This window comes from Blastococcus sp. SYSU DS0510 (assembly GCF_054050835.1).
This window is the reverse complement of sequence record NZ_JBJHAC010000028.1, coordinates 1-53,818: the sequence shown is the minus strand read 5'-3', so window position 1 is coordinate 53,818 and position 53,818 is coordinate 1. Positions and strand designations below refer to the sequence as shown.

Here is a 53,818-nt window from a genome sequence, read left to right as displayed (position 1 = left end):
CCTGCTCGACCCGGAGCTGGACCGGGCCCGGCTGGCCCACGTGCTCGGCCTGATGCACGGCTTCTGGACGGCGGCCGAGCGGGGCCTCGACGGGTGGGCCGCCCGCCACCCCGCCGACGCCGCGACCGTGGACTGGGCCCGCCGCCGCCGGGCCGGGCTCTTCGCCGCCGACCTCGCGACGCTGGGCGTGCCGGTGCCGGGCCACGCGCCGGAGCTCCCGGCCGTCGCCGGCACCGACGAGGCGCTGGGCCGGCTCTACGTCCTGGAGGGCTCCACCCTCGGTGGCACGTCCATCGACCGGCACCTCGCCGCGCTCCCCGGCCTGGCCGGCGTCCGCATCCGCGCCTTCTCCCCGTACGGCGCCGAGACCGGCGCGATGTGGGCCGCCTACCGCCGGGTCACGCGCGCGCACGTCGGGGCCGGCGGGGACGCCGACCGCGTCCTCGGCTCCGCGCGTGAGGCGTTCCGCGCGCTCGCCGCGTGGTGCCGGCCGGCCGCGCGGCGTGCTCATCGCCGTCCGGCCCGGCCGTCGTCCGGCTGACCCCGGCGGTCAGTCGGCGCCCGGTGCGGTGAACCGGGGCGTCAGACCGTCGTCGGGCGGCCCGCCACGGCCGGGCAGCGGGCGCTCGTCCTCGGCCGCACGGACGACGGCGATCGTCTCCAGCGGGTCCGGCGGCCCCCTGCGGGCGCCGCGCTCGAGCGCGGCGAGCAGCCGCTCCTCGTCGGGCGCGAGGTCACCGGGGCCCAGCCGCCCGCCGGGGCTGCCCGCGTCGGTGCCCGACGCCATCGCGGTGTCGGGCGTCGGGTCGTCCGGAGCGCTCATGCGGCAGTTCCTCATGGTCGATCAGCGGGGGAAGTTCGGCTCGAGCCGCGGGACGATCTGCATCTCGGGGACGAAGGCCGCCGGGTGGAGGGCCAGCAGGGTGCGGATGGCGTCGGCGACCGCCGACGGCGGCATCATGAGGTGCCCGGGGATACCCCACTGCTCCATCATCGGGGTGTCCATGGCGGCGGGGATGACGCTCTGCACCCGGCACGGGAAGGGCCGCTCGCTGCCGTCGTCGAGCCGGACCGCCTTCTCCCGCAGCTCGCGCTGGATGCACCGGGTCGCGTTGAGGAAGCCGGCCTTGGAGCCGTTATACGCGATCGCCCCGCTCCCGGAGGTGATCGCCGAGAGCGAGACGACGTGGACGACGTCGGCGGTGCGCCCCTCGGGCAGGTGCTGCACCCGCTTCACGAACTCGCTGGTGAGGAAGATCGGCCCCTCGCAGTTGACCGCCTGCACCCGCTGGTAGTCCGCGAGGTCGATGTCGGTGATGTAGCCGGGCCGGTCGATGCCGGCGACGTTGACCAGGACGTCGAAGGTGTCGCCGTGCCGGTCGAAGAGGTCGGCGACGACGGCCCGCCGGCTCTCGTCCTGGGTGACGTCCAGGTCGGCGACCTCCGCGGAGCCGCCCGCGGCCGCCACCCGGGACCGCGTCTCCTCGCTGCCCGCCGCGTCGATGTCGGCGACGACCACGTGGGCGCCGTCCTCGGCCAGTGCGAGCGCGGTGGCCCGGCCGAGCCCGCTGGCCCCGCCCGTCACGAGTGCGACCCGGCCCTTCAGCGACGCCTCCACAGCAGTTCCTCCGTCGTCCGTGCGTGTCCGTCGCCGACAGCCTCGCCGAGAACCGCCGCAGCCGCAGGTCGGGCCGCTACCGCCTGGTGGACCAGACGTCGGCGAGGGTGACCGTCTGCAGCCCGCGCTCGGCGATCAGCTCCAGGAGCTGCCCGTACACGGTGGTGACCGTGGGGTGGTTGGCGTGGCCGACGACGATCGTCCGGGCGCTGAACCAGCGCCGGGCCGCTGCCATGAGCTCCTCGGCGGTGAGCACCCGGAAGTCCTCGAAGGTGCCGTTCCACATGGCGATGGTCGGGTGCCCGAGGTCGGCGGCGATCCGGTCGGTCCGCTCGTCGCGGGCGCCGAACGGCGGGCGGAAGAAGGGGCTGTCCTCCACACCGAACGTCGAGCGCAGGAAGTCGCGGTTGCGCCGGATCTCCTCGGCGACCTCGCGGTCCCCGAGCGTGGTGAGGTCGGGGTGGGACCAGGTGTGGTTGCCCAGGGCCACCTGCCCGGAGTCGACGAGGGGGCGCAGCAACGCGGCGTTCTCCTCCCACGCCCGGTAGCGGCCGTTGGGGAAGAAGGTCAGGCGGGTCCCGCTGTCGGCGGCGAACCGCGCGAACGCCGCGACCACCTCGCTGCTGGTGCCGTCGTCGATCGTCAGCGCGAGCAGGTCCTGGTCCAGCGGCAGGGCCTCGACCACCCCGGTGGGCGGCGGCTGCGACTCGACCCCGGGCACGCCACGGCGCACCGGCTTCCCCCGCGCGACGGGGTGCCCGGCCGGCTCGGGCGGCGCCGGGGCGGCCGCCCCGGGCGCGGGCTCGCCGAGGGCGGCCGCGCCGCGCGCCACGGCCGTGCCCGCCAGCCCGGCCGCGAGGGCGAGCAGGAACCGTCGTCGGTCCACGCCCGGGAAACTAGCGAGACGTCGTCCGCCCCCCGCGGAGGCGGGCGGACGGCACGCCGGACCCCTCCGGGGCGCGACGGGTGGTCCGCGCGCCGTCACGTCCTGCGGTCAGAAGCGGTGCAGCCCGGCGTCCTCGATGAGCCGCGCCTGCTCCCGGCACCACGGCGACCACGCGTCGCCCTCGGTCTCCTGCCGGCGGCGGAACGCGTCCCACTCCAGCAGCTCCCACTCGCCCACCTCGGTGGGCTCGGGTGCGGGCGAGCCGGTGAACCGCCCGACGTAGACCGGGCACACCTCGTTCTCCACGACCCCGCGGAACTCGGCGCGGTAGCGGTAGCCCGGCAGCGCGGGGCGGACGTCGGTGACGCCGAGCCCCAGCTCGAAGCCGGCGCGGCGGGCGATCGCGTCGCCGTCGTCCTCACCGGGGCCCGGGTGGCCGCAGACGGTGTTGGTCCACATCCCGGGGAAGGTCGCCTTGTCCTCGGCCCGGCGGGTGACCAGGAGCCGGCCGTCGTCGGAGAAGAGGTAGGCCGAGAAGGCGCGGTGCAGCGGCGTCTCGCCGTGGTGGACCTCCGGCTTGGGCATCGCGCCGATCGCCCGCCCGTCGTCGTCGACCAGCACGATGAGCTCGACAGGGGTGGCGGTCACGGCGCCATTGTCGTCCTCCGGACGACACCGCGGCCACGTGCCCTCCCGCTCCTGCGTGGAGCCCTTCCCGGTCCTCCTCGGGGAGGCCTCCGGCCGCCCATCGTCGGACCGCCTCGCAGGGCGGCTCCTGTCGCTCTTTGGCACAGTCGTCGGGTGGACAGCTTCCGGAGGAACGACCTGACCTTCGACGTCCGGGACGCCGGGCCCGCCGATGGCGACCCCGTCGTGCTGCTGCACGGCTTCCCGCAGGACTCCGGTGCCTGGGACCGGGTGGCCCCGGCGCTGCACCAGCACGGGCTTCGCACGCTCGCGCCCGACCAGCGGGGCTACTCCCCCGGGGCCCGCCCCCGCGGCCGGGCGCACTACCGGCTGCGCGAGACCGCGGACGACGTCCTCGCCCTGCTCGACGCCGCCGGGCTGGAGTCCGCGCACGTGGTCGGGCACGACTGGGGCGGCCTCGTCGGGTGGGCGCTCGGCGCCTGGTACCCCGACCGGGTGCGCACCCTCACCGCCCTCTCGGTGCCGCACCCGGGGGCGATGGCGCGCGCGATGGTGCGCAGCGACCAGGCGCTGCGCTCCTCGTACGTGGGGCTGTTCCAGCTGCCCGTCCTGCCCGAGCGGCTGCTGCTGGCCGGGGAGGGGGCCGTCCTCCGCCGGGTGCTCCGGCAGGGCGGCCTGCCCGACGACGCCGCCGACCGCTACGTCCGGCGGATGCGCGAGCCGGGCGCGCTGACCGCGGCGCTGGACTGGTACCGCGCCGTGCCGTGGAGCGGGCGGGACCCGGTCGGGAAGGTGCGGGTGCCCACGCTGCACGTGTGGAGCACCGGTGACGCCTTCCTGGGCCGCGCCGCCACCGAGGACACCGCCCGCTTCGTCGACGCGCCGTACCGGCTCGAGGTCCTCGACGGCGTCACCCACTGGATCCCGGAGCTCGCCGCGGAGCGGACCGCCGAGCTGGTCACCGCCCACGTCCGCGGCTGACCGGCCCGGTTGCGAGACTGCTCGCCATGACGGAGACGACGTCGCTGACCCGCGCCGAGCGCCTCGACCGGCTGCCCGTCACCCGGGAGCACCACCGGCTGGTCGTCGGCTCCGGCATCGGGTGGGCGCTGGACGCGATGGACGTCGGCCTCATCTCGTTCGTGATGACCGCGCTGGTCGCGCAGTGGGGGCTGTCGAACGGCGAGGTGTCGTGGATCGGGTCGATCGGCTTCGTCGGCATGGCCCTCGGCGCCACGCTCGGCGGACTGCTGGCCGACCGGTTCGGCCGCCGCCAGGTGTTCGCCCTCACGCTGCTGGTGTTCGGGCTGGCGACCGGTGCGGCCGCGCTGTCCTGGTCGGTCGGCGCGCTGCTGGTCTTCCGGTTCCTGATCGGCCTCGGGCTGGGCGCCGAGCTGCCGGTCGCCTCGACCCTGGTCAGCGAGTTCGCCCCCGCGCGGGTGCGCGGCCGGGTGGTCGTGCTGCTGGAGGCGTTCTGGGCGGTGGGCTGGACGCTGGCCGCGCTGATCGGCTACTTCGTCGTGCCCACCAGCGACGACGGGTGGCGCTGGGCGCTGGCCCTGGGCGCGGTGCCGGCGCTGTACGCCGTGGTGGTGCGCCGGGGGCTGCCCGAGTCGGTGCGCTTCCTGGAGCTGCGCGGCCGGACCGAGGAGGCCGAGGCCACGGTGCGCCGCTTCGAGCGCTCCGCGGACGTCGCGCCCGTGCCCTCCCCCGCTCCCGCTCCGCCCGCCGCCCCGCCGGGCCTGCGGGCGCTGTGGGCCGGGGGCGCCGCGCGACGGACGGCCGCGCTCTGGACCGTCTGGTTCAGCATCAACTTCGCCTACTACGGCGCCTTCATCTGGCTGCCGACGCTGCTGTTCAACGACGGCTTCTCGCTGGTGAAGTCGTTCCAGTACACGCTGATCATCACGCTCGCCCAGCTGCCCGGGTACGCGGTGGCGGCCTACCTGATCGAGAAGTGGGGCCGGCGCCCCACCCTGGCGACGTTCCTGCTCGGCTCCGCGCTGGGCGCCGGGCTCTTCGCCGCCGCCGACGGCGACACCGCGGTGCTGGTCACCGGCATGGTGCTGTCGTTCTTCAACCTCGGCGCCTGGGGTGCGCTCTACGCGGTGACGCCGGAGATCTACCCGACCGCCCTGCGGGCCACGGGCGCGGGCGCTGCCGCCGGCTTCGGCCGGCTCGCCTCCATCGCGGCCCCGCTCTGCGTCCCGCTGCTGGTCGACGCCGGTGGCACCGGCCTGGTCTTCGCCACCTTCGCCGCCTTCTTCGTGGTGGCCGCGGTCGCCGCGTTCGCGCTGCCCGAGCTGCGCGGGCAGGCGCTCGACGCGGAGGCCCCCCGCGGGGCGACGTCGTCGGCGATGCGCGGCTGAGGACGCCGACCCCCCGGTTGGCCCGGGGACGGACGGGTAGCCGCAGGAGCATGCCCAACCTCACCCCCGGCCAGCTGCGCGGCCGCACCATCGCCGTCACCGGAGCCAGCGGCAACGTCGGGACCGCCCTGCTGCGCCGGCTGACCGCCCCCTCCGCCGGCGTCGCCGAGGTCCGCGGGCTGGCCCGGCGCCGCCCGCCGTCGGGCGCGCCCTACGACGGCGTGCGCTGGCACCTGGCCGACCTCGGCGAGGCCGCCAGCGAGCGCGAGGTCGCCGAGTTCGTAGCCGGCGCCGACGCCGTCGTCCACCTGGCCTGGGCCCTGCAGCCGGGCCGGCAGCCCGGCCGGCTGCGCGAGGTGAACGTGGAGGGCACCCGGCGGGTGGCCCGCGCCGCGGCGGCCGCGGGGGTCGACCAGTTCGTGCACATGAGCTCCATCGGCGCCTACGCCGGCGGGGCGCGCGGGCAGCGGGTGACGGAGGACTGGCCGACCACCGGCATCCCGAGCGCGCAGTACAGCCGCGACAAGTCCCAGGCCGAGAGCGCGGTCCGCGACGTGTTCGGGCGGCACCGGGACACCACGCTGACCGTCGTCCGCCCCACCCTGGTGCTGCAGCCGGAGGCGAGCAGCGAGATCGGCCGCTACTTCCTCGGCCCGCTGCTGCTCGGTGCCGCACGCCTGCTCCCCGGCCCGGTCGCCCGCCTGCTGCCGCTCCCCCTCCCGGCGCTGGCCATCGCGTTCGTGCACGCCGACGACGTCGCCGACGCCCTCGAGCGGATGCTCGACCGGCGCGCTCCCGGCCCGTTCAACCTGGCGGCCGAGCCGCTCATGGACGCCGACGCGCTCGTCCGGGCGCTGGGGTCGGTGCGGATACCCACCCCCGCCTTCGCCCTGCGCGCCGGGCTGCAGGCCGCCTTCACGGCCCACCTGGTGCCGACCGAGCCCGGCTGGCTCGACATCGGCACGCAGGCGCCGGCGCTGGACACCGGCCGGGCGCGCAAGCTGCTCGACTGGGCGCCGTTCCACGCCGGGGACGACGTGCTGCGGCAGTTCGTGGCCGCCCTGGGCGCGGGTGTGGGCGCGCCGGGCCCGCTGCTGCGGCCGGCGGGCGGCCCGGAGCTCGACCCCGCCGGCGACGCCGCCAACGCGCCGGGCCCGCGGGCGAACTGACTCAGCCGGGGAGGCTCCCCAGCAGCGTGCGGGTCATCGCGTTCCGGGTGTCGAGCAGCTCGTCCAGCGCCGCGGTCAGGTCGCCGGCCGACACCGCGAGCCCGCCGCCGTCCGGGGTGCGGGTCGCGGCGACCAGCGCGGCCCGGCGGAGCAGCTCCTTGAGGAACGACGCCGTCACCCCCTCGGTGCGGGCCAGCACGTCCTCCAGACCGCTGGTGTCCACGTCCAGCTCGCCGCGGTAGAGCTCGAACAGCGCCCGCCTCGCCGCGGCGTCGGGCAGGTCCAGAGCCACCGCCTGGTCCACGCGGCCCGGGCGCGCGGCCAGCGCCGGTTCCAGCAGGTCGGCGCGGTTGGTGGTCAGCACGAAGACGACGTCGGCGTCCTCGGCGAGCCCGTCCATCTCGTTGAGCAGCTGGAACAGCAGCGGATGCTGCCCGGGGTGCATGCCGCGGTCCTCGGCGATGAGGTCGACGTCCTCGACGACGAGCATCGCCGGCTGCAGCGCCCGCGCCACCGAGCACGCCTCGGCGATGAGGTGCAGCGCGTTGCCGGTGAGCTGGATGACCGTGGTGCCGTGCAGGCTGCTCACCAGGTACCGGATGGTGTGGGTCTTGCCGACGCCGGGCGGGCCGTACAGCAGCACCCCGCGCTTGAGGTGCTGTCCGGCGGCGAGCAGGCGGGCCTTGTGCCGGGCGACGTCGACCACCTGCCGCCGGATCTCGGCGAGGGTGGCCGGCGCGAGGACGAGCTGGTCGGCCCCCAGCTCCGGGCGGCGGTGGAACTGCAGCAGCGTCTGCCCGTGGCCGAAGACCTCCTGGCCGAAGGAGAGCACCTGGCCGCGGAACACGTTGTGCTCGATGCTCGCCTCGCGGATCTCGGCCGCGGCCCGGGCGACACCGGCCAGGTCGGTGCCGACGAGCTGCACCGACACCTGGGCCATGCCCCTCTCCGGCGCCGCTCCCCGGAGCAGCAGGGCGCTGCGGCTGCCGTCCGGCTCGGTGACCAGGTAGATCGCGCACCGCTGGCAGGCGCGCACCTCCCCCTCGGGGCCGCAGGCGAGGTTCACCGTGGCGGGGTTGCCGGGCCGCGGGCCGTGCGGGTGCTCGGCCTCCGGGCCCAGCAGGTCGCCGATCCCGAAGTGCATGTGCTGGAACCCGGCGACGCCGACCAGGTCGTGCCGCCTCCCGGGGCGGGCCAGCCAGGCGTCGACGCCGGCCTGCACGTTGACGTGCTCGTAGCCGGGCCAGGTCTCCTCGACGACGTCCAGGCCCTCGGCGGCGTCACCGAGGTGGGCGGCGAGCACCCGCGACAGCCGCGGCCGCTCTCCTGCCCGGGCCGCACCCACCAGGGCCCGCACCCCGCGCCGGGCCAGGCGGCCGACGTCGGCGAGCTCCGGCCGCGGCCCGTCCGGGACCGCGGCGGAGGGGGCCGTGCGCGGCTGGTAAGCGCCGCTGTAGCTGACCCGGGTACGACGCACGAGCCCTCCTGGTGTGTCGGTGGAGGGCGGACGCTACCGGGTACCGGGCAGTTCTCGAACCGGGATCAGCTGCGGCTGGTCCAGGCGCCGACGTCCCGGCCGGTCCTCGCGAAGACTTCGTTCGCCCGCTCCGCGCGCAGCGCGATCAGCAGCGCCTCACCTTCGGCGAGCGTGGTGTCCGGGTCGTCCGCGGCGACCAGGCGGGCGGTCGCGGTGGCGCGCCGTCCCTCGACCGAGACCAGCCGGCCCGTCACCACGAGGGGCACTCCCAGGTGCACGGGCCGCCGGTAGGTGACCGTCAGCGTGGCGGTCAGGCCCCCGTGCCCGGCCCCGCGCGCCGATCGCGCCAGCACGTGGTCGAGGAGGGTGGCCACGACCCCGCCGTGCACCAGCCCCGGCGGCCCCTCGAGCTTCTTGCCGACGGTCACGTGGCCGACGCAGCGGCCCTCGTCACGGAAGTCCTCGACGACCATCGGCGGGGCGACCGGGCTGCCCGGCCCGTAGACCGGGCTGTACCAGCGCTCCCCGCTGTCCGGGTCGTCCACCGACGCGATCTCGTGCACCTCGCGGAGGTCGGCCGAGAGGAGCGCGGTCAGCTCCCGCGCCGCGCGCGCCGCCTCGGCCAGCCGGTCGACGGGCACCTCGGTGCGGACGGCGGCGTCGACCAGGTCGCGCAGCGCCTCCCCCAGCTCCCCGACGGCGTCGCGCCGAACGCCCCGCTCCTCGCCCGTCAGGTGGCCCTGCTGCAGGGGCCCGCCGCGAGCCTGCGAGTGGTGGGGGGCAGGAGGGTCCTCACGCACGCTGCATGCCGGCCTCGCGCAGCAGCGCGCCACCGACGATGACCCGCTGCACCTCGCTGGTGCCCTCGTAGAGCCGGAACAGCCGGGCGTCGCGGTAGAAGCGCTCCACCGGCGTCGTCCGCAGGTAGCCCATGCCGCCGTGCACCTGGACGGCCTTGTCGACGGCGCGCCCCACCATCTCGGTGCAGAAGAGCTTGGCCGACGAGGGGCCGACGGAGGTGTCCTCGCCGGAGTCGTAGCGGGCCGCGACGTCGCGCACCATGCTCCGGCCGGCGAGCAGCTCGGCGTGCATGTCGGCGAGCATCGCCTGCACCAGCTGGAAGCGGCCGATCGGGGCCCCGCCCTGCTTCGCGCTGGCCGCGTAGGCCACCGACTCGTCGAGCACCCGCTGCGCCATGCCGACGCAGAGCGCCGCGATGTGCAGGCGGCCGCGGGAGAGCACGGTGAGCGCCTTGGCGTAGCCGCGACCCTCCTCGCCGATGAGCGCGTCGGCGGGCACCCGGACGTCGTCGAAGAACACCTCGGAGGTCCAGGCGCCGGCCTGGCCCATCTTCTTGTCGCGGGGGCCGAGGGTGACGCCGGGCGTGGTCGTCTCCACGACGAAGCTGGAGATGCCGCGGCCGCCCCTCTGCTCGGGGTCGGTGCGGGCGAAGACGACGAACAGGTCGGCGATCGGCGCGTTGGTGATGTACCGCTTGCTGCCGTTGATGACCCACTCGTCGCCGTCACGGCGGGCGCTGGTGCGCAGCGCGGAGGGGTCGGAGCCGGCCTCGGCCTCGGTGAGCGCGAACGAGCCGATCAGCTCGCCCGCGGAGAGGCGCGGCAGGTACTTCGTCTTCTGCTCGTCACTGCCGAACTTGGCGATGACCTGGCCGGAGATCCCGTTGTTGGTGCCGAACAGCGAGCGGAACGCCGGCGTCGTGTAGCCGAACTCCATGGCCAGCTCGACGTCCTCGCTCATCGTCACGCCCAGCCCGCCGTAGTCCTCGGGCAGCGCATAGCCGAAGAGCCCCATCTCCGCGGCCTGCGCGCGCAGGTCGTCGGGGATGCGGTCCTCGTCCTCGATCTGCTCCTCGCGGGGCAGCACCGATTCGCGGATGAGCTGGCGAACGGCGTCCTTGACCTGGCGGAAGTCCTCGGCGTCCACGGGGCCATGGTGACGCGTGCCGCGTCCGCCCCTCGCGCCGGGGTCCGGCCGTGCCGAGCCATGCGAACTCGTGGCTATCAGCCGGCGATGGCCACGAGGTTGCATGGCTCGCCCTGCCTGTGGATGGCGGGAGCGCAGCGACCCCTGATTTCGGCACGCTCCTCGGCATGCCCACGCCCCCGGTACCGCCACGGGTCCAGGGTCCGCTGGACCGGCGCGGCGCCCGGGCGAAGGGCATCACCGACTGGCACCTGCGTCACCGGGACGTCCTGCACGCCTCGCGGGACACCTACCTCCCCCGATCCGGCGACGAGTTGCAGCGGATGCGCGCCGTGCTGCTCGGCGCTCCGGACGGGGCAGTGGTCAGCCACCTCACGGCGGCCCGCCTGTGGGGCTTCCAGGTGCCACTGGTGGCGGAGGACGAGCGGGTGCACCTGAACGTCCCGCGCGACGCCCGGCTCCGCCAGCGCCGCGACCGCCGCCTGCACTTCTCCGACGTGCCCGCACCCGAGACGCGCCGGCTGCACGGGGTGGTGACGACCTCGCCCAGCCGGACCTGGATGGACCTCGCCGCCGTCGTCCCACCCGCTGCGCTCCTGGCCGTCGCCGACCAGATGCTGGCCCGGGGGTACCCGCGGGCCCAGTTCCCCGCCGTCCTGCTGCGATCGGCCGGACGTCGGGGGATCGTGACCGCCCGACGGGTCGCCGCGTGCGCCGACCCGTTGGCCGGCTCCCCGATGGAGTCGGTGCTGCGCTGGGCCATCCACGAGGCGGGCCTGCCGCCACCGGTGCTGCAGCACGTCGTGCGGGACGGCGGGCGGTTCCTCGGGCAGGTCGACCTGGCATGGCCCGACCGCCGGGTGGTGGTGGAGTTCGACGGCGACGTGCACCGGGACCGCAGCGTTTTCGTGGCGGACGTCCGCCGGCAGAACGGCCTGGTCCTCGCGGGCTGGACCATCCTGCGCTTCACCTCGGCCGACCTGCTCGGTCGCCCCGACCAGGTGCTCGCGGCCATCCGGGCGGCGCTCGGGCTCGGCTGAGAGGCGGGTGAGCCGCGAGTCATGCGAACTCGTGGCCATCAGGCGGCGATGGCCACGAGTTCGCATGGCCCGCGGGAAGTGCGGGTCAGGCGATGGCGTCCAGGCGGGCCATGTCCTCGTCGGAGAGGGTCAGCCGCGCCGCACCCAGGTTCTCGGTGAGGTGGTCGACCGACTTGGTGCCGGGGATCGGCAGGATGACCGGCGACTTCTGCAGCAGCCAGGCGAGCGCCACCTGCGACGGGGTGGCGTCCAGCTCGCGGGCGATGTCGGCGACCGGGCTGTCGGGGGCGGCCAGGTCACCGGTGGCGATGGGGAACCACGGGATGAAGGCGATGCCCTCGGCGGTGGCGTAGTCGAGCACGTCCTGGCTCTGCCGGTTCGTGAGGTTGTACAGGTTCTGCACGCTGACGATCTCGGTGACCTGGCGAGCGGCCTCCAGCTCCTCGACCGAGACCTCGGAGACGCCGATGTGGCGCACCTTGCCCTCGTCCTGGAGCTCCTTGAAGGCGCCCAGCTGGTCGGCCAGCGGCACCTCGGCGTCGATGCGGTGCAGCTGGATGAGGTCGATGCGGTCGAGCTTCAGGTGCCGCAGGGAGAGCTCCACCTGCTGCTTGAGGTAGGCGGGGCGGCCCACCGGCGTCCAGATGCCGGGGCCCTGGCGGGTCAGGCCGGCCTTGGTCGCGATGACCAGGTTCTCCGGGTACGGGTGCAGCGCCTCGGCGATGATCTGCTCGCTGATCTCGGGGCCGTAGGAGTCGGCGGTGTCGATGAAGTCGACGCCCTGCTCGACGGCGGCCCGCACGACGCGCACGGCGGCGGCGCGGTCGGCCGGCTCGCCCCAGACGCCGGGGCCGGGCAGCTGCATCGCGCCGTAGCCGAGCCGGTGCACGGGGAGGTCGCCGCCGATGGTGAACGTGTCGCTGAGCTGTGCGGTGGTCATGCAGGGAGCCAGCGTGGCAACCCCCGTGCGTGTTCCCTGCCGGGCGTGTTCGATGGGCCGATGGGAGAACTGGTGGTGCTCCGGCACGGGCAGACCGAGTGGAGCCGGAGCGGCCAGCACACCGGGGCGACCGACCTGCCGCTGCTGCCCGAGGGCGAGGAGCAGGCCCGCTCGCTGCGGGAGGTGCTGGGTCGCCGGGCGTTCGCCGAGGTGCGGGTCAGCCCGCTGCAGCGGGCACGGCGCACCGCGGAACTCGCCGGGCTGACCACCACGGCCGTCGACGGCGACCTCGTCGAGCTGCACTACGGCGGCTACGAGGGCCGGACCACGGCCGAGATCAGCGAGGAGCTGGGCCGGCAGTGGTCGATCTGGCGGGACGGCACCGTGGACGCCGAGGTCCCCGGTGAGTCGCTCGCGGACGTCGGGGTGCGGGTGGACCGGGTGCTCGACCGGGTGCGGGACCGGCTGCCCGACGGCGACGTCGCGCTGGTCGCCCACGGCCACGTGCTCCGGGTGCTGACGGCCCGGTGGCTGGGGCTCGCTCCCGAGGCCGGGTCGCTGTTCGCGCTGCCCGCGGGCCGGTACGGCGTCCTGGGCCACGAGCACGGCCGGCCGGTGCTCACCGGGTGGGCCCTGGGCTGAGCGCCGCGGGCCTCAGCGGGAGCGCGCCACCGGCTGCCAGCGCCCCTCGGGCTCCTCCACCGCGGGCTCCGGGCGCTCCGGCCGGCCGAACAACCAGCCCTGGCCCAGGTCGGCCCCGAGCGCGGCGACCTCCTCGGCCAGCTGTTCGGTCTCGACGCCCTCGGCGACGACGACCGCCCCGAGCTGGTGGGCCAGGTCGGTCACCGCCTTCAGCACCGTGCGGGCGCCGTCGTCCGGCAGCTCGTGCACCAGCCCCTTGTCGAGCTTGACCACCTCGGGCCGGACCGCGGCCAGCAGCGACAGGCTGGACCAGCCCGCGCCGACGTCGTCGAGCGCGACCCGCCAGCCCAGGGAGCGGTAGTGCTCCAGCACCGACACCAGGTGCCCGCGGTCGGCGACGGCGTGCGACTCGACGACCTCGAAGACGAGCTGGTGGGGGTCGACACCCGCGTCGTGCGCGACCCGCTCGGTGCTGGCCAGGCAGACCTGCGGCCGGTAGATGGAGGTGGGGTTGACGTTGATGAACAGGTCGTCCCCGCCGAGCCACGGCATCGCGCCGGAGATCGCGGACTCCCGGCCGATGCGGTCCAGCCGGTCCAGCCAGCCCGCCGACTCGGCGACGAAGAACAGGTCCCCGCCCCCGACCTCGCGGCCGTCGACCAGCCCGCGCAGCAGCGCCTCGTGTGCGACGACCGACCGGTCGGCCAGCGAGACGATCGGCTGGTACACCGACCAGAGCTCGGCCTCGGCCAGGACGCCGACCTCCACGGTGACCCCGCGCCGGGCCAGCTCGACGGCGAGCGTGGGTGCGGTGAGCAGCCGGGCGGTGAGCGCGGGGCCGTCGTCCGGCGGGTCGGTGGCCACCCGCACGGCCTCGGTCTCGGCGCCGGTGAGCTCCCGCGCCAGCTTTTGGAACAGCCGCTCCAGGCCACGCCCGCCGCGGTCGTCGACGACGTCGACCAGCTGGGGTGAGGAGTGGACGGTCAGGCCCAGAGTCCTCGCGGTGCGGGCCACGTGCGGCAGCACGTGCCCGATCGAGGTGGCGAGCAGCGCGCGGCTCGCCCGGCCGGGCACCTCCCAGTTCTGGCGGCACCCGCAGACACCGCCGCAGATGGTTCCCACGCAGGACAGGGTGACGCACCGGATGTGGCCCGCGAGACAGGCGCGCGGCGGTATCGGAGCGCTCTTCCGGGGTACTCACAGGGGACTTCCAGCACTTTCTCAACTTGAATGTCTAAGGTTTGCCCATGGCCGCACTCCCCACCGCCGAAGCCGACCGCCCGAGCCGTGGCGGCCGGCCGCGCGATCCCAGCCGCGACGGCGTCATCCGTGCCGCGATCCTGCGACTGCTAGCCGATGTGGGCTACGGGGCGCTCACCATGGACGCGGTGGCCGCGGAGGCCGGCGTCGGGAAGGCGACGATCTACCGCCGCTGGCGCACCAAGCAGGACCTCGTGGTCGACACCATCTCCGACCTCAACCGCGACGTGGCGCAGAGCCCCGACACCGGCTCCCTCGAGGGCGACCTGCGCGAGATCATGCGCACCCTGGTCGGCGTCGTGAACGGGCCGACCGGCGCGGCCACGCTGTCGCTGCTCTCCACCGTGCCGCGCCACCCGGCGCTCGCCGAGGCGTTCGAGCAGGGGCCGCTCGCGGTGTGGCGGCAGTCCTTCGAGAGGGTGTGGCAGCAGGCCGAGGCCCGCGGCGAGGTGGGCCCGGAGTTCCGCAGCTCGGTCGCCGCCGAGACGATCAGCGCGCTCCTCGTGCAGCGCTGGCTGCTCACGCACCGCCCGGTCGACGAGGCCTTCGCCGACGAGGTGCTCGAGACCGTCGTCCTGCCGCTGGTGCGCACCCAGGGCTGACCCCGCCGCTCACCACCCGAGGGTGCCGGGCCCTCCCTTGACCGGGCCGGCGATCTCGTCGGTGATCCAGCCGCCGTAGAAGCCGCCCGGCTGCGGGCGCACCTGCTCCCCGTCGACGAGCGCCCGGTCGACCCTGCCGGGGTAGAAGGCGATCGCCGAGCGCAGGTGCTCGTAGCCCGGGGCGGGGTCTTCGTAGGACCACCCGACGCCCGGGACGCGCCGGCCGTCGAGGACGGCGTCCCAGTAGGTCGCCGCCCCCTTCCACTCGCACACCGAGCGGCCCGGCGCCCGTTCGAGCAGGTCGACGGCGACGTCCTCGCGCGGCACGTAGTACACCGGCGGGTGGCTGGTCTCGCAGACCCGCACCGCGCGACGGGTGTCGGCGAGCACCCGCCCGCCGAGCTCCACGACGACGTGCCGCCCGGTCACCTCGGCGGACGGGGGCCGGGGGTAGTCCCAGACCGACTCCTGACCCGGGCCGACCGGATCGCGGCGCACCGGATCAGCGCGTCCGGTGGGGCTTCTCGACCACGACCTTGCGGCGCCCGACCTGCACGACGTCGACCTTGCGGCGGTGCCGGACCTTCTGGACGACGACCAGGGTGACCAGCAGCCCGACCGCGCCGATCGTGGCCTGGCCCGCCGGCGTCTGCAGGAAGCGCTGGACGGCGTCCCGGCCCTGCGCCTTCAGGCGGGTCGGGCTGCTCCGGTAGGCGATCTGGTCCAGGGTGGCGGCCAGCGACTCGCGGGCCGCATCGATCTCGAGCTGGATCTGTCGTGGGTCGCGGGGCACGGCGACAGCCTGCCAGACGTCCCGCAGGTCAGCGCGCCGACGGTCCTCCACGGCCACTCGTGCGGGTGCTCCTACACTCCGGGACCACGCGGGAGTGGTGTAACGGCAGCCACGCCAGACTTAGGATCTGGTGCCTTCGGGCGTGGGGGTTCGACTCCCCCCTCCCGCACGACGGCCGGGCCCGCGGGCGGCAGGGCCGCCACGGCCGGATCCCCGACGGGAACCCCCGCCCCCTCACCGGTCCGTGGACTCGAGCACCGGGCCCCGCTCGTCCGGGGTGAGGCACCCGTAGCGCTGCCCGAAGAACGCCTGCTCCCGCGGGCCGTCACCACAGCCCCAGCGCGGAGCGGCAGGGTCGCTGACGGACGGGACCGCATCGCCCTCGGTCGGGACGCCCCCGGCCGGGGTCACGGAGATGCCGAAGGCCACAGGGACGGCTGCGACGAGGACGAGCAGCCGTCGCGTGCACGGGCGTCCACGACGAAGGTCGGACCGGGAGCCGGTGCGGCCGGTGGAGAGGGACATGGCTGTCTCCTGAGGACGGGTCGCCATCGGCGACACCCAGGACGCTCCCGGCAGGGGGTGCAACCGCGCTCCAGCCCCGCTCCAACGGCCCTGTACCGATGCGCGGAGCGGTGGGAGCATCCGAGCCGGACCGGGTGGGGGCGCCATGGCGGGAGGACTGCACGTACAGGTGCTGGGCCCGCTGCGCGTCACCGTCGCGGGCGTTCCGGTAGGGCCTGCGGGTCCGCTGCGGCGTTCCCTGTTCGCACTGCTCGCCCTGCACGCCGGCGAGGTCGTGAGCACCGGTGCGCTGGTCGACGGGCTCTGGGGCGAGCACCCTCCCGACAGCGCGGCGGGCATCCTGCAGACGTACGTCTCCGCCTGGCGGAAGGCCCTGGTGGCCGGCGGCGACATGGGCGAAGCACGGATCACGACCGTCGGGCGTGGCTACCGGCTGCGGCTGGAGGAGCGGGAGAGCGACCTGCTCCGCTTCTCCGCGCTCGTGCAGGACGCACGCCGGCTCACGGCCGCCGGCCGGCCAGCGGAGGCGCGGCACGGCCTGGAGCGCGCGCTCGCCCTGTGCGCCGGGTCCGTGCTGTCCGACCTCGCCGACCGTCCCTTCCACTCCTCGGCGGTGCGGGCCCTGGAAGAGCACCGTGATGCGGTCGTCGAGACCTGGGCGGAGACGGTGCTCGGGACGGGAGATGACGACGACCTCCCTGCCGTGACCGCCGCCCTCCACCGGCTCCGGGACGCACGGCCGTGGCGCGAGCGGAGCACGGCGCTGCTCATGTGGGCGCTCGTGCGCCAGGGCCGGCAGCGCGACGCACTCGGGGCGTACGAGGAGACCCGTCGTCGCCTGGCGGACGAACTGGGCGTCGATCCGGGCACGGAGCTGCAGGCGATGCAGACGAGGGTGCTGCGCCACGAGCCCGCGCTCTCCGCCGGTGCGGCCGGGGCGAACCGTCGTCGGATCGCACCGCGGTTGGACTCCTTCCTCGGCCGTGAGGACGACGTCCAGGAGGTGTGCGGACTGCTCGACGACGCCCGGCTGGTGACGCTGACCGGGCCCGGTGGCTCCGGGAAGACCCGCCTCGCCGAGGAGGCCGCTGCCGACTACGCCACCAGGGCAGGCATCGACACGACGACGGTCGAACTGGCCGCGGTGGAGGACCCTGCCCTGCTCCCCGGTGCGATCGCCGCGCGCCTCGAGGTGCAGCCGGCGGAGACGGTCGCGGACCTGGTCGCCCGGCTGGCTGACCGGAGGCTCGTCCTGGTCCTGGACAACCTCGAGCAGATCGCGGGCGTCGGACCCGTCGTCGCGGAGCTGCTGCTGGGCGCCCCCAGTGTGCGCGTGCTCGCGACCTCGCGTGAACCGCTGCGCGCGGCGGGCGAGCAGCGCTACCCGGTCGACCCGCTGCCGGTGCCGTCGGCGACCGAGACCGACCCCGGTCGCCTGGCCGCGACGCCGTCCATCGCCCTCCTCCTCGACCGGGCCCGGGCTGCCGACCGCCGGCTCTCGCTCGCCGGGGACGACTGGCGTGCGGTGCGGGACGTCGTCCGTGCCCTCGACGGGCTGCCCCTCGCCATCGAGATCGTCGCGCCGTGGCTGGGGTCCCTCGGCGCCCGGGGCCTGCTGGCCGAGCTTGCCCACCCCCTCGACCTGTCGGGTCGTCGCCCCGACGTCGACGCGAGGCACCGCACCCTGCGGGCGGCCGTCAGCTGGAGCCACGACCGCCTCGACCTCGACCAGCAGCGACTGCTCCGGCGGCTGTCCGTGATGCGCGGTGGCGGCGACCTCGAGGCCGTCCGGGCCATCGGCGGGACGGATCTGGACGTCCCGGTCCGGGACGTCCTCCTGGACCTGCTCGAGCGGCAGCTCGTCCAGCGGGTGGAGCCGGTCGAGGGCTCGCCGCGGTTCCGGCTGCTGGAGACCGTCAGGCAGTACGCCGCGGAGCGTCTCGCCGCCTCCGGCGAGGAGGTGGCGACGCGGCTGCGGGCAGCCGAGTGGTACGCCGCCTGGGCCGCCGAGCTCGCCGCGCGCAGTGAGGGTCCGGGCTCCCGGGGCTGGGTGGCGCGAGCCGTCGCGGATGCGGACAACCTCCGCGGCGCCATGGAGACCCTCGAGCGGGAAGGGCGCGCCGAGGACCACCTGCAGCTCGTCGTCGACAGCTACGCCCTGTGGTGGAACGCCAGCCAGGAGCAGGAGGGTGGTCGCCGGCTGGAGCGGGCGCTGTCGAAGGCGGCACCCGGGGCGCCGGCCCGCGCGATGGGGCTGTGCCACCTGGTCCAGCTCACCGGCAACGTGGAGTTCCTCCGGGCGGAGGGGCTGCTGGTCGAGGCCGAGTCCCTCGCGCGGGCGGCGGGCGACGAGCTCGTGCGTGCCTACGCCCTCCTCCTGCTCGCCGACATCCGGAACCCGTGCATCGACGAGGCGATCGGCCTCGCCACCGAGGCAGCCGCCGCGGCCGAGCGGCACCGGGCCGCTCCGGTCCGCTACGCGCCCACCGCACCCGACGTCCTGGTCGCGGTAGCCGCCGACCAGCTGTCCTGGCTGTGGTGCCTGCGTTCGCTGCCTACCGCCATCAAATGGCAGCACCGGGCACTGGACGCGGTCGAGCGGAAGGGCGACCGGCCGGCGTTGGCGAAGGTCTGCGCCGAGCTGGGTGTCCGGTACCTCTGCGTGGGCGACGTCCCCGCGGCGACCGGGTTCGTCGACAGAGCGGTCCGGCTCCTCGACGGGGCGGCGACGTCGACGACGGAGGACTTCGTGCCGTGGGCGCAGGCGTGGCTGCTGCACCACACCGGGCGGCTCCATGCCGCCGAATCGGTGATGAGGACGTCCATCGAGGTCGCCCGCGCGGGTGGTCGGGTGCTCCTCCTGCACTTCCAGTCGTGCTGCCTGGTCGACCTCCTGGCCGTCCAGGGCCGCCTGGAGGAGGCAGAGGTAGCGCTGCAGCTGGCCGAGCAGACGCACGCCGCGAGCGACGACCCGGTGTTCGTGGGACGGCTCCGCCTGCGCCGCGCGCGGCTGTCGCGTCTCGCCGGACGCCGGGCGGAGGCCTCAGAACTCCTGCGGGAGGCCGAAGAGGGCATCGACCCCTCCACCGTCTGGCCGGACCACGTGACGTACCTGGTGGAGTCGGCCCTGCTCGCGGGGGACGACCTGGCCCGCCGCGCCTGGCTGCGGCGCCTGGAGGAGACGGCCCAGCGGATCGGGCTCCACGTCTTCCCGTGGGAACGACGGTTCCTCGCAGCCGGCCTCGGGGCGGCGAGCTCGGCCGGCGCCGCGCTCGGCTGATCGGGCGTCGTGCGCACTCGTCAGGTCAGGAGCACCCGCAGGTCGAGCTCGGCCGACGGCGCGTCCGGGTCGTCGTCGTCCACCACGGCCAGCAGGTGCACGGTGTCGCCGTCCACCCCGCACAGCGCCAACCCCTCGACCTTGTGCACGTGCCCGTCCACCTCCGGGATGGGCACGACCGCCTGCACCGTGTCGCCGTCCAGCAGCGCGATCGCGGTGGCGACCACGGGACCGTCGTCCACCGCGTTCGGGGTGTCCTCGGCGGCGGCGCTCAGCAGCACCCGCCCGTCGGGCAGCGCGACGGCGTCGGTGACCGCGAGGCCCACGCCCTCGACCTGGCCCAGCTCGTACTCCCGCGGCCGGTCCACCGGGACGGCGGCGGGCTCCGCACGACCGAGGACGGCGGCGACCACGTCCCGCAGCGGCACGTCGACGCTCGCGGAGCGGACGCCGGCCATGAGGTTGCCGCGGTTGAACCATCGGACCACGTCGCCGTGGCGGCTCGCCCCCTCCAGGTTCACGTGGTCCATCGGCAGCCCCAGGACGTCGGCCACGCGGTGGTAGATCGGGCCGAGCTCCGCGGAGCGCACCACCGGCCGCCCGCCCTCCAGCCGCACGAGGACCCCGCGCATGCGCCGGGGCGAGGAGCCAGAGCCGAGCAGGAGCACGGCCGGCTCGCCGTCCACCTCCGCCGGGCAGGCGACCTCCAGGTCGGGTTTGAGGCGCTTGGTGCCCTCCGCCTCGCGGAACGTGCGCAGCCCCTCGACGGGCGGGAGCACCTCGAGCGCCACCACCTCGTCCGGACGGCGCCAGGCGGCGATCGTCGAGTCGTCCTGCACGACCAGCCAGCCGTCCCCGAGCGGGGCCACGCCCGAGGCCGCGGTCACCGGGGTGCCGTCGGCGAAGCGCAGCGGCCGGGCGGCGTCCACGAAGACCTGCATCGCCCCGGTGTGCCCCGCCCGACGGCCGCTCACGCGCCGCGATCAGTAGTAGCCGGTCCGCCCGTCGACCAGCTCGCGGAGCAGGTCGAGGTGCCCCACGTGCCGCGCGACCTCCTCGACCCTGTGCCCGAGGATCCAGCGCAGCGAGAGGGTCGTGCCCCCGTACTCCTCCTCGCGACCCAGCTCGTCCAGCGACGCGGCCGCCACGATCTCCGTCGATGCGGCGCACTGCGGGCGTACTCGTCGAGCAGCCGCGCCAGCGGGACGCCGCCCACGCGCCAGTCGGCGCTCCCGTCGTCGCCGAACTGCGGGTTGGCCTCCTTCGACCGGCCCAGGAACAGCACCTCGAACCAGCAGTGCTCCACCCAGCGCAGGTGGGAGACCAGGCCGGCGATCGACATGAGCGGTGAGGTCGGCAGCAGAGCCCGGTGGGCGTCGTCGTCGGTGAGCCCCTCGCACGTGAGGTGCACGACAGCGCGCTGCAGGTCCAGCCAGCCGACGAGCAGCTCCCGCTGGTCGCCGGCCCCGGGTGGGCGGACGCGGGCGGGCAGGCTCACGCGCCGGACGCTGGACCTCGGGGAGCCGCCCGTCAGCCCGGTTCGGCCGCCGTCGTCCACTCCACCGCCGCCCGGCCCGCACGCAGCCGCCAATGCGCACCGGCCGTCGGCGCCCGCTGGAGGGCGCCGGCGAGGAGCCCGTGCGCCCGGGCCGGCACGCCGAGCCCGAGGAGGCGGACTCCCTCGCCTGGCTCGGCTTCCCGCTCCAGCGGGGTTGACGCCTCAGCGGGCGCCCAGCACCTCGGCGAGCACCGGCACGAGGGCCGCGAATGCCTGCCCCCGGTGGCTGCGGGCGTCCTTCTCCGCCGGCTCCAGCTCGGCCGAGGTCAGCTCCAGACCCTCCGGGACGAACACCGGGTCGTAGCCGAAGCCGTTGCTCCCCCGCTTCTCGCGGATCACCCGGCCGCGCCACTCCCGCTCCAGCACCCGCTCGGTGCCGTCGGGGGTGACGAGCGCCGCCGCGCACACGAACGCCGCGCCCCGCCGCTCATCGGGCACGTCGGCGAGCTGGCCGAGCAGCAGCGCGGTGTTGGCGTCGTCGTCGCCGTGCCGGCCCGACCAGCGCGCCGAGAGGACCCCGGGCATGCCGTTCAACGCGTCGACCGCGAGCCCGGAGTCGTCGGCCACGGCGGGCAGCCCGGTGTACCGGACGGCCTCCCGGGCCTTGAGCAAGGCGTTCTCCGCGAACGTCGCGCCGGTCTCCGGCGCCTCCGGGTACTCCTCGACGTCGCGCAGCCCGACGACCTCGACCCCGGGCACCGCGCTCGCCAGGAGTCGCTGGAGCTCGGCGAGCTTGCCGGCGTTGCGGGTGGCCAGCAGCAGCCGCGTGCTCATCGGCCGACCGGCTCGCGCGACAGCGCCTCGGCCTGCAGGCGGGTGAGCTCGGCGCAGCCGCCGACCGCCAGGTCCAGCAGCGCGTCGAGCGTCGGCCGGTCGAAGACCGCGCCCTCGGCGGTGCCCTGCACCTCGACGAAGCCGCCGTTCCCGGTGCAGACCACGTTCATGTCGGTGCCCGCGCGGACGTCCTCCTCGTAGGCGAGGTCCAGCCGCGGCTCGCCGTCGATGACGCCGACGCTGACCGCGGCGACCGACTGCACCAGTGGCTCCTTCTTCGCCAGCTTCTTGCGCTCGCCGAGCCACGCCACCGCGTCGGCCAGCGCCACGTAGGCGCCGGTGATGGCCGCTGTGCGGGTGCCGCCGTCGGCCTGCAGGACGTCGCAGTCGATGGCGATGCTGTTCTCCCCGAGCGCACCCAGGTCGATCGAGGCGCGCAGCGAGCGGCCGATCAGCCGGCTGATCTCGTGCGTGCGGCCGCCGATCTTCCCGCGGACCGACTCGCGGTCGCTGCGGGTGTGCGTGGCGCGCGGCAGCATCGAGTACTCGGCGGTGACCCAGCCCAGGCCCGAGCCCTTGCGCCAGCGGGGCACCCCCTCGGTGACGCTCGCCGCGCACAGGACGCGGGTGCGGCCGAACTCGACGAGCACCGAGCCCTCGGCGTGGTCCAGCCAGTTGCGGGTGATGGTCACCGGGCGGAGCTGGTCGGCCGAACGGCCGTCGGCGCGGGGGGTGGGTCGAGGCTGCGTCACGGGTGCCGACAGTAGTGCGCGCCGCCGACGGCCCGCCGCGGCCCGAGCCCGCCCTCCCGCGCGCTGGCGGGCGCGCGGGCCCGGACCTCCGGCAGGATCGGCGCCATGCGATCGGAGCTGCGTGCCGTCCGGACCGGGGGCGTCCCCGTCGTCGTCGACCTCACCGACGACTGCGCCGAGTTCGTGCAGCCGGAGGGCGACGGCCTGCTGCACGTCTTCGTCCCGCACGCGACCGCCGGCCTGGCGATCCTGGAGACCGGCGCGGGGAGCGACGACGACCTGCTCGCCCAGTTGGACGAGTTGCTCCCCCGCGACGACCGGTGGCGCCACCGGCACGGCAGCCCGGGGCACGGCCGGGACCACGTGCTGCCGGCGTTCGTGCCGCCGCACGCCAGCGTCCCCGTGCTGGAGGGGCGGCTGATGCTGGGCACCTGGCAGCGCATCTGCCTGGTGGACACCAACACCGACAACCACCAGCGGCACGTCCGCTTCTCCTTCCTGCCCGGCTGAGGTGCGCCCCCTTGCGAGCCCCTCCCGGAGACACGGCAGGATGCGCGGCATGACCGAGACCGACGCCGCCCCCGTCCGCCTGGCCGCCGGCGACCCGGCGCCGGACTTCACGCTGCCCGACGCCGACGGCACCCCGGTGTCGCTCTCCTCGTACCGCGGCCGCCGCGTGATCGTCTACTGCTACCCGGCCGCGCTCACGCCCGGCTGCACCACGCAGGCCGTCGACTTCACCGCCGCGGCGGGCGACCTCGCCGAGGCGGGGCTGGAGATCATCGGCATCTCCCCCGACCCGGTCGAGAAGCTCGCCCGCTTCCGGGAGAAGGAGAACTTGCGCATCACGCTCGTCTCCGACGCCGACAAGCGGGTGATGCAGGCCTACGGCGCCTACGGCACGAAGAAGCTGTACGGCAAGGAGGTCGTCGGCGTGATCCGGTCGACGTTCGTCATCGACGCCGAGGGCCGGGTGGAGCGCGCCTCCTACAACGTCAAGGCCACCGGGCACGTCGCCAAGCTCCGCCGCGACCTCGGGCTGGACTGAAGGACCACCCTGGAGGGGCCCCTGCAGGGTGGTCGGGCAAGAACGTCTGCCTAGGCCCGCCACGTCCCCGGCCGGGGCTGGCACTCCGGCGGGCAGGGGTAGCCCGGGTCCCACGGGAAGCCGCCGTCCGGGTGGGCCCAGGTCAGCTGGTAGGCGGGCACCGAGTACTCGTCGGGGCGCTGGTAGAAGCGGTTGGCGCTGAACAGGACCTCCCCCGGGTTGGGCAGCTCCTCCACCACGAGCGGCTCCGCCCGACCGTGGGTGAGCACCTCGCCCGGCACCAGGTCCCGGCCGTCGAGGACCAGGCCGGCGACGTGGTCGAGCAGGCCGCTCGCCGCCTCGCGCCCGACGCCCACCACGACCAGTTCGGGGTGCCCCACCCCGAACAGGCCCACGGTGTAGCCGAACGCCGGCTCGTCGGAGGCCGCGCCGCGCATCACGTACTGCACGGCGAACCGGTGGACGCGGATCGCCTGCGCCAGGCGGCTGTCCTCCTGGTCGAGCCAGGCGATCGTCTGCGGATCGGTCGTCATGCCGCCCAGCGTCCCGCCGGCCACCGACGACCGGGGCGCCCGAGACCCGACTGTGGACGACCGCCGCGCCTGGGGACAGCCGCCGGCGGCGGAGGGTCGCCCGCCGGAACATCCCCGGAAACGGCCCGGACGTCGTCCTCAGCGGCGATCGAGCCCGAAGACGCTGGTGACCAGCGCGTCGAGCACGGTCGTCGCCGCCTTGAGGTCCGGTGCCCGGGCGGCGAGCACGTCGGAGTAGAGGAAGGACTCCCCCAGCCGGACGACGGCGAGGGCGAGCAGCGGAACGGGTATCTGCGGCTCCAACCCGTGCTCGTCGACGTCCCGCTGGAAGAGCTCGGTGTAGGCCTCCACGACCCGCGGCTGGACCCGGCCCTGCGGATCGGTGAGCACGCGGATCGCGGTCGCCGGCTCCTCGTCGAGCAGGCGGCGGACGGGGAGGGAGGTGCTGAGGGCGTAGCGGAAGTCCTCCATCACCGCCAGGGAGCGGAGCCGGGTGCCCGGCCCGTCCCCGGACGCCCGGGCGTCGTGCTCGCGCTCGGCGGCCGCGAGCGTCCGACGGCCGAGGAAGGCCAGCGCCTCGCCGAGGATCGCGTCCCGGTTGCCGGCGCGGCGGAACAGGGTCGCCCGGGAGATGCCCAGCTCCGTCGCCAGGGTGCCGGTGTCCAGGCGGCGGCCGCTCATCAGGGTCCGCGCCGCGTGGCGCACGATCTCCTCCGGGGCGCCGCTCACGGATGGCAGCGTAGGGCAGGAGGAGCGGGCCCCGACGTCGTCGGCACCCGCCCGCTCGAGGGCTACCGGCCGGCGTCCCCCTCCGCTGCCTCACGCCGCAGCCGGGCCCGCCGTTTGCCCTCGTGCATGGCCTGCACCCGGGCCACCGGGATGGTGTGCCCCTCGGCGACGAGCGCGGCCGGGAGCTGCTGCGGCTCCGGCAGCAGCGCCGCCCAGTCCGGCAGAGACGACCCCGAGGTGACGGTGGCGTCGCCCGGCCGCACCGCGTCCAGGTCGGCCCAGTCGACGGGCGCCGACACCGGCAACCCCGGCCGTACCCGCGGGCTGTAGGCGGCGACGACCGTGCCGGTCCCCGACCGGGTGGAGTCCACGAACACCCGGCCCTCCCGCTCCTCCTTGAGGAACGCCGTCGTCGCGACCCCGGGGTCCAGCTGCGCCGTCCGCTGCGCCAGGGCCCGCGTGGCCGCGGCGACGTCCTCGACCGGGGAGCCCTGCACCGGGACGACGACGTGCAGCCCCGAGGAGCCGCTGGTCTTCACCGCGCCGGCGAGCCCGGCATCTTCCAGCGCCCGGCGGGCCAGCCGGGCGACGGCCACGACGGCGGAGAAGTCCGCGCCGTCGGGCGGGTCGAGGTCGAGCACCAGCCCGGTCGGCTCCCGCGAGCCTGCCGGGAGGAAGGGCACGTGGAACTCGACCGCGCGCTGGTTGGCCAGCCACAGCAGGGTGCGGCGGTCGTCGCACAGCACCTGGTGCACCTCGCGGTGGGCGGACTCCGCCCACACGGCGACCGTGCGCACCCAGGCCGGGGCGCCCTTGCTGACGTTGCGCTGCATGAACGGGGCCTGGCCCGGCCGTACCCGCACCACCGAGAGCGGCCTGCCCGCCAGCAGCGGGACCAGCCGGTCGGCGACGGCGTCGAGGTGGTCGACGAGCGCGCGCTTGGAGACGCCGAGCCCGTCACCCAGCGGCGAGTCCAGGCTGCTCAGCGGCACGCCGTCCCGCTCCTCCATGGGGTCACCGTTCCGCGATCACGGCCATCCGGCAACCGGCCCTCCTGCAGCGGCCCGCCGCGAGCCTGCGAAGGAGGCTCCTTCGTCAGATCTCGTACGTGGCGCCGGGGGTGACCAGTTCGGTCTCGCTGAACACCGAGCTGGCGGCGAAGAGCTGGCCGATGTGGTCGACCCAGGCGGGGATGTGGGTGAGCAGCAGCCGGCCGACGCCGGCAGCCGCGGCGTGCTGGGCGGCCTGCCGCCCGGTGAGGTGCAGACCCGGGGGTTGCCCGGGCGCGTTGTCGGGGTGCGCCGCCTCGGCGAGCAGCACGTCGGCGCCGCGGGCCAGCTCGACCACCCGCTCGCAGGGGCCGGTGTCGCCGGTGTAGACCAGCGACCGCCCGCCCGCGGTCAGCCGGATGGCGTAGGTCTCGACCGGGTGCGCGGTGCGGGCCAGCTCCACGTCGAAGGGGCCCAGGCGGAAGGTCCCCGGGCCCACCGGGACGAAGTCGAAGACGTCGGTCAGGCCGTCGCCGTCCACGTCGTAGGCCAGCGCCAGCCGCCGCTCGGCGCCCACCGGCGCGTAGAGCGGTACCAGCGGCCCCCGGGGGCTGCCCGAGTAGCGGTGCCAGACGACGAACGGGGCGATGTCGAGGCAGTGGTCGGCGTGCAGGTGCGAGAGGAACACCGCGTCCACCGACGCGGGGTCCGCGAACCGCTGCAGCGCCCCGAAGGAGCCGTTGCCCAGGTCGATGACGAGCCGGAACCCGTCGTGCTCCACCAGGTAGCAGGACGCGGGTGAGTCGGGGCCGGGCCCGCTGCCGCAGCACCCCACGACGGTCAGCCTCACGCGGCACCCGCCCGCCCGGCGCCGAGCACGGCACCGACCTCCGGCCCCAGGAAGCGGCGGCCGAGCCGGGCGAACGGCTCGGGGTCGCCGGTGGCCAGGAAGACGTGCCGCGGCGAGGGCGCCGCGGGATCGCGGAGCAGGTCGGCGCGGGTGAGCACGCGGTAGACGTCCTTGGCGGTCTCCTCGGCGCTGGAGACGAGCGTGACGCCGTCCCCCAGCACCACCGAGAGCACGCCGGTGAGCAGCGGGTAGTGCGTGCAGCCCAGGACGACGGTGTCGACGCCGGCGGCCATGAGGGGGTCCAGGTAGGACTGCGCCAGGCCCAGCAGCTGCCGGCCGCTGGTGATCCCCCGCTCGACGAAGTCGACGAAGCTCGGGCAGGCGGCCGAGGTCACCGACACCTGCGGCGCGGCGGCGAAGGCGTCGTCGTAGGCGCCGCTGGTCACCGTCGCCTGGGTGCCGATGACGCCGATCCGGCCGTTGCGGGTGGCGGCGATCGCCCGGCGGACCGCGGGCAGGACCACCTCGACCACCGGGACGTCGTAGCGCTCCCGCGCGTCGCGCAGGGAGGCGGCGCTGGCGGAGTTGCAGGCGACGACGAGCATCTTGACGCCGCTGCCGACCAACTCGTCCATGACCGCCAGGGAGTGGCGGCGCACCTCGGCGATCGGCAGGGGGCCGTAGGGGCCGTTCGCCGTGTCGCCGATGTAGCGGACGGCCTCGCCGGGCAGCTGGTCGAGCACGGCGCGGGCGACGGTGAGCCCACCGACGCCCGAGTCGAAGATGCCGATCGGCGCGTCGGCTCCTGGCTGCGTCCCCATGTCGCCGGTCAGGCTAGCGGCCCCCACCGACGGTCCCGCCGACCCCCGGTGACGTGCTGGAACGGCCACCCTTCAGGGGCCGGCGGCGAGCGCGGCGACGTGCTGGAACGGCCACCCTTCAGGGGCCCGCGGCGAGCGCGGCGACGTGCTGGAACGGCCACCCTTCAGGGGCCCGCGGCGAGCGTGCGAGCCGTGGGGAGAAGGGTGGTCCTTTCAGGCCCAGAGCTGGCCCTCCAGCGCGGAGGTCGCCTCCTCGAGCGTGCCCGCGTACGCGCCGGTGGACAGGTACTTCCAGCCGCCGTCGCAGACGATGAAGACGATGTCCGCCCGGCGCCCGGCCGCGACCTCCTTGTCGGCGATGCCCAGCGCAGCGTGCAGGATCGCGCCGGTGGAGATGCCGGCGAAGATCCCCTCCCGCTCCACGAGCTGGCGGGTGCGGTGGATGGCGTCGTCCGGCCCGACGGAGAACCGCGAGTCCAGCAGCTCGGCGTCGTAGAGCTCGGGGATGAACCCCTCGTCGATGTTGCGCAGGCCGTAGACCAGCTCGCCGTAGCGCGGCTCCGCGGCGATGACCTGCACACCGGGCTTGTGCTCGCGGAAGTAGCGGGAGCAGCCCATGAGCGTGCCCGTCGTCCCGAGCCCGGCGACGAAGTGGGTGATCGAGGGCAGGTCGGCGAGGATCTCCGGCGCCGTCCCCTCGTAGTGCGCCTGGGCGTTGGCCGGGTTGCCGTACTGGTAGAGCATCACCCAGTCGTCGTGCTCGGCGGCGAGCTCCTTGGCCATGGCGACGGCCTGGTTGGAGCCACCGGCCGCCGGCGAGGAGATGATCTCCGCCCCGTACATCTGCAGCAGCTGCCGCCGCTCGATCGAGGTGTTCTCCGGCATCACGCAGACCAGCCGGTAGCCGCGCTGCCGGGCGACCATGGCCAGCGAGATGCCGGTGTTGCCGCTGGTCGGCTCGAGGATGGTCGAGCCGGGCCGCAGCAGCCCCTCCTTCTCGGCCGCCTCGATCATCTTGATCGCGGCGCGGTCCTTGATGGAGCCGGTGGGGTTGTGGTCCTCGAGCTTGGCCCACAGCCGCACGTCCGGCGTCGGCGAGAGGTTGGGCAGCCCGACGAGCGGGGTGCCGCCGAGGGAGTCGACGAGGGAGGCGAAGCGGGCCATCGGATGAGCTCTTCCGGAACGGGGACGAGGGGCGAGGAGCGGGGCGCCGCTCAGCAGCCGCCCGCGACCGCCGGGAGGATCGTCACCGAGTCGCCGTCCTTGACCTGGGTGTCCAGGGCGCCGGTGAAGCGCACGTCCTCGTCGTTGACGTAGACGTTGACGAAGCGGTGCAGCTTGCCCTCCTCGGTCACGAGGCGGTCCTTGAGGCCCGAGTGCTTGCTGTCGAGGTCGTCGATCAGCGCGGCGAGGGTGTCCCCCTGGCCCTCGACGGTCTTGCTGCCGCCGGTGTGGGTGCGCAGGATGGTCGGGATCCGGACCTCGATGGCCATGGCGTGGTTCTCCTCGGGACGTGGCTGTCTTGGGGGGGTGCTGCAGAGGCAGCGGTGGTGCATCTGAGCCGGGCAACGCCCGCTCGCCGCGGGGCATTCCGGGACGGCCCCGTCCAGGGCACCGCCCCGAGCGTGCGAGGGGCGGGGAGGGCGGGGCCCTCTCTCAGTCGTAGACGACGGTCGTCGGCGAGTGCCCGAACAGGTAGGACTCGACGATCTCGACCTCCTCCTCCGACACCTCCCCGTCGACGATCCGGTAGCTGCGGAACTCGACGTCGTCGCCGGCCAGGCCGGTCTCGGGACCGTGGTGGCGGGTGGACACCAGCACGTAGTGCGTGCGGGGGTCGGCGGCCGGGCCGGAGGCGTACCCGACGTCGGTGCGCGAGGGGTAGGCCTCGGTGGCGGTGTGCGAGTGGTAGACGAGGACCGGCCACTCGTCCCGGTCGTCCATGTCGCGGTAGAGCGCGAGCAGGTCGGCGCTGTCGAACTCGTAGAACGTGGGCGACCGCGCCGCGTTCAGCATGGGGACGAAGCGCTCGGGACGGTCGGTCCCCTCCGGTCCGGCGACGACGCCGCAGGCCTCGTCCGGATGGTCCTTCCGGGCGTGGGCCACGATGGCGTCGTAGGTCGCGCGGTCGATGCGCAGCACGTCCGCCAGTCTAGGCGTGCCCACCGGGCCCATCCCCGATCGCCCCCGGGACGCCCCCCTGCCGGGTGACCGGCCGGGGCCCGCCGGGTGGCCGCCGGGGAACGAGCCGGGACCGATACGGTCGGCGTCGTGTGGGTCCCGCTGCTCCTGACCGCCGGCGTCGTGCTGCTGGCCCTGCCGGCGTTGGTCATGGGCATGCGAGGGCTGTTCCGGCACCACGGCTACAGCGCCGTGCACCCGGGCGACCGGGGCCCCGTCGTGGTCATCGTCGTCGTGCGCGCGGTCCTCCTGCTCCTGCTGCTCGCCGCCTCGGCCCTGGTGCTGGTCTCCACCGTCGGCGCGATCCTGGCCGACGTCGAGCTGCACGGGATGGTCTACGTGCTCTTCGTCCTCGACCTGCTGCTCGCCGCCCTGGTGCTGCTCACCTTCGGCCGGCGCGACCGGCGACGAGCGCGTCCACGAGCGACCCCTGCAGCGCGGTGAGCCAGTAGTAGACCGCGAGCTGGTGGTCGGTCTCGTCCACGATCTCCTCCGGCGGCTCGGTGTCCTCGCCGATGTCCAGGCGGGTGCCGAGCGCCAGCCGGAGGTCGTTGCTGGTCCGCAGCCAGGCACCGGCCTGCTCGTCGTCCAGCCGGACCTCTCCCCCGTCGGCCGGCAGGGTGGCGCGCACGGTGGCCAGGTCGTCGGCCTTGCCGCCGCGCAGGGTCTGCTCGGTGAGGCCGCGGTAGTCCTCGGCCAGCGCCGGGTCGCTGCGGTGCCCCGCGGGGAAGAGCCGGTCCATCACCGGGTCCCCGCTGCTGTCGGCCCGGTCGGCGGCCAGCAGCTGCTCCAGCTGGTCGAGCAGCAGCCCGACGATGCCTGCCTCGGCCCGGTCGAGGCGGGCCACGAGGTGGCCGCCCTTGGCGCGGAACGGCTTCACGAGTCCCTCCTCGCTGCGCTCGTCGGACGCGTGAACCCCGGGCGCTCCGTCATCGTGAGCTCGCGAGCTCGCTCATGAGTCCCTCTGGTAGCTGGCCCACAGCCCGTAGGCGTGCAGCCGGCTGGTGTCGTGCTCCATGCGCTCGCGCGGGCCCGAGCTGACGATCGCCTTCCCCTCGTGGTGCACCTGGAGCATCAGGGTGGTGGCGGTCGGCTCGTCGTAACCGAACAGCTCCTGCAGCACGAAGGTCACGTAGGTCATGAGGTTGACCGGGTCGTTCCAGACGACGGTCACCCACGGCCGGTCGAGGTCTCCGTGTTCCTCGACGGTCGTCTCGGGGGCCCGGGTCGGGGCGAGCGGTCCGGCCACGGGTCCCAGCTTAGGACGTCGTCCGCCCCGGCGACCGGGGTCCGCCTACGCTCCGGAGCCATGCCGACGGCTCCCGCCCTGCTCACCGACCGCTACGAGCTGACGATGCTGGCCGCCGCGCTCGCCGACGGCACAGCGGAGCGGGACTGCGTGTTCGAGGTGTTCGCCCGCCGCCTGCCGCACGGCCGCCGCTACGGGGTGCTCGCCGGCACCGGCCGGTTGCTCGAGGCGCTGCCGCACTTCCGGTTCGGCGACGCCGAGCTCGCGACCCTGCGCGAGCAGGGGCTGACCGACCGGCGGCTGCTGGACTGGCTGGCCGACTTCCGGTTCCGCGGGGACGTCGACGGCTACGCCGAGGGCGAGCTGTTCTTCCCGGGGTCCCCGGTGCTCACCGTGCGCGCCCCCTTCGGCGAGGGCGTGCTGCTGGAGACGCTGGCCCTGTCGATCCTCAACCACGACTCGGCGATCGCCTCGGCCGCCGCCCGCATGGTGGCGGCGGCCTGCGAGCGGCCCTGCATCGAGATGGGGTCGCGCCGCACGCACGAGGAGGCCGCGGTCGCCGCCGCCCGCGCGGCCCACCTCGTCGGTTTCGCGTCGAGCTCCAACCTGGAGGCGGGGCGGCGCTACGGCGTCCCGACCACCGGCACCAGCGCCCATGCGTTCACGCTGCTGCACGACGACGAGCGGGCGGCCTTCCGCGCCCAGGTGGAGACCCTCGGCACCGGCACCACGCTGCTCGTCGACACCTACGACGTGGAGCAGGGCATCCGGACGGCGATCGAGGTGGCCGGGCCGGAGCTGGGCGCCATCCGGCTGGACTCCGGCGACCTGCCGACCCTGGCCACGCGCGCCCGGGAGCTCCTCGACGAGCTGGGCGCCACCCGCACCCGCGTGATCGTCACCAGCGACCTGGACGAGTACGCCATCGCGGGGCTCATGGCCGCGCCGGTCGACGGCTACGGGGTGGGCACCTCGCTGGTCACCGGCTCGGGAGCGCCGACGGCCGGGATGGTCTACAAGCTGGTGGAGCGCGACGGCGTCCCGGTGGCCAAGCGCTCGGAGGGCAAGAACTCCGTCGGCGGGCGCAAGCGGGCCGTGCGCCGGCACGCCGCCGACGGCACGGCCACCGCCGAGGGGGTGAGCAGCTCCCCGGTCGAGCCGCGTGAGGGCGATCGCGACCTGGTGGTGCCGCTCGTCCGCGACGGCGCGCCCTGCGACGACGTCACCCCGCCCGAGGCGCTGCGACGTGCCCGCGAGCACCACGCGCGGGTGCGCGAGGCGCTGCCGGCCGAGGCATGGGCCCTCTCCCGCGGGGAACCGGCGCTGGAGACCGAGACCACCTGAGCGGCAGAAGGACCCCGTCCTCCCCACCACTCGCAAGCTCGCGGCGGTGCCCTGGACGGGGCCGGGAAAGGCACACTGCACAGATGACCCGTGCACTGATCGTCGTCGACGTGCAGAACGACTTCTGCGAGGGCGGCAGCTTGGCCGTCGCCGGCGGCGCAGCGGTCGCGGCCGCGATTACCGAGCACGTCCGCACGGCGGGCTACGACCACGTCGTCGCGACCCGGGACCACCACATCGACCCCGGCGACCACTTCGCCGAGCACCCGGACTTCCTGGAGACCTGGCCGCCGCACTGCGTGGTCGGCACCGGCGGGGTGGAGCTGCACCCGGCGCTGGACCGCGGCCCGCTGGAGGCCGTGTTCGACAAGGGCGAGTACGCCGCCGCCTACTCCGGCTTCGAGGGGGCCGCCGACGGGGTGGGGCTGGCCGACTGGCTGCGGGAGCACGGCGTCGGCGAGGTGGACGTGGTCGGCATCGCCACCGACCACTGCGTGCGCGCCACGGCACTCGACGCGGTCGCCGCGGGGTTCGCCACCCGCGTCCTGCTGCCGCTCACCGCCGGGGTCTCCGAGGCGACCACCGCGGCGGCGCTGGACCAGCTGCGCACCGCCGGCGTCGCGCTGGAGGGGTCGCCCCGCACCGCCTGAGACGCCGCTGCGACGACGTCCACCCTCACCGCGCGGTGTCCCCCCTCACCGCCGGCCGTGAGGGAGGACGCGCCACGATCAGGGAACCTGATCATGGCGGCGGGTGGGCGGTCAGACCGCGTCGAGGACCTCGTCGCGGGTGAACCCGAGCACCTGCAGGACCGCGTCGAGGTAGGGCTGGTTGAGCGCGGTGTGCGCCTGCTCCCGCACGAACGGCTTGGCGTTGAACGCGATCCCCAGCCCCGCGGTGCTCAGCATGTCCAGGTCGTTCGCCCCGTCGCCCACGGCCACCGTCTGGTCCAGCGGGATGCCGTACTGCTCGGCGAAGCGGATCAGCGCCCGCGCCTTGCCCGGCCGGTCGACGATCTCCCCGACCAGCCCGCCGGTGAGGCGGCCGTCGACCACCTCGAGCGTGTTGGCGGCGGCGAAGTCCAGCCCCAGGCTCTCGGCCAGCGGGTCGGTGATCTGGGTGAAGCCGCCGCTGACGATGCCGCACCGGAAGCCGAGGCGCTGGAGCGTCCGGATGAGGGTGCGCGCGCCGGGTGTCAGCACCAGGTGCTCGCGGACCTCGTCCAGCACCTCCTCCGGCAGCCCGGCCAGCACTGCGACCCGCGCCCGGAGCGACTCGGCGAAGTCCAGCTCGCCGTTCATGGCGGCCGCGGTGATGCGGGCGACCTCCGCCGCCCGCCCCGCGCGCGCGGCCAGCTCGTCGATGACCTCCCCGCGCACGAGGGTGGAGTCGACGTCGAGGACGATCAGCCGCTTGCTGCGCCGGGCGATCCCGACCTGCTCGACGGCGATGTCGGCGCCGGTCGAGGCCGCCACCGAGGCGAGCGCGGCGCGCAGGGCGGTGGCCTCCGCCCCGGAGACGGTGAGCTCGAAGCTGGTGACCGGGTAGTCGGAGAGCCGCCGGATCGCGTCGATGTTGCCGCCGATGCCGGCGACCGCCTGCGCGGCCCCGGCCACCGCCTCGGGCGGAACCGGGCGCCCCAGCACGATGACGTGGTGCGGGCGCCCCGCGGCGACCGGTGCGTCGGGGCCGCTGGCCGACTCCACGGACACGCGGACGCCCACCGCGGTCTCGACGTCCTGCGCCACCGTGCGGAGCCGGTCGAGCAGCTCCTCCTCCCCCACCGGCGCGCTCCCCCCGCTGCCGAGGGCGCCGACCACGACGCCGAGCACCAGGTGCCCGTGCACCACGACCTGCTCGACGTCGAGGACCTCGACGGCGGGGTGCCCGTCCCCGTCCGCGGCGAGGGCGGTGAAGAGCTGGGCGGTCACCCCCGGCCGGTCCGCCCCGGTGACGGTCAGCAGCGCCCGCGGCGCGGTGGCGACGGGGGCGGGCAGCAGGTCGGGTGTGGGCTCGTGCGGCACGCGGTCATCGTGCCGCACGCAGCCTGCGCCCCCTGACCCGCCACGGCAGACGCCCGACGCCCCGCCGGCCCGGAGGCCGACGGGGCGTCGGTGACGGTCTGGACGGCCACCCCGCAGGGCCCCGCGCCGAGCCTGCGGGGCGCGGGGGAAGGGTGGTCCTTCCTCAGGTCGGGTCGGGGTCGTTCGGCCCGGCGCGGTGACCGGTGGTGGCGCCGAGCTCGCTGACGCCGCCGTAGGGCTCGTGCCGCTTGCCCACGTGGGCCTCGGCCTGCAGCCGCTCGATGAGGTGCGGGTAGTGCGCCTCGAACGCGGGGCGCTCCGAGCGGATCCGGGGGATCTCCACGAAGTTGTGCCGCGGCGGCGGGGAGGAGGTGGCCCACTCGAGGCTGTTGCCGTGGCCCCACGGGTCGTCCCGCAGCGCGAGCTCGCCGTACTTCCACGACTTCACCACGTTGTAGACGAACGGGATCGTCGCGGCGCCCAGGATGAACGAGCCGATCGTCGACACCGTGTGCAGCGTCGTGAAGGCGTCGGTCTCCAGGTAGTCGACGTAGCGGCGCGGCATGCCCTCGTTGCCCAGCCAGTGCTGCACCAGGAACGTGACGTGGAAGCCGATGAAGGTCAGCCAGAACTGCAGCTTGCCCAGCCGCTCGTCCATCATCCGGCCGCACATCTTGGGGAACCAGAAGTAGATGCCGGCGTAGGCGGCGAACACGACGGTGCCGAAGACGACGTAGTGGAAGTGGGCGACGACGAAGTAGCTGTCGTTGACGTGCCAGTCCAGCGGCGGGCTGGCCAGCAGCACGCCGGTCAGACCACCCAGGAGGAAAGTGATCATGAAGCCGATGGAGAACAGCATCGGCGTCTCGAAGGTCATCTGACCCCGCCACATGGTGCCGATCCAGTTGAAGAACTTGATGCCGGTCGGCACGGCGATGAGGTAGGTCAGGAAGGCGAAGAACGGCAGGAGCACCGCCCCGGTGGCGTACATGTGGTGCGCCCAGACGGCGAGCGAGAGGGCACCGATCGCCAGCGTCGCGAAGACCATGCCCTTGTAGCCGAACAGCGGCTTGCGGGCGAAGACCGGGATGATCTCGGTGACGATGCCGAAGAACGGCAGCGCGATGATGTAGACCTCGGGGTGCCCGAAGAACCAGAACAGGTGCTGCCACAGCATCGGGCCGCCGTTCTCATCCGAGTAGATGAGAGCGCCCATGTTGCGGTCGGCCAGCATGCCCATGATGGCGGCGGTCAGGATCGGGAAGGCGAAGAGGACCAGCACGCTGGTCACCAGCGTGTTCCAGGTGAAGATCGGCATCCGGAACAGCGTCATGCCCGGCGCCCGCAGGCAGACGATCGTGGTGATGAAGTTGACCGCGCCCAGGATCGTGCCCAGACCGCTGACGGCGAGGCCCGCGAACCACATGTTCGCGCCGGGGCCCGGCGAGTGGACCACGTTCGACAGCGGCGCGTAGGCGTACCAGCCGAAGTCCGCCGCGCCACCGGGGGTCAGGAAGCCGCCGACCGCGATCAGGCTGCCGAACAGGAACAGCCAGAAGGAGAAGGCGTTCAGCCGCGGGAAGGCGACGTCCGGCGCACCGATCTGCAGCGGCATGATGAGGTTCGAGAACGCGAAGAACAGCGGCGTCGCGAACATCAGCAGCATGACCGTGCCGTGCATCGTGACGAGCTGGTTGTACTGCTCCGGGGACAGGAACTGCAGGCCCGGCCGCGCCAGCTCACCCCGCATCAGCAGCGCCATCAGGCCACCACCGATGAAGAAGACGAACGAGGTGGTCAGGTACATCAGACCGATGGTCTTGTGGTCGGTGGTCCGCAGCAGGTTCGAGAGCCGCGAGCCCTTCTCGACCACGTGAGCCGGGCTGGGCCGGCTCACGATGGGCGCCGGTGCAATCGTCACGGCTCGCAGCTTAGACCGTGCCGTGCGGCACCTCAGGTCGGGCAGGTGAGGCGCGCCGCGAGGATCACCGGAGGCGCTGGTAGGTGGCCACGTCGACCGAGATCGTGACCTCCACGGCGGCCGGCAACCGCGCCAGCGAGGCCGCGAGCGCCGCCGCCGTGAGGTGCCGGGCGTGCGGCCCCATGCCCACCAGGGTCGCCACGGCGGCGTGGTCGAGCGAGAGGGTCCGGCGGTGCTGCCGCCCGCCCTCGCGCGCCAGGTGGGGCTCCAGGGTCGCGCTGAGCCGCCCGGCCTTGCCGGGGTCGACGCGGAGCAGGCCCAGCGGGCCGACGAGCTCGGCGAGGTGGTCCGGGCCGGGCGTCACGACGACCAGCCGCCCCTCCGGGTGCAGCACCCGGGCGATCTCCGGGCCGTTGCGCGGGGCGAAGACCACGAGGGCCCGGTCGACGGCGCCGTCGCGCACCGGGAGCCGGGCCCAGGTGTCCCCGACCACCGCCACCGCGCGCGGGTGCGCCCTCGCCGCCCGGCGCGCGGCGTAGCGCGAGGCGTCGAGCACCACACCCGCCGCCCGCGGGAGGTCGTCGAGCAGGCGGGCCAGGTGGTGCCCGGTGCCGCCGCCGAGGTCGAGCAGGGTGGCGGGCTCCCCGGGCGCGCGGACGGCCTCGGCCAGGGCGGCGGTGACGCCGTCGTAGTGACCGGCCGAGAGGAACGCCACCCGGTCGGCGACCATGGCCGCCGAGTCCCCCGACGGCGCCCGGTGGCCCGGGGGCAGCAGCGTCACGTGCCCTTGACGGGCGCGGTCGAAGGCGTGGCCCCGGTCGCAGCGCAGCCCCGCGTCGCCGGGCTCGGCGGTGAGGGGCGCGGCGCAGGCCGGGCAGGCCAGCAGCGCCACCGCGCGCGGGTCCAGCGGCGGTCCGCTCACCGCCGCGGCGGCACGGCGTGGAAGGTCACGTCCCGCAGGCGCCCGGCGTCGGCGACCGCCGTCACGTACGTGCCGTGCGGCTGGCGGCGCCGGTCCGTGGGCGAGCCCGGGTTGAGCAGCCGCAGCCCGGAGGGCGCCACCGTGTCCCAGGGGATGTGGCTGTGCCCGAACACCAGGACGTCGGTGTCGGGGAAGCGGACCGCGCACCGCTGCTCGCGCCCCTTGGCGTCGCCGGTCTCGTGCACGACGGCGAACCGGATCTCCTCGATCTCGGCGCGGGCGACCAGCGGCAGGCGGTCGCGCAGCGGCCCGTGGTCGTTGTTGCCGTGCACGGCCACCAGGCGGCGGGAGCGGGCCTCGAACAGGTCCAGGAGAGCGGCGTCGACCCAGTCGCCGGCGTGCACCACCACGTCGGCGGCGTCGATCGCCGTCCACAGCCCATGAGGGAGGTCACGCGCGCGCTTGGGGACGTGCGTGTCGGAGGTGAACACCAGCGAAACAGGCACGACGACATGGTTGCAGGCCGCTACGTTCTCCTCCGGCCGGCGATCCGGCCCGCTCCGCACAACCGAGGGCCTCCCGTGACCGAACCCCTCCCCTCCCCCGCCGGCGCGCAGGACGGTCATGGCGATGACGCCGAGGGCCAGCCAGCGCTTCTCGTAGGGCTCTTCGGCGCCGGCCGGGCTACACCAGGGCCTTCACGTGGGCGGCCGGGCTGGTGCTGGGGGCCGTCGTCTCGGCGCTGCTCATCGAGGCGACCAAGGACGACCTGCCGGCCGAGGGTGACGCCGTCGTCCACGTCGGCTGAGCGAGGACCCCCTGCCCCCCACCGCTCGCAGGCTCGCGACGGGACCCTGCAGGGGGCCCCGTTCCAGCACCTCACCCGTGCTCGGCGAGCGCCTTGAGGCGGGCGTTGTACGCGGTCAGCTCGGCGTCGCCGTCGCGAGCGGCCGCGCGGTCCAGCGCGCGGGCCCGGCGGTCGTCCGAGCGCGCCCAGGAGAAGAACACGACTGCCAGCACCAGGACGGTGGGCAGCTCGCCGAAGGCCCAGACGATGCCGCCGGCGACGGCCTGGTCGGCGAGGGGGTCGACGCCCCACCCGGCCGGCGGCTGGGCGAAGGTGTCGACGACCAGCGACCCGGCCATCATGATCGCGACGCCGAAGAAGGCGTGGAACGGCACCGGCAGGAACAGCTCGAGCATCCGGCCCGGGTGGCTGAGCGTGCGCGGCCACGGATCCTGGGCGGTGATCGGCCCGAAGAACAGCAGCCCCGTGACGACGAAGTGCGCCAGCATGAACTGGTGCCCCGCCGGGTTGGACATGAGCACGTCGAACAGCGGCGTGAAGTAGACGCCGTACAGGCTGGCGATGAACAGCGGCACGGTGAACAGCGGGTGGGCCACGAAACGGGCGAACCGGCTGTGCAGCGCCTCCAGCAGCAGCGCCCGCGGGGCACCTGCCGCCCCCCGACCGCGCGGCAGGGTGCGCAGCGCCAGCGTGACGGGGGCGGCGAGCAGCAGGAGCAGCGGCGTGATGAGCGACAGCACCATGTGCTGGGTCATGTGGATGCTGAAGAGCACCATGCTGTAGCCGTTGAACCAGGTGCCGGTGACGGCGAAGAGCGAGGCGGTGCCGCCGACCCAGGCCAGCGTCCGCCACCACGGCCAGGCCACGCCGGAGCGGCGCAGGCGGACGACCGCGGCCAGGTAGACGACGAGCCCGATGATGCTGAGGAACGCCAGCACCGACCAGGGGTCCAGGTGCGGCAGGAACATCCGACCCCAGGTCGGCGCCTCCTCCGGGACCCACATGCCCGAGTGGTGCCCGTGCTCCACCGCGATCTCCTCCTGCCGGCCGGTCGTGCGCCTCCACTGTCCCACCGCGCGCGCCGACCTCCACGCGAGGCATCAGCGAGCTGCCCCACGCGCGACGACGCCCCCCGCCGGATCGCTCCGGCGGAGGGCGTCGTCGTGGATCGGGCGTGTCAGATCTGGACGCCGCGCTCCCGCAGCCACGGCAGGGGGTCGATCCGCTCCCCGCCGATGCCGCCGACGTGCACCTCGAAGTGCAGGTGGGGGCCGGTGGACTGACCGCGGTTGCCGAGCAGCGCGATGGTGTCGCCGGCGCGGACCACCTGGCCGGGCGTCACCAGGATCTCGTCCATGTGGCCGTAGACGGTGACGTCGCCGTTCTCGTGCTGGAGGTAGACCACCAGGCCGTAGCCGCTGGCGGGGCCGGCCTCGAGCACGACGCCGTCCATCACGGCGTACTCCGGCGTGCGCATGGGCGCCGCGAGGTCGATGCCCGCGTGGAGCGTGCCCCAGCGCGGCCCGAAGCCGCTGGTGAGCCGCCCACCCTGGACAGGGAGCACCGCCTTCGGGCGGGCCGCCTCGGCGGCGGCGCGGTCGGCCTCCTCCTGGGCGATCCGGTCGGCCTCGGCCTGGGCGTCCGCGGCGGCCGTGCGATCGGCGTCCCGGGCGGTGCGGCTGGCGACCATCTCGCGCAGCCGCGAGGTGTCGTCCTCGTCGACCTGCGGCGTCACCGACGACGCGTCGATGCCGAGCTGCTCGGCGACGCTGACCGAGTGGCCGGCCGTCTCCACCTCCGTCGCCCCGCTGACCGACGCGCCGCTGATGCTGAGCGCACCGACGAGTGCGGCGGCGAGGTAGAGCGCGGACCGTCGCCGTCCCGCGGGCGGGCGGCGGTCCAGCCAGCCTCGGCGGCCCGCCGCGACGGCGGCCACGACCTCGGCCGCTCCCGCGTCGGGCGCGGGACGCTCCGGGGCGTCCTTCACGACGACGACGGCCTCGGGGGTCGGGGCGTCGACCAGCGCGGTGACGTCGGTGACCGGCGCCAGGGCGGCGACGTCGACGGCCGACCGCTTGTACGGGGTGGGCCGGCGCCGCGCCGGCGCCTCGGCGGCGGCCGCCGCGGCGACCTTGGCCGCGATGACCTGCACCACCGCGGCCCGGGCCGCGGAGAGCCGCGCCGCGGACGGCGCCGTCGGCTCGGCAGCCGTGGCGGTCGCCGGGCCGGCGGTGGCTGCCGTGGCCCCGGCGGCCGTCACCGTGGCGGCGTGGGCCCGCGTGCGGGAGGTGTTCTCGGTCGTCCTGCGAGCCCCGGTTCCGCGCGCCTTCCCCTGGCGCTGCGGCGAGGCCGTGGACGCGGCCTTCTCCTCGGTCGACCCGCGGGTGGCGCGGGCCGGAGCGGGCGTGGCGTCGACCGTGGCGGTCGGCGCCGCACCCCTCTCGGGGAGGCGGTCGTGGTGGAGCGAACTCATGCACCTGACTTCCGTCGGCGGACATTGCACAGCGACTCCCGGGGAGAGGAGCGGGGCCCATGTAAACACGCCGTGATGGATTCGTGATCTCTGCGACGGGGTAGGAGGGGCCGGTTGTGTGAACCGGATCACCGCATCGCTGCCCGTTTGCTCACCTAAGCGTAACTGTCTATCGGCGCAGCGTTACGAACACGCTGGAGATGGTTGAGAGTGGCGCGATCCGGCTCACGTAGGGCCTAAAAGCCCTTTTCCGCAGCCCGATCGAGGGAGAAGACCCATGCGCGCAGTGACCTGGCACGGCCGAGGCGACGTCCGGGTGGAGACCGTCCCCGACCCCACCATCCAGGAGCAGACCGACGTGATCGTCGAGATCACCTCCAGCGGCATCTGCGGGTCCGACCTCCACCTCATCGAGGTCATGGCGCCGTTCATGTCGGTGGGCGACGTGATGGGTCACGAGCCGATGGGGGTCGTCCGCGAGGTCGGGCGCGACGTGACCGCGGTGAAGCCCGGCGACCGCGTGGTCGTGCCGTTCAACATCTCCTGCGGCAACTGCTGGATGTGCGCCGAGGGGCTGCATTCGCAGTGCGAGACCACGCAGAACCGCGAGCAGGGCATGGGGGCCTCGCTGTTCGGCTACACCAAGCTCTACGGGCAGGTGCCGGGCGGGCAGGCCGAGTACCTGCGGGTGCCTTTCGGCAACACCCTGCCGATCAAGGTCCCCGACGCCCCGCTGGACGACCGGTTCGTCTACCTCTCCGACGTGCTGCCCACCGCCTGGCAGGCCGTCCAGTACGCCGGCATCCCCGAGGGCGGCAGCGTGCTGGTCCTCGGGCTCGGCCCGATCGGCGACATGGCCACCCGCATCGCCAAGCACCTCGGCGCCGGCCAGGTCATCGCCTCCGACGTCGTCCCCGAGCGCCTGGCCCGCGCCCGGCGCAACGGCATCACCGTCATCGACAGCACGGAGCAGGCCGAGGTCGTCGCCCGCGTCCGCGACCTGACCGACGGCCGTGGGCCGGACGCCGTCATCGACGCCGTCGGCATGGAGGCGCACGGATCCCCGCTGGCCACGATCGCGCAGAAGGCGAGCGCGCTCGTGCCCGACGCGATCATGGAGCGGGTGATGACCGTGGCCGGCATCGACCGGCTGGCTGCCCTGAACACCGCCATCGAGGCCGTCCGCCGCGGCGGCACGATCTCGCTGTCGGGCGTCTACGGCGGCGCGACCGACCCCCTCCCCCTCATGCGCATGTTCGACAAGCAGGTGCAGCTGCGCATGGGGCAGGCCAACGTGTGGCGCTGGGTGCCCGACATCCTCCCCCTGCTGCTCGAGGGCGACCCGCTGGGCGTGGACGAGTTCGCCACCCACCGGGTGCCGCTGGAGCAGGCGCCCGAGGCCTACGCCAACTTCCGCCAGAAGAAGGACGGCGCGGTGAAGGTGCTCCTGCAGCCCTGACCCCCCGCCGGGCGGCCGCGCCGCCCGGCTCGGCACAGTGGTCCCGACCGGCCCCGGGCCCGCCCGGCGCCGGTCGGGGCTCCCCCGCCCACACCGGATCCACCCGCACGCAGCCCGGCACCACCAGGACGACGCCGTCCGCCGGCCCCGCCCCGACCGCGTCCCCTGGAGTTCCCCGTGCCCCGCGGACTGCTCGCCCTGTCCATCGGTGCCTTCGGCATCGGCACCACCGAGTTCGTCGTCATGGGGATGCTGCCCCAGATCGCCGACGGCCTGGGCGTCTCGGTCTCCGCCGCCGGCCTGCTCATCTCCGCCTACGCCGTCGGGGTGGTCGTCGGAGCCCCCACGCTGACCGCGCTGGGCCTGCGGTTCACCCCGCGGCAGACCCTGGTGGCGCTCATGGCCGTCTTCGTCGTCGGCAACACGCTGGCCGCACTGGCGCCCACCTACGGCACCCTCGCCGCCGCCCGGGTCCTCACCGCGCTCGCGCACGGCTCCTTCTTCGGGGTCGGCGCGGTCGCCGCCCGCCGGCTGGTGGCTCCCGAGCACGCCACCCGGGCCATCTCGCTGATGATCCTGGGGCTCACCCTCGCCAACGTCGTCGGCGTCCCGATCGGCACGTGGGTCGCCCAGCAGACCAGCTGGCGGCTGGTGCTCGCCGCCGTCGCCGTCATCGGGCTGGTGACCGTCGCCGGGCTGCTGGCCTGGCTGCCCGGCGACCGCGGCGACGCCGCCGGCCTGCGCACCGAGCTGGCGGCGTTCCGCCGCGGCCAGGTGTGGCTCGTGCTCGGCCTCACCATGATCGGCTTCGCGGCCACGTTCGCCGTCTACAGCTACGTCGCCCCGATCCTCACCGACCTGGCCGGTCTGCCCGCGGCCGGGATCACACCGGTGCTGGCGCTCTTCGGCGTCGGCACCACCGTCGGCACGCTGCTCGGCGGGCGGCTGGGCGACCGGTACGGGTTCCGGTTCGTCGCCGCCGGGATGGCCGGTGTCGCCGTCATCCTGGTGGCCTTCTCCTTCCTGGCCCGCGAGCCGGTCGCGGCCGTGGTGCTGCTCGTGCTCTTCGGCACGCTGGGGTTCGCCATGGGCCCGGTCGTGCAGAACGGCGTGATCGAGGCCGCGCGGATCCGCGGGGGCAGCCTGGTGTCGGCCGCGAACCAGGCCGCGTTCAACGTCGCCAACGCCCTCGGTGCCGCACTCGGCGCCCTGGTGATCTCCCAGGGGCTGGGGCTGACCGCGCCGATGTGGGTGGGCGCGGCGCTCGCGCTGGTGGGTGCGGGGCTCGCGCTGCTCGCCGGGTCCGCGGACCGGCGCGCCCGGGCCGCCACCGTGCCGGTCGGCACCGCCGACCACCCGCAGCCGGTCGCCTGAGGCGCGCATGCCCCCCGCCCACCGGGTAGGGAGGGCGCATGACGATCGGCACCGCGGAGCAGTCCGGCACCTACCGCCTCGGCGACCGGGAGGTGCACCGCATCGGTTACGGGGCGATGCAGCTCGCCGGCCCGCACGTCATGGGGCCGCCGGCCGACCGGGACGCCGCGATCGCGGTGCTGCGCCGGGCCGTCGAGCTCGGCGTCGACCACATCGACACCAGCGACTACTACGGCCCCACCGTCGTCAACGAACTCATCCGCGAGGCGCTGCACCCCTACCCCGAGGACCTGGTCATCGTGACCAAGGTCGGTGCCCGCCGCGACGCCGACGGCGGCTGGCCCGAGGCCCTGGACCCCGACGACCTGCGCCGGGCCGTGCAGGAGAACATCGACCACCTGGGGGTCGAGGCCCTCGACGTGGTGAACCTGCGCATGCCCGGCTTCGCCGAGCCCGTGGAGCGCTCGCTCGCCGAGCCGTTCGAGGCGCTGGCGGCCATGCAGCAGGAGGGGCTGGTCCGGCACCTGGGGGTCAGCAACGTGACCCCGCAGATGTACGCGGAGGCGCGGGCCATCGCGCCGGTGGTCTGCGTGCAGAACCACTACAACCTGGTGCACCGCGCCGACGACCCGCTGATCGACGCGCTCGCGCGGGACGGCGTCGCCTACACGCCGTTCTTCCCGCTCGGGGGCTTCACCCCGCTGCAGTCGGCCGCGCTGGAGACGGTGGCCCGGCGTCTGGAGACGACGCCGGTGCAGGTGGCGCTCACCTGGCTGCTGGCCCGCTCCCCGAACATCCTGCTCATCCCCGGCACCTCATCGGTCGCGCACCTGGAGGAGAACCTGCAGGCCTCCGCGCGGGTGCTCGGCCCCGCCGAGCTGGCCGAGCTCGACCGCATCGGCGGCACCGGGGAGCCCGACGTCGACCTGTGACCCGCGACGGCCCTGGCTCAGGCCTGCGGCGCCGGCCCCAGCACCCGGGCCGGGTGGCCAGCCCGCCGAAGCGGACCCGACCCCGCGTTGATCATCGGCGAACGGTCGGCCCCACCGGCGTGTCGCCCAGCCACACGCCGATGATCAACTCGGGGAGGTGCTCAGCGGGCCCGCAGGACCCGCGTCTCGTCGAACACCGGCTCGGCGGACTCGTACACCCGACCGTCGGCGCCGAAGACCAGGAAGCGGTCGAAGGAGCGGGCGAACCAGCGGTCGTGGGTGACCGCCAGCACCGTTCCGTCGAAGGCCGCGAGCGCCTCCTCCAGCGCCTCCGCCGAGAGCACGTCGAGGTTGTCGGTGGGCTCGTCGAGCAGCAGCAGGGTGGCGCCGGACAGCTCCAGCGCGAGGATCTGGAACCGCGCCTGCTGACCGCCGGACATGGTGCGGAAGGGCCGGTCGGCGGCCTCGGTCAGGCCGTACCGGCGCAGCACCGCCATCGCCCGCCCGCGGTCGACCCCCGGCCGGCCGGGCTCGCCGTGCCACAGCAGGTCGACCGGGGTGCGGTCCTGCCACTCCGGGTGGGCGTGGGTCTGGGCGAAGAAGCCGGGGACGACGCGCGCCCCGAGCCGGCACGCCCCGGTGTGCGCGACCTCCTGCCCCGCGAGCAGCCGCAGGAAGTGCGACTTGCCCGCCCCGTTCGCGCCGAGCACCCCGACGCGGTCGCCGTACCAGACCTCGAGGTCGAACGGGCGCATCAGCCCGGTCAGCTCAAGCTGCTCGGCGATCACGGCGCGCACACCGGTGCGGCCACCCCGCAGCCGCATGGCGACCTTCTGCTCCGGCGGCCGGTCGGGAGGCGGCCCGGCGGCCTCGAACTTGGCCAGGCGGGTCTGCATGGCGTGGTAGCGGTTGGCCATGTCCGGCGAGTTGGCGGCCTGCTGCTGCAGCGTGCGGACGAGGTCGACCAGCCGCTGGTGCTCCTCCTCCCACCGGCGCCGCACCTCGGCCAGGCGCTCGTGCCGGGCGGTGCGCGCCTCGGGGTAGGAGGTGAACCCGCCACCGTGCACCCACGCCGTCCCGCCCTCGACGGTGACCACGCGGTCGGCCACCCGGGCCAGCAGCTCGCGGTCGTGGCTGACGAACAGCACCGTCTTCCGCGTCTCCAGCAGGCGCTGCTCCAGCCAGCGCTTGCCGGGGACGTCGAGGTAGTTGTCCGGCTCGTCGAGCAGCAGGACCTGGTCCGGCCCGCGCAGCAACGCCTCCAGCGCCAGCCGCTTCTGCTCCCCGCCCGAGAGCGTGGCGAGCTCCCGGTACTTGCAGCGCTCGTAGGGCACACCCAGCGCCGCGACGGTCACCGTGTTCCAGGTGACCTCGGCGTCGTAGCCGCCGGCGTCCCCCCACTGCGCCAGCGCGTCGGCGTAGGCCATCTGGGAGCGCTCGTCGTCGGTCTCCATGAGCGTCAGCTCGGCGGACTCGAGGGCGTCCCAGGCGTCGCGCACCGCGGGCGGCGAGAGGTCGACGAGGAACCGCTGCACGGTCGTGTCGTCCCGGACCGCCCCGATGAACTGGCGCATCACCCCGAGCCCACCGGTGCGGGCGACCGACCCGGCCTCGGCCGCGAGGTCGCCGGCGATGATCCGCAGCAGCGTCGTCTTGCCCGCGCCGTTCTCGCCCACCAGCGCCGCGCGGGCTCCTTCCCCGATGCGGAAGGAGACGTCGTCCAGCAGCACCCGACCGTCGGAGAGGGTGTGCCGGACCCCGGTCACGTCGACGTAGCCCACGGGCTCATCCTGCCCCGCCGGGCAACCGCATTCCCGGGGCGCTCAGCCGATGTGCCGGTCCAGGCGGTAGCGCGCCAGCCGCTCGACCAGCTCGGGGAGCGCCCCCACGGGCGACCCGCCCAGGTCGCGCCGGCTCTCCCGGACGACCCGGACGACCTCGCGTCGCCCGACCCGGCCGGAGTACTCGCCGCTCAGCCGGCCGACGGCCGCGCTGACCGCGTCGTCGCCGCGGGGCCGGTCGTGGGTGGCGCCGGCGGGGAGGTCCACCGGACCGGTGGAGCCGTCGGCGGCGGGGCCGGAGGAGCTCGGCGGGACGACCAGGGTCATCGGCGGTCCTTCGTTTCCGGAGTGGAGCCGGGCGGGATCAGGCCTCGGCGGTTCCATACGGTCTCGTTCCGCCGCGCCGGACACCAGGGCCCAAAGGCCTGACCGGATTCAGCCGAGGGCGATGGAGAGCACCGTCGCCCCGGCCGCCAGCAGCATCGCCAGGACCACGATCGCCGCGACCAGCCGCCGCCGGCGCTCCGACTCCGGCCCGCCGGCACCACCCATGCCCATCATGGCGAGCGACGGTACCGCCCGAGGTCCGCTCAGCTCTGCGCGGCGGCGAACCACTCCTCGATCGCGTCGGGCGTCCCGGTCACGACGGGGACGCCACGCCGGCACGCGGGCCGCGATCACCGGTCAGCTCGCGCGCCCGTCCCCAGAGCAGGGAGTCCAGGGCGGTGCCGTGCGGGGTGGCCCGGCGGACCTGCTCCAGCCGGTCGACGTCGAGGAGGCGCGCCACCGGGGCGAGCCGGTCGACGCTGTGCAGGATCGCCGGGTCCTGCGGCCCGCCGACCCCTGCCGTGAGGTTCTCCACGTCGTGCCCCAGCAGGAGCAACCGCCCGCCGGGGGGGAGCCAGCCGACGGCCCGGGTGAGCAGCGCCGTCGTCTCCGGCTCGGGCAGGTGGAGGTAGGCGACGAGGACCAGGTCCAGCGATGCCGGCGGCGCCGACCAGGTGCGGACGTCGCCGGTCACCCAGCGGACCCGCTCCGCACCGGGGCGGCCCCGCCCGCGCTCGAGCCCGACGGCTGAGAAGTCGACGGCGGTCACCGCCCAGCCCCGTGCGGCCAGCCAGAGCGCGTGCCGCCCCTCACCCGCGGCGAGGTCGACAGCCTCGCCCGGCGGCAGGTCGGCGAGCAGCTCCGCCACCAGCTCGTTCGGCCCCGCGGACCACTGCGCCTGCTCCGCGTACCGCCGGTCCCAGTCCTCCGCCCGCACGCCGGCAGTGTGGCAGCCGGGTCGCTCCGCACGCCGGGGCACGGTAAGCGTGGTGCGTGGCCGCCGTCGTCTCCCTCGTCGTCATCGTCACCCTGGGCCTGCTCGTCACCCGTGTCGCCACCGTCGCGCTGACCATGACCGGGATGTCGCTGCAGCACGCCCGGTTCCAGGCCCGCTCGGCCTTCACGGGGACCGGCTTCACGACGTCGGAGGCCGAGGCCGTGGTGTCCCACCCGGTGCGCCGGCGGATCGTCATGGGGCTGATGCTGGTCAGCGGCGCCGGCGCCGTCTCGGTGCTCGGCACGCTCATCCTCACCTACGCGGGGGTGGACTCCACCGGGGGCGGCGTGCGCCGGACGCTGGTCATCGTCGGCTCGATGGCCGCGCTGCTCTGGCTCTCGCGGAACGACCGCGTCGACCGGGTGCTGCGGCGGGTCATCGAACGGGTGCTGAGCCGGGTCGCGGACCTCGACGTCCGCGACTACGCGGCCCTGCTGCACCTCCGCGACCGGTGGCAGGTGATCCAGCTGCCGGTGCGGGACGACGACTGGATCTCCTCGCGTCCCCTGGGCCGCTCCGGCTGCCCGAGGAGGGGGTCACCGTCCTGGGCGTGGAACGGGACGACGGCACGTGGATGGGGGCGCCGAGCGAGGACCTCCAGGTGCGCACGGGCGACGTCGTGGTCCTCTACGGCCGGCAGGCGATCCTCGACGACATCGCCGACCGGCTGCACGGGGACGAGGGCGAGCAGGCCAGCGAGCGGTCGCGCGCCTGGCACGCGGCCACCCCACCGGTCGAGGTGGTCGAGCGGCGGCGGTAGCCCGACCGTCGCACCCCTCTGCCACGGTGTGCGCGTGACGACGCTGCACGACGTGGCCCTCCTGCGCCTGGTGGCCCAGCGGCTGGCCGGGCCACCGGCCGCGGACCCCACCGCGGCGGTGCACCGGCTCCTGGCGCTCCAGGGCCAGGACTTCCCGGGCGCGGTGACCTCGGTGGCCCTGCGCACCCGGGCCCGGGACCGTGCCGCTGTGCTGCACGCCCTCGACACCGGGGCCGTCGTCCGCTCCTGGCCGATGCGGGGGACGCTGCACCTGCTGCCCGCGGGCGATCTGCCCTGGATGCTCGAGCTGCTCGGGCCGCGCGCGCTGGCCGGGCTCGCCGGACGGCGCGCCGCCCTGGGGTTGACCGAAGCCGACGCCGAGCGGGCCCGCACGCTCGCCGTCGCCGCGCTGTCGGGTGACCGCCGCCTCCCCCGCCGGGCGCTGCTGGTGGCGATCGAGGAGGGTGGGGTGCCGACGACCGGTCAGCGCGGCTACCACCTGCTCTGGTACCTCGCCCAGACCGGCACGCTCTGCCTGGGGCCGACCGAGGAAGGCGAGCAGCTCTTCGTGCTGCTCGACGAGTGGATCCCCTCCCCCCGCCGGCTCACCCGCGAGGAGGCGCTCGCGGAGCTGGCGCTGCGGTACTTCCTCGGCCACGGGCCGGCCACCGTGCACGACCTCGTCCGCTGGGCGGGCACGACCGTGCGTGACGTGCGCGCCGGGCTCGACGCCGTCCGCGACCGGCTGGAGCGCATCGAGGTGGAGGGGGTCGAGCACTTCCTCGACCCGGAGACCTCCGAACGCTGCGCCGCGCACCGGAAGGCCGCCCGGGCGCCGCTGCTGCTGCCGGGGTTCGACGAGTTCGTGCTGGGCTACGCCGACCGCGGCGCGGTCCTGGACCCGGCGCACGCCGAACGCATCGTGCCCGGGCGCAACGGCGTCTTCCGCCCGACCGTGGTCGTCGACGGCCGGATCACCGGCACGTGGCGCGCGGCGGGCCGGGGCGCCGCCCGCACCGTCGAGGCGGAGCCCTTCACCGGCTGGGACGCCGACGTCGCCGCGGCGATCCCCCGGCTGGCCGCGGCGCTGCCGTGAGCCGCGGGGCCGTCCTGCGTCAGCGGCGCTCGACCAGGAAGACGGGGATCCGTCGCTCGGTCTTCTGCTGGTACTCGGCGTAGGGCGGGTAGGCGGCCACGGCCCGCTCCCACCACTCGTCGCGCTCAGCGCCGGAGATCTCCCGCGCCACGCCGTCCCACGGCTCCGGCCCGTCCTGCACGCTGACCTGGTCGGGGTGCGCGCGCAGGTTGGCCACCCACGCCGGGTGCGTCGGCGCCCCGCCCTGGGAGCCCACCATGGCGTACACGCCGTCGTGCTCGACCCGCATCAGCGGCTGCTTGCGCACCTTGCCGCTCCTGGCCCCGCGGGTGCTGAAGATGGCCACGGGCAGCCCGGTGTCCCGCAGCGTGTTGGCCTCGCGCCCGCCGGTCGCCTCGTAGCGCTCGACCTGGTCGCGCACCCACTGCTGCGTGCTCGGTTCGTACTCACCCTCCAGCGGCATGCGCCGAATCTAGGGCCGCCGCGGGCCCGCTGCGCGCCGACCCGAGTCGCGGGCGCCCGGGGCCGGTGGCACCGTGCACTCGGCCGGACGGCGGGAGGAGCAGCACGGGATGCGGTACAGCGAAGGAGCCGACCTCGACACGTCGGGCGTCCGCGACCTGCGGGGCGGCGGCGGGTTCGGCGGTGGCCGCGGGCTGGCCGTGGGCGGCGGCGGTCTGGGCGTGGTCGGCATCGTCGTGCTGGTGCTGTTCCAGCTGCTCGGCGGCGGTGGCGACGGCACCGGCGCCGGCGTCGGCGGTCTCTCCGGTCTGGGGCCGGGCCAGACGGCCGACAACGGCCAGCTGGAGCAGCAGTGCCGCACCGGGGCCGACGCGAACGCCTCCGTCGAGTGCGCGGTGGTCGCCGACATCGAGTCGATCCAGGACTACTGGTCGGGGGTGCTGGGCGCGGACTACCGGCCCACCCAGACCGTCTTCTTCTCCGGCTCGGTGCAGACCGCCTGCGGCGGGGCCACCAGCGGGTCGGGGCCGTTCTACTGCCCGGCCGACGAACTGGTCTACATCGACCTGACCTTCTTCGACCAGCTGCAGCAGCAGTTCGGGGCGCAGGGCGGGCTGTTCGTCAACGCCTACATCATCGCCCACGAGTACGCCCACCACGTGCAGAACCTGCTCGGCATCAACCGCCAGGTCACCCCCGGCGAGTCGGGGCCGACCAGCGGCACCGTGCGCCTGGAGCTGCAGGCGGACTGCTTCGCCGGCGCCTGGGCCAACCACGCCGAGACCGTCCCCGACGAGTCGGGGCAGCCGTTGATCGCCGAGATCACCGAGGACGACATCAACCGCGCGCTCGACGCCGCCGGCCGCATCGATGACGACTTCATCCAGGAGAACCTGGGCAGCGGCACGGTGGACCAGGACGCGTTCACCCACGGCTCGTCGGAGCAGCGCCAGCGCTGGTTCCGCACCGGGTACGAGACCGGTGACCCGCGGCGCTGCGACACCTTCGCCACCGACGACCTGGGTTGAGAGGAGGACCCCCCTTGCCCCCCAGCACTCGCACGCTCGCGCCGGGAGCCCGCACGGGAGCCCCCCACCTGCGCGTGACGCGGGACGGGCACGTCGCCGTCCTCACCATCGACCGGCCCGAGAAGCGCAACGCCATGACCGTGGGCATGTGGGAGGAGCTCCCCGCCGTCCTGGCGCCGCTCGCGGCGGACCCCGGCGTCCGGGTCCTGCTGGTCACCGGTGCCGGCCCCAGCTTCTGCGCGGGGGCCGACATCTCCGACCTGCTGGGCGGCGCCGACCCGGTCGACCCCATGGCCGGCGTGCGGCGGCACAACCTCGCCGCGCAGGCGGCGCTGCGCACCTTCCCCCGGCCCACGATCGCGGTCGTCCGCGGGCACTGCATCGGGGGCGGCGTGGAGCTCGCCACCTGCTGCGACCTGCGGTTCGCCGACCCGACGGCGGTCTTCGGCGTCACCTCGGCCAAGGTCGGCATCGTCCACACCCCTCCTCCACCAAGGCCCTGGTGGACCTCGTGGGGCCGGCGACGACGAAGTACCTGCTCTACAGCGGGGAGCTGATCGACGCCGCCACCGCCCTGCGCACCGGCCTGGTCGACCGGCTCGCCGAGCCCGGTGAGCTCGACGCCGAGGCGCACCGGTTCGCCGAGGTGCTGGCATTCCGCTCGGCGCTCACCCAGCGGGCGACCAAGGAGGTCGTCGCCGCGCTGGCCGACGGCGGGGACGGCGAGGCGCTGGCCGCCGCGCGGTACCGCGAGACGATCGCCGCCGGAGAGCTCGCCGAGGGCGTCTCCGCGTTCGCCGAGCGCCGCGCGCCGCGTTTCCCCTGGTCGGGTTGAGCAACCGCCCGCGATCTTGCGGTTTCACCTACCCCTTGGCAGGGGTACCCCACCCTCTGCGCGGAACGGGGCTCCCACGAGCCGCGGAGGGACGGTGCAGTGCAGCGCCGGCCCGCCCCACCGCCCTCCGGCCGCGCCCCGGGACGCACGGATGCGCCGGGTATCCAGGATCAGCTCTTGCGCCAGAACCCACGCGGCGCCGACCCCATCGACGTCACGGCCCTCCGACCGCGGTGCTCCACCGCCCGGATGTGTGCCGGAACGACGGCGGGGTAGCGCCCCACCGACCACGAAGCATGCCGAGGAGGACCGATGACTCACTCCATCGATGCCCCGTTCCCGCCGCCGGTTCCGGCCACGACGGGCGCCAGCACCACGACCACCAACACGACCGACAGCTCGTCCACCAAGGACGTCGCCAAGGGCGAGGCCCAGCACACCAAGGACGTCGCCAAGGGCGAGGCCCAGCACACCAAGGACGTCGCGAAGGACGAGGCCCGCAACGTCGGGCAGACGGCCGCGCAGGCCGGCAGCCAGGTCGCCTCGACCGCCGCCGACCAGGCCAAGCAGGTGGCCGGCGAGACACAGCGCCAGGCCAAGGACCTGCTCGAGCAGGGCCGCAGCCAGCTCAAGGACCAGGCGGTCAGCCAGCAGCAGAAGGCGGCGACGGGGCTCTCGTCCCTCGCGCAGGAGCTGCGCGGTCTCGCCGACGGCTCCAGCGAAGGCGCCCCCGGGCCCGCCCGGGACCTGCTCCACCAGGCCTCCAGCATGGTGGAGGGTTTCGCCGACAAGCTGCAGAACCGCGAGCCCGCCCAGCTGCTCGACGACGTGCGCACCTTCGCCCGCCGCAAGCCGGGGCTGTTCCTGCTCGGCGCCGCGGCCGCGGGCATCGTCGCCGGCCGGCTGACCAGCGGAGCCCGGGCCGCGCACAGCGATTCCGGCTCCGGCTCCAGCTCCGGCTCCGGCTCCGGCTCCGGCCAGCACAGCGCGCCCGGCAACTACGTCGACCCGGCGCCCACGTACTCCGGGTACTCGACCGCCACCACCGGCGCCGGCACCGGCACGGGCGCTCCGCTTCCTCCGCCGCCGTACGGCACGGTGCCGCCCGCCGGCACCATGGTCCCGCCGGCCACGCCCGCGGGCTGGGACGACCCGGCCCGCCGTCCCGGTGAGGTGCGCTGACATGAGCACCCCTTACTCCGGGGCGACCCCTGCGGGATCGACCCCTCAGGGCTACGCGGACCCGTCACCGCAGAACTACGCGGCCGACTACGCCGAGGGCCAGCAGTACAGCGGCGACATGGGCACCCCGACCACCGACGCCGGTCACCCGGACGTCGAGGGGGTCTCCGTCGGCACGCTGATCGGCGAGGTCGCCAAGGACATGTCGACCTTGATGCGCCAGGAGCTCGAGCTCGCCAAGGTGGAGCTCAAGGTCGAGGCGAAGAAGGCGGGTACCGGTGCCGGGCTCTTCGGCGCAGCCGGCTTCGCCGCCTACATGATGATCTTCTTCCTCTCCATCGCACTGTGGTGGGCGCTGTCCCACCTGGTGGGCCACAGCTGGTCCGCGCTGATCGTCGCGGTCCTCTGGGGCATCGTCGCTGCGGTGGCAGGTTTGATGGGCAAGAAGAAGTTCGAACAGGTCAACCCGAAGCCCGAGCGCACCGCCGAGACCCTGTCGCAGGTTCCCGGCGCCCTGAAGCCCAACTGACCACCAGACCGCGAGGAGTCGCAACAATGACCAGCAGTGACCCGGACGTCATCCGGCGGCAGATCGAGGACACCCGGCGCGAGCTCAGCTACGACGTCGACGCCCTCAACGAGAAGGTCAACCCGTCCCGCGTCATGGACCGGCGGGTGACCGCGGCCAAGGGCCGCATGTCCTCCCTGAAGGAGAAGGTCATGGGTTCCGCCCACGACACCACCTCCTCGGCCCAGCACCGGGCATCGGACGCAGCCAGCTCCGTGCAGGGCGCGGCCTCCAACGCAGCCGGCTCCGTGCAGGACGCGGCCTCGAGCGCGGCCGGGAGCGTGCAGGACGCGGCCTCGTCCGCGGTCGGCGCCGTCCAGCAGGCACCGGACACGATCGTGCGCCAGGCACAGGGCAACCCGCTCGCCGCCGGGCTGATCGCCTTCGGCGTCGGGTGGCTGGTCTCCAGCCTGCTCCCCGCCACGCAGAAGGAGCAGGAGCTCGCCCACCAGGCCGAGACCGCGCTGCGCGAGAACAAGGACGCGCTGCTCCAGCCCGCCAAGCAGGCGGCGCAGGAGATGGGTGAGCAGCTCAAGCCGGCCGCCCAGCACGCGGTGGAGGAGGTCAAGTCCACCGCTCAGGACGCGGCCGAGACCGTCAAGCAGGAGGGCCAGTCGGCGGCCCAGGACGTGCAGGGCCAGGCCCAGCAGTCCAAGGAGACGGTGCAGGGGCAGGCCCAGCAGTCCAAGGAGACGGTGCAGGGGCAGGCCCAGCACTCCAAGGAGTCGGTGCAGAGCCGGACCTCCGGCTCCTGACACCCGCGGGTCGGCCGCCCCGCACCAGACAGCACCCGGCGCCCCCCCCGCCACCCCCGGCGGGGCCGTGGTGGTGGGCGCCCCGCCCCC

Annotated in this window: 62 protein-coding genes, 1 tRNA gene and 1 pseudogene (1 of these 64 cut by a window edge); 26 read left to right on the top strand and 38 right to left on the bottom strand. The window is 74.7% G+C overall.

Annotated elements, in window-relative coordinates; translation table 11 throughout:
* Positions 1-541, top strand: partial view of a biliverdin-producing heme oxygenase gene (locus tag ACI79P_RS19210; protein ID WP_456582663.1) — the 3' portion only. The gene continues 116 nt to the left of window position 1, outside the view; the window shows 541 of its 657 coding nt (coding positions 117-657); its start codon lies beyond the left edge, outside the window; its stop codon occupies positions 539-541.
* Positions 542-550: 9 nt separating this feature from the next.
* Here ACI79P_RS19210 and ACI79P_RS19205 read toward each other — a convergent pair whose 3' ends face one another.
* The 4 genes from ACI79P_RS19205 to idi form a co-directional block, all read right to left on the bottom strand.
* Positions 551-823 (bottom strand): hypothetical protein, encoded by a 273-nt coding sequence (locus ACI79P_RS19205; RefSeq protein WP_456582662.1) that lies wholly within the window; start codon positions 821-823, stop codon positions 551-553.
* A 21-nt stretch (positions 824-844) separates the two neighbouring features.
* Complete coding sequence (locus ACI79P_RS19200; protein WP_456582661.1) at positions 845-1,618, bottom strand: SDR family NAD(P)-dependent oxidoreductase; 774 nt, start codon at positions 1,616-1,618, stop codon at positions 845-847.
* Positions 1,619-1,694: 76 nt separating this feature from the next.
* A complete protein-coding gene (locus tag ACI79P_RS19195; RefSeq protein ID WP_456582660.1) occupies positions 1,695-2,504 on the bottom strand; it encodes a polysaccharide deacetylase family protein in 810 nt (269 codons plus the stop codon).
* 108 nt (positions 2,505-2,612) lie between these two features.
* A complete protein-coding gene (idi, locus tag ACI79P_RS19190; RefSeq protein WP_456582659.1) occupies positions 2,613-3,152 on the bottom strand; it encodes an isopentenyl-diphosphate Delta-isomerase in 540 nt (179 codons plus the stop codon).
* Positions 3,153-3,305: 153 nt separating this feature from the next.
* On the opposite strand from idi, the gene ACI79P_RS19185 reads away from it, so the two are divergent.
* The 3 genes from ACI79P_RS19185 to ACI79P_RS19175 are packed head-to-tail and all read left to right on the top strand — an operon-like array spanning position 3,306 to position 6,690.
* On the top strand, positions 3,306-4,133 hold the full coding sequence (locus ACI79P_RS19185; RefSeq protein WP_456582658.1) for an alpha/beta fold hydrolase: 828 nt from the start codon (positions 3,306-3,308) through the stop codon (positions 4,131-4,133).
* A 26-nt stretch (positions 4,134-4,159) separates the two neighbouring features.
* Positions 4,160-5,521, top strand: a complete 1,362-nt coding sequence (locus ACI79P_RS19180; RefSeq protein ID WP_456582657.1) for an MFS transporter — start codon at positions 4,160-4,162, stop codon at positions 5,519-5,521.
* Positions 5,522-5,571: 50 nt separating this feature from the next.
* Positions 5,572-6,690 (top strand): NAD-dependent epimerase/dehydratase family protein, encoded by a 1,119-nt coding sequence (locus ACI79P_RS19175; protein WP_456582656.1) that lies wholly within the window; start codon positions 5,572-5,574, stop codon positions 6,688-6,690.
* Position 6,691: 1 nt separating this feature from the next.
* Here ACI79P_RS19175 and ACI79P_RS19170 read toward each other — a convergent pair whose 3' ends face one another.
* From ACI79P_RS19170 to ACI79P_RS19160, 3 genes are all read right to left on the bottom strand, one after another.
* On the bottom strand, positions 6,692-8,167 hold the full coding sequence (locus tag ACI79P_RS19170) for an AAA family ATPase (protein ID WP_456582655.1): 1,476 nt from the start codon (positions 8,165-8,167) through the stop codon (positions 6,692-6,694).
* 65 nt (positions 8,168-8,232) lie between these two features.
* Complete coding sequence (locus ACI79P_RS19165; RefSeq protein ID WP_456582654.1) at positions 8,233-8,967, bottom strand: PaaI family thioesterase; 735 nt, start codon at positions 8,965-8,967, stop codon at positions 8,233-8,235.
* A complete protein-coding gene (locus ACI79P_RS19160; RefSeq protein ID WP_456582653.1) occupies positions 8,960-10,114 on the bottom strand; it encodes an acyl-CoA dehydrogenase family protein in 1,155 nt (384 codons plus the stop codon). The genes ACI79P_RS19165 and ACI79P_RS19160 overlap by 8 nt, the downstream gene beginning before the upstream one ends.
* Before the next feature lie 167 nt (positions 10,115-10,281).
* Here ACI79P_RS19160 and ACI79P_RS19155 point away from each other — a divergent pair, with 167 nt between their 5' ends.
* Positions 10,282-11,154, top strand: a complete 873-nt coding sequence (locus ACI79P_RS19155; RefSeq protein WP_456582652.1) for an endonuclease domain-containing protein — start codon at positions 10,282-10,284, stop codon at positions 11,152-11,154.
* A gap of 85 nt (positions 11,155-11,239) precedes the next feature.
* On the opposite strand, the gene ACI79P_RS19150 is transcribed toward ACI79P_RS19155, so the two are convergent.
* Complete coding sequence (locus ACI79P_RS19150; protein ID WP_456582651.1) at positions 11,240-12,094, bottom strand: aldo/keto reductase; 855 nt, start codon at positions 12,092-12,094, stop codon at positions 11,240-11,242.
* Positions 12,095-12,154: 60 nt separating this feature from the next.
* Between ACI79P_RS19150 and ACI79P_RS19145 the strand changes: the two genes are divergently transcribed.
* Entirely contained in the window at positions 12,155-12,736 is a 582-nt protein-coding gene (locus ACI79P_RS19145) for a histidine phosphatase family protein (RefSeq protein WP_456582650.1), read from the top strand.
* Between the two features lie 12 nt (positions 12,737-12,748).
* Here ACI79P_RS19145 and ACI79P_RS19140 read toward each other — a convergent pair whose 3' ends face one another.
* Entirely contained in the window at positions 12,749-13,858 is a 1,110-nt protein-coding gene (locus ACI79P_RS19140; RefSeq protein WP_456582649.1) for an EAL domain-containing protein, read from the bottom strand.
* A 125-nt stretch (positions 13,859-13,983) separates the two neighbouring features.
* On the opposite strand from ACI79P_RS19140, the gene ACI79P_RS19135 reads away from it, so the two are divergent.
* Positions 13,984-14,598: a TetR/AcrR family transcriptional regulator gene (locus ACI79P_RS19135; protein ID WP_456582648.1), complete on the top strand. Its 615-nt coding sequence runs from the start codon at positions 13,984-13,986 to the stop codon at positions 14,596-14,598.
* Between the two features lie 9 nt (positions 14,599-14,607).
* Here ACI79P_RS19135 and ACI79P_RS19130 read toward each other — a convergent pair whose 3' ends face one another.
* Both ACI79P_RS19130 and ACI79P_RS19125 read right to left on the bottom strand, forming a co-directional pair.
* A complete protein-coding gene (locus ACI79P_RS19130; RefSeq protein WP_456582647.1) occupies positions 14,608-15,096 on the bottom strand; it encodes a DUF427 domain-containing protein in 489 nt (162 codons plus the stop codon).
* A 4-nt stretch (positions 15,097-15,100) separates the two neighbouring features.
* On the bottom strand, positions 15,101-15,391 hold the full coding sequence (locus tag ACI79P_RS19125; protein WP_456582646.1) for a DUF3618 domain-containing protein: 291 nt from the start codon (positions 15,389-15,391) through the stop codon (positions 15,101-15,103).
* An 88-nt stretch (positions 15,392-15,479) separates the two neighbouring features.
* Between ACI79P_RS19125 and ACI79P_RS19120 the strand changes: the two genes are divergently transcribed.
* Positions 15,480-15,560, top strand: a tRNA-Leu gene (locus ACI79P_RS19120).
* Positions 15,561-15,625: 65 nt separating this feature from the next.
* Here the strand turns inward: ACI79P_RS19120 and ACI79P_RS19115 are convergent.
* Entirely contained in the window at positions 15,626-15,916 is a 291-nt protein-coding gene (locus ACI79P_RS19115) for a hypothetical protein (RefSeq protein ID WP_456582645.1), read from the bottom strand.
* Positions 15,917-16,061: 145 nt separating this feature from the next.
* Between ACI79P_RS19115 and ACI79P_RS19110 the strand changes: the two genes are divergently transcribed.
* Positions 16,062-19,196: a BTAD domain-containing putative transcriptional regulator gene (locus tag ACI79P_RS19110; RefSeq protein ID WP_456582644.1), complete on the top strand. Its 3,135-nt coding sequence runs from the start codon at positions 16,062-16,064 to the stop codon at positions 19,194-19,196.
* A gap of 20 nt (positions 19,197-19,216) precedes the next feature.
* On the opposite strand, the gene ACI79P_RS19105 is transcribed toward ACI79P_RS19110, so the two are convergent.
* Positions 19,217-20,170, bottom strand: a complete 954-nt coding sequence (locus ACI79P_RS19105; protein WP_456582643.1) for a DUF6910 family protein — start codon at positions 20,168-20,170, stop codon at positions 19,217-19,219.
* Positions 20,171-20,179: 9 nt separating this feature from the next.
* A pseudogene (locus tag ACI79P_RS19100) lies at positions 20,180-20,607 on the bottom strand (mycothiol transferase).
* Positions 20,608-20,786: 179 nt separating this feature from the next.
* Between ACI79P_RS19100 and ACI79P_RS19095 the strand changes: the two are divergent.
* On the top strand, positions 20,787-20,912 hold the full coding sequence (locus ACI79P_RS19095; RefSeq protein WP_456582642.1) for a hypothetical protein: 126 nt from the start codon (positions 20,787-20,789) through the stop codon (positions 20,910-20,912).
* 4 nt (positions 20,913-20,916) lie between these two features.
* On the opposite strand, the gene rdgB is transcribed toward ACI79P_RS19095, so the two are convergent.
* Both rdgB and rph read right to left on the bottom strand, forming a co-directional pair.
* Entirely contained in the window at positions 20,917-21,528 is a 612-nt protein-coding gene (gene rdgB / locus ACI79P_RS19090) for an RdgB/HAM1 family non-canonical purine NTP pyrophosphatase (protein WP_456582641.1), read from the bottom strand.
* Positions 21,525-22,280 (bottom strand): ribonuclease PH, encoded by a 756-nt coding sequence (gene rph, locus ACI79P_RS19085; RefSeq protein ID WP_456582640.1) that lies wholly within the window; start codon positions 22,278-22,280, stop codon positions 21,525-21,527. The genes rdgB and rph overlap by 4 nt, the downstream gene beginning before the upstream one ends.
* A gap of 105 nt (positions 22,281-22,385) precedes the next feature.
* Here rph and ACI79P_RS19080 point away from each other — a divergent pair, with 105 nt between their 5' ends.
* Both ACI79P_RS19080 and bcp read left to right on the top strand, forming a co-directional pair.
* Positions 22,386-22,790: a YjbQ family protein gene (locus ACI79P_RS19080; RefSeq protein ID WP_456582639.1), complete on the top strand. Its 405-nt coding sequence runs from the start codon at positions 22,386-22,388 to the stop codon at positions 22,788-22,790.
* A 49-nt stretch (positions 22,791-22,839) separates the two neighbouring features.
* Complete coding sequence (bcp, locus tag ACI79P_RS19075) at positions 22,840-23,328, top strand: thioredoxin-dependent thiol peroxidase (RefSeq protein ID WP_456582638.1); 489 nt, start codon at positions 22,840-22,842, stop codon at positions 23,326-23,328.
* A gap of 50 nt (positions 23,329-23,378) precedes the next feature.
* Here bcp and ACI79P_RS19070 read toward each other — a convergent pair whose 3' ends face one another.
* From ACI79P_RS19070 to ACI79P_RS19035, 8 genes are all read right to left on the bottom strand, one after another.
* On the bottom strand, positions 23,379-23,861 hold the full coding sequence (locus ACI79P_RS19070; protein WP_456582637.1) for a DUF4262 domain-containing protein: 483 nt from the start codon (positions 23,859-23,861) through the stop codon (positions 23,379-23,381).
* Positions 23,862-23,999: 138 nt separating this feature from the next.
* Positions 24,000-24,590: a QsdR family transcriptional regulator gene (locus tag ACI79P_RS19065; protein WP_456582636.1), complete on the bottom strand. Its 591-nt coding sequence runs from the start codon at positions 24,588-24,590 to the stop codon at positions 24,000-24,002.
* 62 nt (positions 24,591-24,652) lie between these two features.
* Positions 24,653-25,600, bottom strand: coding sequence for a DNA polymerase domain-containing protein (locus ACI79P_RS19060; protein WP_456582635.1), 948 nt, complete (start codon positions 25,598-25,600; stop codon positions 24,653-24,655).
* Between the two features lie 85 nt (positions 25,601-25,685).
* Positions 25,686-26,429, bottom strand: coding sequence for an MBL fold metallo-hydrolase (locus ACI79P_RS19055; protein ID WP_456582634.1), 744 nt, complete (start codon positions 26,427-26,429; stop codon positions 25,686-25,688).
* Positions 26,426-27,250, bottom strand: a complete 825-nt coding sequence (gene murI / locus ACI79P_RS19050) for a glutamate racemase (protein WP_456582633.1) — start codon at positions 27,248-27,250, stop codon at positions 26,426-26,428. The genes ACI79P_RS19055 and murI overlap by 4 nt, the downstream gene beginning before the upstream one ends.
* Positions 27,251-27,463: 213 nt before the next feature.
* A complete protein-coding gene (locus ACI79P_RS19045; RefSeq protein WP_456582632.1) occupies positions 27,464-28,414 on the bottom strand; it encodes a PLP-dependent cysteine synthase family protein in 951 nt (316 codons plus the stop codon).
* A 50-nt stretch (positions 28,415-28,464) separates the two neighbouring features.
* Entirely contained in the window at positions 28,465-28,743 is a 279-nt protein-coding gene (locus ACI79P_RS19040) for a MoaD/ThiS family protein (RefSeq protein WP_456582631.1), read from the bottom strand.
* 163 nt (positions 28,744-28,906) lie between these two features.
* Positions 28,907-29,392, bottom strand: a complete 486-nt coding sequence (locus ACI79P_RS19035; protein ID WP_456582630.1) for a Mov34/MPN/PAD-1 family protein — start codon at positions 29,390-29,392, stop codon at positions 28,907-28,909.
* Positions 29,393-29,521: 129 nt separating this feature from the next.
* Here ACI79P_RS19035 and ACI79P_RS19030 point away from each other — a divergent pair, with 129 nt between their 5' ends.
* Positions 29,522-29,875 (top strand): hypothetical protein, encoded by a 354-nt coding sequence (locus tag ACI79P_RS19030; RefSeq protein WP_456582629.1) that lies wholly within the window; start codon positions 29,522-29,524, stop codon positions 29,873-29,875.
* On the opposite strand, the gene ACI79P_RS19025 is transcribed toward ACI79P_RS19030, so the two are convergent.
* Positions 29,814-30,311, bottom strand: a complete 498-nt coding sequence (locus ACI79P_RS19025; RefSeq protein ID WP_456582628.1) for a DUF2017 family protein — start codon at positions 30,309-30,311, stop codon at positions 29,814-29,816. The two genes, ACI79P_RS19030 and ACI79P_RS19025, sit on opposite strands and share 62 nt — an antisense overlap.
* A 72-nt stretch (positions 30,312-30,383) precedes the next feature.
* A complete protein-coding gene (gene clpS / locus ACI79P_RS19020) occupies positions 30,384-30,680 on the bottom strand; it encodes an ATP-dependent Clp protease adapter ClpS (RefSeq protein WP_305998956.1) in 297 nt (98 codons plus the stop codon).
* A gap of 60 nt (positions 30,681-30,740) precedes the next feature.
* On the opposite strand from clpS, the gene ACI79P_RS19015 reads away from it, so the two are divergent.
* Both ACI79P_RS19015 and ACI79P_RS19010 read left to right on the top strand, forming a co-directional pair.
* Positions 30,741-32,024: a nicotinate phosphoribosyltransferase gene (locus tag ACI79P_RS19015; RefSeq protein WP_456582627.1), complete on the top strand. Its 1,284-nt coding sequence runs from the start codon at positions 30,741-30,743 to the stop codon at positions 32,022-32,024.
* Between the two features lie 83 nt (positions 32,025-32,107).
* Positions 32,108-32,674, top strand: coding sequence for an isochorismatase family protein (locus tag ACI79P_RS19010; protein ID WP_456582626.1), 567 nt, complete (start codon positions 32,108-32,110; stop codon positions 32,672-32,674).
* A 111-nt stretch (positions 32,675-32,785) separates the two neighbouring features.
* Here the strand turns inward: ACI79P_RS19010 and serB are convergent, their stop codons facing one another.
* From serB to ACI79P_RS18980, 6 genes are all read right to left on the bottom strand, one after another.
* On the bottom strand, positions 32,786-34,048 hold the full coding sequence (serB, locus tag ACI79P_RS19005; RefSeq protein WP_456582625.1) for a phosphoserine phosphatase SerB: 1,263 nt from the start codon (positions 34,046-34,048) through the stop codon (positions 32,786-32,788).
* Between the two features lie 163 nt (positions 34,049-34,211).
* Positions 34,212-35,969 (bottom strand): aa3-type cytochrome oxidase subunit I, encoded by a 1,758-nt coding sequence (ctaD, locus tag ACI79P_RS19000; RefSeq protein WP_456582624.1) that lies wholly within the window; start codon positions 35,967-35,969, stop codon positions 34,212-34,214.
* 64 nt (positions 35,970-36,033) lie between these two features.
* Positions 36,034-36,876, bottom strand: coding sequence for a putative RNA methyltransferase (locus ACI79P_RS18995; RefSeq protein WP_456582667.1), 843 nt, complete (start codon positions 36,874-36,876; stop codon positions 36,034-36,036).
* Between the two features lie 11 nt (positions 36,877-36,887).
* Positions 36,888-37,397 carry a metallophosphoesterase family protein gene (locus ACI79P_RS18990; protein WP_456582623.1) on the bottom strand — a complete coding sequence of 170 codons (510 nt, stop codon included), beginning with the start codon at positions 37,395-37,397 and terminating at the stop codon, positions 36,888-36,890.
* A 373-nt stretch (positions 37,398-37,770) separates the two neighbouring features.
* On the bottom strand, positions 37,771-38,772 hold the full coding sequence (locus ACI79P_RS18985) for a cytochrome c oxidase assembly protein (RefSeq protein WP_456582622.1): 1,002 nt from the start codon (positions 38,770-38,772) through the stop codon (positions 37,771-37,773).
* Positions 38,773-38,876: 104 nt separating this feature from the next.
* On the bottom strand, positions 38,877-40,172 hold the full coding sequence (locus ACI79P_RS18980) for a M23 family metallopeptidase (protein WP_456582621.1): 1,296 nt from the start codon (positions 40,170-40,172) through the stop codon (positions 38,877-38,879).
* A 277-nt stretch (positions 40,173-40,449) separates the two neighbouring features.
* On the opposite strand from ACI79P_RS18980, the gene ACI79P_RS18975 reads away from it, so the two are divergent.
* The 3 genes from ACI79P_RS18975 (at position 40,450) to ACI79P_RS18965 (ending at position 43,937) form a co-directional block, all read left to right on the top strand.
* A complete protein-coding gene (locus ACI79P_RS18975; RefSeq protein WP_456582620.1) occupies positions 40,450-41,631 on the top strand; it encodes a zinc-dependent alcohol dehydrogenase in 1,182 nt (393 codons plus the stop codon).
* A 177-nt stretch (positions 41,632-41,808) separates the two neighbouring features.
* Positions 41,809-43,005 (top strand): MFS transporter, encoded by a 1,197-nt coding sequence (locus tag ACI79P_RS18970; protein WP_456582619.1) that lies wholly within the window; start codon positions 41,809-41,811, stop codon positions 43,003-43,005.
* Positions 43,006-43,043: 38 nt separating this feature from the next.
* Positions 43,044-43,937, top strand: coding sequence for an oxidoreductase (locus ACI79P_RS18965; RefSeq protein ID WP_456582618.1), 894 nt, complete (start codon positions 43,044-43,046; stop codon positions 43,935-43,937).
* Between the two features lie 161 nt (positions 43,938-44,098).
* Here ACI79P_RS18965 and ACI79P_RS18960 read toward each other — a convergent pair whose 3' ends face one another.
* The 5 genes from ACI79P_RS18960 to ACI79P_RS18940 form a co-directional block, all read right to left on the bottom strand.
* Complete coding sequence (locus ACI79P_RS18960) at positions 44,099-45,718, bottom strand: ABC-F family ATP-binding cassette domain-containing protein (protein WP_456582617.1); 1,620 nt, start codon at positions 45,716-45,718, stop codon at positions 44,099-44,101.
* Positions 45,719-45,760: 42 nt separating this feature from the next.
* Positions 45,761-46,045 carry a three-helix bundle dimerization domain-containing protein gene (locus tag ACI79P_RS18955; RefSeq protein ID WP_456582616.1) on the bottom strand — a complete coding sequence of 95 codons (285 nt, stop codon included), beginning with the start codon at positions 46,043-46,045 and terminating at the stop codon, positions 45,761-45,763.
* A 108-nt stretch (positions 46,046-46,153) separates the two neighbouring features.
* The gene (locus ACI79P_RS18950; protein ID WP_456582615.1) at positions 46,154-46,279 is read right to left on the bottom strand and encodes a hypothetical protein; all 126 of its coding nucleotides are present in this window, start codon (positions 46,277-46,279) and stop codon (positions 46,154-46,156) included.
* Positions 46,280-46,358: 79 nt separating this feature from the next.
* The gene (locus ACI79P_RS18945; protein WP_456582614.1) at positions 46,359-46,982 is read right to left on the bottom strand and encodes a class I SAM-dependent methyltransferase; all 624 of its coding nucleotides are present in this window, start codon (positions 46,980-46,982) and stop codon (positions 46,359-46,361) included.
* A gap of 316 nt (positions 46,983-47,298) precedes the next feature.
* Positions 47,299-47,421, bottom strand: a complete 123-nt coding sequence (locus ACI79P_RS18940; RefSeq protein WP_456582613.1) for a hypothetical protein — start codon at positions 47,419-47,421, stop codon at positions 47,299-47,301.
* Between the two features lie 171 nt (positions 47,422-47,592).
* On the opposite strand from ACI79P_RS18940, the gene ACI79P_RS18935 reads away from it, so the two are divergent.
* Entirely contained in the window at positions 47,593-47,802 is a 210-nt protein-coding gene (locus ACI79P_RS18935) for a hypothetical protein (protein ID WP_456582612.1), read from the top strand.
* A gap of 34 nt (positions 47,803-47,836) precedes the next feature.
* Positions 47,837-48,898 carry a winged helix DNA-binding domain-containing protein gene (locus ACI79P_RS18930; RefSeq protein ID WP_456582611.1) on the top strand — a complete coding sequence of 354 codons (1,062 nt, stop codon included), beginning with the start codon at positions 47,837-47,839 and terminating at the stop codon, positions 48,896-48,898.
* Positions 48,899-48,917: 19 nt separating this feature from the next.
* Here ACI79P_RS18930 and ACI79P_RS18925 read toward each other — a convergent pair whose 3' ends face one another.
* Positions 48,918-49,361 (bottom strand): nitroreductase family deazaflavin-dependent oxidoreductase, encoded by a 444-nt coding sequence (locus ACI79P_RS18925; protein WP_456582610.1) that lies wholly within the window; start codon positions 49,359-49,361, stop codon positions 48,918-48,920.
* Positions 49,362-49,470: 109 nt separating this feature from the next.
* Between ACI79P_RS18925 and ypfJ the strand changes: the two genes are divergently transcribed.
* The 6 genes from ypfJ to ACI79P_RS18895 all read left to right on the top strand — a co-directional run bounded on the left by ypfJ (position 49,471) and on the right by ACI79P_RS18895 (position 53,728).
* Positions 49,471-50,388 (top strand): KPN_02809 family neutral zinc metallopeptidase, encoded by a 918-nt coding sequence (gene ypfJ, locus ACI79P_RS18920; protein ID WP_456582609.1) that lies wholly within the window; start codon positions 49,471-49,473, stop codon positions 50,386-50,388.
* A gap of 14 nt (positions 50,389-50,402) precedes the next feature.
* Positions 50,403-50,945: an enoyl-CoA hydratase/isomerase family protein gene (locus tag ACI79P_RS18915; protein ID WP_456582608.1), complete on the top strand. Its 543-nt coding sequence runs from the start codon at positions 50,403-50,405 to the stop codon at positions 50,943-50,945.
* Positions 50,891-51,223, top strand: a complete 333-nt coding sequence (locus tag ACI79P_RS18910) for an enoyl-CoA hydratase/isomerase family protein (RefSeq protein ID WP_456582607.1) — start codon at positions 50,891-50,893, stop codon at positions 51,221-51,223. The genes ACI79P_RS18915 and ACI79P_RS18910 overlap by 55 nt, the downstream gene beginning before the upstream one ends.
* A gap of 312 nt (positions 51,224-51,535) precedes the next feature.
* The gene (locus ACI79P_RS18905; protein ID WP_456582606.1) at positions 51,536-52,405 is read left to right on the top strand and encodes a hypothetical protein; all 870 of its coding nucleotides are present in this window, start codon (positions 51,536-51,538) and stop codon (positions 52,403-52,405) included.
* Between the two features lies 1 nt (position 52,406).
* Entirely contained in the window at positions 52,407-52,934 is a 528-nt protein-coding gene (locus ACI79P_RS18900; protein ID WP_456582605.1) for a phage holin family protein, read from the top strand.
* A 26-nt stretch (positions 52,935-52,960) separates the two neighbouring features.
* Positions 52,961-53,728: a DUF3618 domain-containing protein gene (locus tag ACI79P_RS18895; RefSeq protein ID WP_456582604.1), complete on the top strand. Its 768-nt coding sequence runs from the start codon at positions 52,961-52,963 to the stop codon at positions 53,726-53,728.
* Positions 53,729-53,818: the final 90 nt, after the last annotated feature.

Coding starts and splice junctions, on each gene's coding strand:
- ACI79P_RS18965 (WP_456582618.1), top strand. CDS start 43,044: ATGACGATCGGCACCGCGGAGCAGTCCGGCACCTACCGCCTCGGCGAC.
- ACI79P_RS19110 (WP_456582644.1), top strand. CDS start 16,062: ATGGCGGGAGGACTGCACGTACAGGTGCTGGGCCCGCTGCGCGTCACC.
- ACI79P_RS19015 (WP_456582627.1), top strand. CDS start 30,741: ATGCCGACGGCTCCCGCCCTGCTCACCGACCGCTACGAGCTGACGATG.
- ACI79P_RS19040 (WP_456582631.1), bottom strand. CDS start 28,743: ATGGCCATCGAGGTCCGGATCCCGACCATCCTGCGCACCCACACCGGC.
- ACI79P_RS18905 (WP_456582606.1), top strand. CDS start 51,536: ATGACTCACTCCATCGATGCCCCGTTCCCGCCGCCGGTTCCGGCCACG.
- ACI79P_RS18900 (WP_456582605.1), top strand. CDS start 52,407: ATGAGCACCCCTTACTCCGGGGCGACCCCTGCGGGATCGACCCCTCAG.
- ACI79P_RS19070 (WP_456582637.1), bottom strand. CDS start 23,861: ATGACGACCGATCCGCAGACGATCGCCTGGCTCGACCAGGAGGACAGC.
- ACI79P_RS18955 (WP_456582616.1), bottom strand. CDS start 46,045: ATGACCCTGGTCGTCCCGCCGAGCTCCTCCGGCCCCGCCGCCGACGGC.
- ACI79P_RS19080 (WP_456582639.1), top strand. CDS start 22,386: ATGCGATCGGAGCTGCGTGCCGTCCGGACCGGGGGCGTCCCCGTCGTC.
- rdgB (WP_456582641.1), bottom strand. CDS start 21,528: ATGAGCACGCGGCTGCTGCTGGCCACCCGCAACGCCGGCAAGCTCGCC.
- ACI79P_RS18925 (WP_456582610.1), bottom strand. CDS start 49,361: ATGCCGCTGGAGGGTGAGTACGAACCGAGCACGCAGCAGTGGGTGCGC.
- ACI79P_RS18975 (WP_456582620.1), top strand. CDS start 40,450: ATGCGCGCAGTGACCTGGCACGGCCGAGGCGACGTCCGGGTGGAGACC.
- ACI79P_RS19010 (WP_456582626.1), top strand. CDS start 32,108: ATGACCCGTGCACTGATCGTCGTCGACGTGCAGAACGACTTCTGCGAG.
- ACI79P_RS19135 (WP_456582648.1), top strand. CDS start 13,984: ATGGCCGCACTCCCCACCGCCGAAGCCGACCGCCCGAGCCGTGGCGGC.
- ACI79P_RS19150 (WP_456582651.1), bottom strand. CDS start 12,094: ATGACCACCGCACAGCTCAGCGACACGTTCACCATCGGCGGCGACCTC.
- murI (WP_456582633.1), bottom strand. CDS start 27,250: ATGGGGACGCAGCCAGGAGCCGACGCGCCGATCGGCATCTTCGACTCG.
- ACI79P_RS19205 (WP_456582662.1), bottom strand. CDS start 823: ATGAGCGCTCCGGACGACCCGACGCCCGACACCGCGATGGCGTCGGGC.
- ACI79P_RS18895 (WP_456582604.1), top strand. CDS start 52,961: ATGACCAGCAGTGACCCGGACGTCATCCGGCGGCAGATCGAGGACACC.
- ACI79P_RS19115 (WP_456582645.1), bottom strand. CDS start 15,916: ATGTCCCTCTCCACCGGCCGCACCGGCTCCCGGTCCGACCTTCGTCGT.
- ACI79P_RS18950 (WP_456582615.1), bottom strand. CDS start 46,279: ATGATGGGCATGGGTGGTGCCGGCGGGCCGGAGTCGGAGCGCCGGCGG.
- ACI79P_RS19155 (WP_456582652.1), top strand. CDS start 10,282: ATGCCCACGCCCCCGGTACCGCCACGGGTCCAGGGTCCGCTGGACCGG.
- ACI79P_RS19145 (WP_456582650.1), top strand. CDS start 12,155: ATGGGAGAACTGGTGGTGCTCCGGCACGGGCAGACCGAGTGGAGCCGG.
- ACI79P_RS18980 (WP_456582621.1), bottom strand. CDS start 40,172: ATGAGTTCGCTCCACCACGACCGCCTCCCCGAGAGGGGTGCGGCGCCG.
- ypfJ (WP_456582609.1), top strand. CDS start 49,471: ATGCGGTACAGCGAAGGAGCCGACCTCGACACGTCGGGCGTCCGCGAC.
- ACI79P_RS19095 (WP_456582642.1), top strand. CDS start 20,787: ATGCGCACCGGCCGTCGGCGCCCGCTGGAGGGCGCCGGCGAGGAGCCC.
- ACI79P_RS18940 (WP_456582613.1), bottom strand. CDS start 47,421: ATGACCCGCCGCAGCACCCGGTCGACGCGGTCGTTCCGCGAGAGCCAG.
- ACI79P_RS19060 (WP_456582635.1), bottom strand. CDS start 25,600: ATGGAGGAGCGGGACGGCGTGCCGCTGAGCAGCCTGGACTCGCCGCTG.
- ACI79P_RS19180 (WP_456582657.1), top strand. CDS start 4,160: ATGACGGAGACGACGTCGCTGACCCGCGCCGAGCGCCTCGACCGGCTG.
- ACI79P_RS19045 (WP_456582632.1), bottom strand. CDS start 28,414: ATGGCCCGCTTCGCCTCCCTCGTCGACTCCCTCGGCGGCACCCCGCTC.
- bcp (WP_456582638.1), top strand. CDS start 22,840: ATGACCGAGACCGACGCCGCCCCCGTCCGCCTGGCCGCCGGCGACCCG.
- ACI79P_RS19175 (WP_456582656.1), top strand. CDS start 5,572: ATGCCCAACCTCACCCCCGGCCAGCTGCGCGGCCGCACCATCGCCGTC.